Source organism: Falsiroseomonas sp. CW058 (assembly GCF_050563535.1).
GTDB lineage: Bacteria > Pseudomonadota > Alphaproteobacteria > Acetobacterales > Acetobacteraceae > Falsiroseomonas.
On sequence record NZ_JBNXUO010000035.1, the window covers coordinates 1 to 46313 of the forward strand.

Consider the following 46313-nt stretch of genomic DNA (forward strand, 5'->3'; position numbering starts at 1 on the left):
ATAGGGTGTAAAACCCTATCGTGGGTTCGAATCCCATCCCCTCCGCCAGTTCCCATACGAGGCGTGCTCTCTGCCCGACCGAGCCCCGCCCTGGGTGGCAGGTCTCCCGGGGTTTTTGGGGCAGACCTGTTGACCGGGGCAGACGCGGAGAACGCGTGAAATCGCTCTCCGGGGGCCAGTTCTCTCCGGACCTTCTGACTCGGCCGATTTAGTACACCCGAAAAAAGCTACGAAAAATCAATGCTTTCTGGTCGGGGGGTGGGACTTACGGTTCGAATGCCGCTTGGGCTCCGGTGGGCCTCCTCACAACCTTTCTCTCCCGACCAGGGCACCGCGCTAGCGGGGCAACACCACGCGCCCTCGAGACGCAAGCAGCCTCGCTGCAAGGGCTCACTGGGCCTCAAGCCAGGTGTCTGTCGCCACCTATGGTCCCCCCTCGAGTTTCCGAAGCGCAAGGCCTCCAGACCCTGGCGGGGGCCTTCGCGGCGGCAGAGAAACGGGGCCTCTAGCCGCCAGCTGCCAGCTTCGCGCCCTTCTTGAGGTTGCACCCCCTGCAGAGCAGCTCGACGTTGGCCGGCGAGCCAGAGCCGCCGAGAGCGACAGGGACGATGTGGTCGAAGTGCAAATCCTCATCGGCGCCACATCGGACGCAAGCGCCGCCGTCGCGTTCCCAGACGACCCTCCGGGTGTAGGACGAGATCCGCCCAAACGTCCCCCGTCCCCCAGCGGCGTCCCGAAGCGGTGCGGCGGGTGCGCGCCCGCCGAACCGCAGCTTGACCTGCGAGCGGCTGATGAACAGCCGCCGGCTCACACCTTCACCCCGGCCATAGTGGCGAGATCCTCGATCGCGCGCGAGAGGTTCCGTAGCAGGATGATCTTCTGCGGGTCTCCTGCCTTCAGGTCCTGGACGTCGCTCATCGGCGTGTTCTTCAACGCCTCGGTGGCCTTCTTGACCTGGAAGAACACGTCGCTCCCCAACGTGGGGTCCTTGCCCGCGAGCACCTGGGCGGCAGCATCGTAACCGGACTCGTCGAGCGCCTTCACTGCGTCGGGATCCTTCATGATCTGCTCCAGGGTGCGCACCTGGCGGGGATCGTGGATCTTGCCGCCGGCTACCCAGCCGAAGTAGCGGGCGCGGAAGCCATCGGCGTCGCTATCGTAGAGCTCCTTCAGCCCCTTCTTGCGGACCATCTCGTGGAACAGTGTGAAGCGAGAAACGTACTTCGGGTCACTGTGGACCTGCAGGAATGCGGTCATGGCATCGTAGGCCGCCAGCTGCTCGGCCACCTTGGACTTGCTCATCCGCAGGTGGTTGGTGAGCCAGTCGTACGGCTTGCCGTGCACGCGGTGCAGCTCATGTGTGGTCTTAGCCTGGGTGTAGGCATCCCAGGAGATCTTCTTCGCCACATGGACGTCGGCGATCATGATCGCGACGTCTTCCTCCGTAAGCTGCTGGTCGAAGATGTGCGCCGGGATGGTGTCGAAGCGGTTGTCGCCGGGATGCGACAGGCGGAGCTTCCTGCTGCTCGCGGTGCGGCAGTTGCCCTCGCGCACGGTGTAGCCGCCGTTCTTGTCGCGCTGGACGATGATATGCTCGCGCACCCCGCCGTTTGCGAGGATGGACTGGGAGAGTGCCTTCACCTGGTCCTTCTCCCAAAGCGCATCAACAATGTCGTCCTGGGAGGCGCTGCCGCTGAACCGATGCCCGAGCAGGTACTCGATGCGCGGGTTCTTAGGGTCGAGCCTCACAGCGTCGACCGGAATCCGGGCAATTTCGTAGGGGACCTGCTTGCCCTGCAGGATGACGTAGTCCTTAACCGCCATGGGGCGGGACCTCCTGTGCTGCTGACAGGATCGTTGGTACCACTTAGTACCATCATGATAAAGAGTACCGCTTACATTTTTCGGTACTGTGATCGCGCTCACGTCTCGGCCTCGTTAGGTGCCGCGCGGGTGGCCATGCCCGCGTCGGGTATACTCCTCGGCCCGGGAGGCTGACGGTGCTGTCGAGCCACATAATGCCTACGAACTTGTCGCTGGCTCACCACTCAGGACAGGCGCCGGCCGTCCGCGATCAGCTTGCAGGTGTGTGCCTTTTTCTCGGTGTTCAGCAGCTCGATTCGCGGCAGCCTGATCCCCGCCGCCCTCTAGCCGGCGCAGCTCAGCATATAGCGGCCTGAGACGTGGCAGGCGCCCAACGTGCGCCCACTCCGCGAGCGGCAGAAACCTTTTTAGCATTGACCTAGACCTCCTGCCGCAGCTGCTCGCGTTGCAGCTTAGTCCCGCTTCACAAAATCAGCTCATGATGTAGAATAAGCCGCGAGGGTCGGCTTCGGATCAGCAACCGTTACGCAAGCGGGGCGGCGCAGCTGGACATGAAGAGAAAGATGGCGCTGCGACTCGCTCAGCACACCGATAAGCTTGCAGGCAGCTTTGCCGCCAGACCGGCCGCTGATCTGGCGATCGGTGGTGTGCTGCTTGACCTTTGTAGGTCTTCGGCAGACCTGCCCCTGCGGGCGATCACAAGGACCACCAAGAGGGGGATCTAAGAAAGGCCATGCCAGACATAAATCAGCCTGACGAAATGCGAAAGAATGCTGAAGAGCTTGCCATCAAGTCAGTAGATATCGTCAAACGTCTCGCCCACGAGTCTGTGAACGCCGAGACCAAGCGCAGGGCACAAATCCGCAAGGCCGTAGACGACGTCGCCGGAGTGTTGATCAATGAAGCTCAAGCGAATTAAGCTCTCGCACTTCCGGCAGTTCTACGGCGAGCAGGAAGTCGAGATTGCTGATGATATCGACAAAAATGTCACACTCATTCACGCCCAGAATGGTGTCGGGAAAACGACCATACTGAACTCAGTTTTATGGACATTCTATGCAAAGACGACAGCGAAGTTCTTAGAGCCTGAGAAAATCATCAATCGCACGGCTCGTCAGCAAGGCGTCAAGAAGGCTTCCGTTTCTATCGAATTTACACACGACGGCCGAGATTATTTAGCTCAACGCTACTATACTGAGGGTGCCGGCCAAGATTTCAAAATTCACGTAATCGAGAGTGGGAACTACACGCGGCACTTGACTCCGGACGAGTTCGTCGAGTCGGTGATGCCCAAGGCCATGGCGCCGTATTTTTACTTTGACGGCGAGCACGCGGAGACCTTCAGCGCGGCTCACCACCACAAGCAGGTTGCCAAGGCCATTCGCAACATCCTGGGCTGCAACATCGCGGAGATCGCGATCGGAGACTTGGAGGCTTGCGCGAAGGGCCTGCGCCGCGAGATCTCGTCCATACCCGACGCAACCGATCTCAAGGACGCTGAAAGGGATCTGGAGCGCCTTGAGCTGCTGTCGCAGCAGCTAGAGACGAAAATCCAAGTCCTCGAGGACAGGCACACCACCATTCAGGAGACCGTCGACGAGATTGGGCGGCAGCTCCAAGGCCTGACCATCGTAGCGACCAAGCAGAAGTTACGCGAGGAAAAGGAGCGCTCGCTCAAGGGCGTCTGCGCAGACATCGCTGAGTGCCAGAAGGCCGTCATCGCCTGGGCGGGACGCCCAGAAACCATCCGCCTCGTGGCCAAGAAGCTGACGGACTCGTCACTGGACTTCATCGATGAGGAGACGCTGCGCGGGAAGATCCCCAGTCCATATAATGAGACCTTTGTGAAAGGCTTGCTCCAGGCCCATATCTGCGTTTGTGGGCGCCCACTGGAAGAGCACACGAAGGAATACCAAGCCATCTTCAAGCTGCTTGAGTCGGCGGGCAACTCGCAAATTCTAAATCGCGTGGTCAAGGCGAAAGCCAAGTGCCAGGAGTTAGCGAAGGATCGCGACGCTGCCATCCGTGTGCTGCGCAAACACGAGGAGCGGCTAGGTCAGCTCCGCCAGCGCGAGCAAGAGCTGGAGCAGGAAATCGTTGCTGTCGGCAAAGAGATTGCCGGCATTGACATCTCAGAAGTCCAGGACAAGGAAAACGCCCGCCGTAAGGCGCAGACCGAGCTTCGCTCCATCGACACGGAAATCGGTGCGGCCCGCCATCAAAAGCGCCAGGTGGACGCTGATCTGCAGCAGGCGAAGCGAAAATACCAGCAGCTCTCCGGCGAAAATAACCGGGCCAAGCCGCTTAAGCTGCGTCATACACTCGCTGAAGCGGCAACTCAGTACCTAAAGGCAGAACTCAAGGAGCACGAGAATTCGGCCCGCAAGCTGATCCAGTCTGACGTTCGGAAGATCATCAAGGCGACCGCTCGCAAGGACTACAACTTCAAGCTCTACGATGACTACCGAATGGAGCTGCTCTTCGAGGACGGGACCATGGTCCCCCGCAGCACCGGCGAAAGTCAGCTGCTGAGCCTAGCCTTCATTGCTGCGCTCGTCCGTTTTTCGAAGCTCCGCAGCAATGCCAAGGGCGGCAGGATCCTCATACCGGGCATCGTCGCGCCGCTGGTCCTCGATTCGCCGTTCGGGCAGTTGGACGATATATATCGTGCGGCCACGGCGGCGTTCGTCCCTCAGCTCGCCGAGCAAGTGGTCGTGCTCGTGTCTCGTTCACAGGGCGACGACTCAGTCCTTAACGCGCTACGCCCGCGCATTGGTGCCGAGTACGTCCTCACAGCCGAAACCACCGGTGAACGCGGTGACCGCAAGGAAGAATACATCCAGATAAACGGCAGGATTTATCCGCTTAGCCGCTACGAGTGCGAACGCGAGATGACGCGGATCCAGCAGGTGCAGCGATGAGGAACATCCGCCGCAGTAGGAAGCACGACGACCTTGTTTCCCGACTGGCCGAACGGCCGGTCTCAGAGCAGCTGAACCAGAAGATCTTCCCCACATACAAGGCGCTGATGTGCTTTGCCGCCTGCCTTGGCTTCGATCGCGGCGCCGAGGAGGACGTCACCGACCCCGTGGATTTTGTCGACTCACGTGTGATCGAACGCGATGCCGACTGCATGGACCTCATTTACCTGATAGGGCTCGCCAAGGCCCGAGACGGCGGGATCCTGAAGGACGGTCCAGAGACCGAGGCGCAGCTCGCCAACGTGTTCGAACGGTTCTCCGAGGGCGGTCTCGGCGTCCTGCAGCAGTGGATGCGCGAAACACCTTCCGACGCATATGGCCACGCTGCGATTATCAGTGCCTTGCATAAGCATGGGTACATCGCCGCGCCCTCCACCCAAGGCACCGGGGAGGAGCCCGACTTTTGAGCCTCTCCTCGCTACCGCTGAAGCCAGTATACCGCTCGGCCCGCGACGACCTGGTCAAGGACTTCTACATCCCCTGCATGAAGTCCACTGTCCGGTACGATCGGGCTGTCGGCTTCTTTTCAGCGTCAATGCTGTCCCTGGCTGCCCAGGGGCTGACGGCTTTGGTTGAGCGCCAAGGACAGATGCGTCTCATCGTTGGCGGTGCGCTGACAGAGGAAGAGGCCGAGGCTGTCTTGCGCGGTTATGCAGAAAGGGCGAAGGCGGCAGCCGAGGAAAGGCTGCAAGTCGAGATGAAGGCCATTCTCGAGAGCATATCCGACAGCCTACTCGAGTGCCGCCTGCACGCCCTCTCTAACCTCGTTGCGGCAGGTAGGCTCGACATAAAGGTGGCCCTGACACGGAAGGGCATGTACCACGAGAAGATCGGCGTCTTTTACGACGCCGAGGGCAACTCAGTGGTGTTCGCCGGTTCGGCGAACGAATCTCAACACGCCTTGTCCCCGGACTTCAACTTCGAGTCCATCTCAGTTTACCCGTCCTGGAACGCTCACGTCAGGTCCTATCACGACGAGTACGCGAGCGGCTTCGAGTCGCTCTGGGCGAACACCGAGGAGCGCGCCATCGTCCTCGACTTTCCAAGGGCCGCTCAGGAGGAGCTGATCAAGTTCGCCTCGGCCCGGGCGGGCATGGTCACGCCTGACCTGGAGCTGGCCGTTTGGGACGAGTTGCGGAGGAAGTACGTGGAGGAGGGCACGGCGACCGGCGATGGACCGCCGCGGCCCACCCTGCCGCGCACCTACAAAGGCGCTGAGTTCTCTGTGCGCAGCCACCAGCGTGAGGCGCTGCGGAAGTGGAAAGCAAACGACTTCCTCGGCATCCTCGAGCTTGCCACTGGCGCGGGCAAGACGGTCACCGCCATCTACGCCGCGACGCAGACGCTGCTGGCTCGCGGACGCCTAGCCCTCATCGTTGCGGTTCCCTACCAGAGCCTTGCCGAGCAATGGGTCGAGGAAATGGCCCTGTTTGGGTGGCGGGCGGTACCCTGCTTCGGCGGCTGGCAGTTGTGGCAGGAGAGGGCCAATGAGCTGGCCATGGCGTTCCGCGGCGGTGGCATTTCGTGCCTCGCCTTCGTCGTCGTGAACGCCACACTCGGCTCCGAGAAGTTTCAGGAGTTGCTGGCGCAGATCTCGCCCGAGGAGATGATGTGGGTCGGTGACGAGTGTCACCACCACGGCAGCGAGCGGCTAGCGCGCAGCGTGCCCGCGAAGGCCAAATACACGCTCGGCCTATCCGCCACGCCCTTCGACGAGTTCTCCGATGTGCGCAACGACCGTATCCACCAATGCTACGGGCAGGTGGTGAGCGCATACGGCCTGCGCGAGGCGTTACAGGACGGCGTGCTCACGCCCTACGACTACCACGTCCACACTGTCGAGCTAACCGACCGAGAGACCCTCGAGTATATCGAGCTCTCCAACAAGATCCGCAGCCTTATGCAGGCCGGCGCAGACGCTGAGGAAAACGCAGCGCTCACCGCCGTGCTGATGCAACGTGCGCGCCTACTGGGCGCGGCCGCCAACAAGCTCGTGCTGCTCGACGAGCTTCTGGATGGCAAGAAGGTCGACCCGATGACGCTGTTCTACTGTGGTGACGGCTCGGCCGAGGGCGACGATGACAGCGCAGCCGTCCGGCAAATCGATGCGGTCTCTATGCTTGTGCACCGGCACGGCTGGCGCACCAGCCACTTCACGGCCCGCGAGAGTCGTAAGGAGCGGCAGGCCATCCTCGACGACTTCCGCCTGAACAACATCGACGGCTTAGTGGCTATCCGTTGCTTGGATGAGGGCGTTGACGTCCCTGCCTGTCGGGCCGCCTACATCCTCGCCAGCTCGCGCAACCCCCGACAGTTCATTCAGCGGCGGGGCCGCATCCTGCGCCGGTCCCCCGGGAAGGACCACGCCACTATTCACGATTTCCTAGTGCGTGTCCCTCCAACCGGCGACACCAATCGTTCTGTCGAGCGCAGCCTTGTTAGAGCCGAGCTGAAGCGCGTCGCTGAATTCACGGGCTGCGCGAGAAACTTCTCAGAGGTCTTTTCGGCAGTTCGCCCTCTTCTCGACGAGTACGATCTGCTGCACGACCTAGTGGCAGGCTCGCTGCCGCAGCACGCGGATGCGAGCGATAATCCAAGCCAGGCTACGTAAGGGTCGACGACGCGACAAGACCGGCATCTCCGGTCAAAGTTCCTTCCGACTTGCTCGGCATCGCCTGCGCCAAGAAGGAGGCCAAGTCGCGCTGCGTCCTGTCGCCGGACAGTTGGGCGATTCCTCGATGGAGGTGGAGACGGAATTGGGTTGCGAGCGTCTCATCGTCTGTTCCGAGACCGTCGCGCAAGCACCGCTCCTTCAGCAACGCGAGATAGATGCGCTCATATCGCCCCCCAAAAACTGACCAAGTCAGCTCTACGTTGCTGTCGCCTGGGATCTTCGCCGGTGGGGGCGGATCTTGGTCGGCCAGCGACCGACAGAAGCCCCAGCGGCAGAGTGTGTTCCAGTGTTCGACGCCTGTGTACCGTTTCAACCGACTTAGCTGCTCTCTCGCCTGCTGAGAGAGCTTGATCCGCTCAATTGGCGACACCGGCCATCTCCTCATTCAGGTATCCGTCGTACACGACCGTTCGACCGATCGTTTCGTCGAACTGAAGGCGATAGCTTCGCCCGACCGCCGGGCGCAGCGCGTCCAAATACTTCCCGGTGATTTCCTCGTCGGTCGACAGCAGCACCACCTGATGGCTCGCCCGTGGAAAGTACTCAGTAACCAGGTGAGATCGATGCTCTGAGTCGAGACGTCCGAGCGGCGTGTCGATTACGGTCGGCAGGGGACGCCCAGACGCCTTGGCAAGTCCCCACAAGATTGCGACAGCGAGCAGCTGACGTTCGCCCGCAGACAGCCGCTCCGCGTTTGCCGGTAATCCGTCCCCGCCCCGAAGTGAGAGGTCGAACGTCACAGGATCTATCTTGATCTCAGTGACAAGCGACCTCTTACGGGCAAGCTGCTGAAAGCTCGCCAGGATCAGCTTCTCGATTCGAGCAACGTGGCGCTCCACGACACGACCCTTGAAGCGCGTGAGTGTCTCCCGCACGCGAGCGGAGTGCGTGAGCAGGCGCTGGACATCAGCGCGCTCAATACCTGCGAGCGCTTCCTCCTCCATGATCCGAGCTTCGCGCTCTCGCAGCTCGCTGAGTGTCCGATCGAGCTTCGCCACCCCGGCATCGCTGCGGCTGCGTTCCGCATCCAATGTGGCAATGGTGACGCGCAAGCGTTCGCGCGCCGCGGCAAGCTCGGCCACTGCGTCTTCATTCGGCGCGGCCGTGGCAGTGATCTTCGCTTCCTCCAGCGCCTCAGAGGCGATCCTCTCCGCTCCTAGAGCCCTGCTAAGTCGCTCCTCCGTCGTTGGAAGCTCCTCCTGAAGCAGGCCACCGAGCAAGAGGACGCCCTGCGGTCCGAGATCAAGATGTGTTTCAATCCGCGCTTCCGCCGACCGCTCGTCGAGCCAGCGGCTCATCGCCTTCCGCAGGTTCGAGACATCACGGGGCGGCAGCTTCTGGATCTCTGGCGTATTAAGCAACGCGCGCTGTGCCTCGGCAGCGAGTTCCAGCGCATCTCGGGTCCGCCGAGCGCGGTCCTCAGAAGCAGCACGCTCCGCTGCAGCGGCCAGTAGATCCTTCACGAGCAACAGCGGAGCCGCGCCGGCGGCGATGTCCAACAGCTCGCGTCGGGCTTGCTCTGCCTGCGCGCTCGCGACCGCGAGGGCTGCTTCAAGCTCGGCCCGCCGGTCAAAGAGCGCCCCACCCTCGCGCCTGTAACGCTCCTCAATGCCCCGCAACTCCGCCTGCCGGCGATCGATCAAATTCGCAGTGGCCGCTCTCTCAGCTATGAGCTTGGCGCGTTCTTCCCCCAACTGCGCGATCCGCGTGCGCAGGTCCTCGGCTCGGCGGCGGTCCACTGCCGGTCCAGCTTCCGCCCGCTTTCGACGCTCCAGCACCTGCAAGTCGGCCGCCAGGCGCTCTACAATGTCCAGCCCCAGGAGGTTCTGGACGGCAGTTGCGATGAGCGCCGGCGCACCAGCTAGATCGGCGTACGCCTCGATCTTCTCGCCATCAAATAGGAAGAGCGGAGCAATCCGCAGCGGGATGAAATCCTCGACGTGCTCCGCCCAATGCTCAGTGGCGAGACGATCAATGCGTCCATTCCGGACAACCTCGAAGCGCTCACGACGGGTCGCGCCGACCCTGCTCCAAGATCGGTGGAGGCGGAACGTCTGCTCCTCGCCCTCAACGGTGTGCCGGAACGCCACCTCAATTGCAGCCGTGTCGTCCGCGCTGCGGTGATGCACGCTACGACGGAGATACTCGTCGTAGGATAGCTCGCCCCGGCCAGCACACCGGGCTACCGGCCCATAGAGGCAGAGTTGCAGCGCGTCGAGGAAGGTCGTCTTTCCGGCCCCGTTGAGCGCGCCGACCAGAACGATCGGACGATCCGAGCTCGGTGGGGTCAGCGTGACGACTTGCCGCCCGCCGTAGACTCCGAAATTGTGGAGGACGAGTTCGTCGAAGGTCATGCTGCGTCCCCCGCCTCTGTCTGTGGTTCAGCGAGAGGAGAAAGCAGCGGAAGGTCGGCGTCGCGCTGCGTACTCCTGACCTTTTCGACGGCTTCACGCTTCGCGACGGCCTGCCGCCGAGCGTCATCCGCGTTCTCGTAGAACCCCTTTTGCAGAGCGCGCTCGAGTTCCTTGAAGAGCCCAGCGCGTCTGGCCATGCTGCGGTGGCGCCGCTCGATGTCTAGGAGCTCGCGCGTTGTCTCGAAGTGGAGGCGGTCCCCACCACAAACATCGCGCAGCAGCCTCACCTCCTCGCTCCCAATAACTAGGTTATCGTCCACCGGTGGTCCGGGATAGCGCTCTCCGGTGGCCGCCTCGTAAATCGAAGGCAAGCTGTCTTCGATTTCGTGCTTCTCCAACACCCAGATCCTGCGGATCTCCTGCAGCTCCGGCATCGTGATGAGCTCGAGCGAGCGCACCTGCTCCGGCCCGCGGACTCGGACCTGCTGCTGAGCCTCGAGTAGGCGCTGCAGCCAGCGTTCGCGGACGTCCTGCAGGTAGGGGCCCGGGATCAGAGCGAGCTCGCTGCGCTTCTTGTCCAAGGCATCGCGCTTCTCGTACAGCTGCAGGGACCCATTCATCCGCCGGAAGTCGCGGAGATGGCTGTCGTCCTTTATGTCAAGCTCGTTCCGCAGCTCTAGGAGGGGGAGCATCCACTCCTTCTCCTGGTCGTTGCTAATCATCGCCTGCATCGACTTGTCCTTCTCGACGAGCGTGCAGACCCAGCAGCCAAAGCGGCTGTCGCCGCAGCTCGGCGTGGATGCGTCGATGACGAGTGGACATTCACCGTCGGACGACGCGCCCTGGTACATCGTCAGGAGGTCCTTGTTGTCGAACCCCCAGGGGTTCGCCACCTGCATGAGAAACACCCAGACGTCGTCGTTGGACCAGTCCTCGATCGGCGTATAGACGTACGAGTTGGGAAGCTTGCCGTTGGGGCTGAGCCGCTCCCGGACCCGACGCCCCTCCAGGCGCTCCATGGAGCGGGCCCTCGCCTGGCTTTCGGCTTTGCGGGTGCCGAGCACGACAATGGCCTCGCCGTTCGCGCGCACCACGTCCGAGATGAAGCGGTTTGACGGGTCGATCTTCAGCCGTTCGGTGCACCATCTGAACTTTGGCCTGGGAGCGGGATAGCCCCGGCCGATTAGGTTCACCCAGAAGCTGTCCGTGGGCTCCGGAGTTAGCCGGTGCGCCTTGAGCGGAAGGCCGACTTTCGCCGCCTGCTCGCCCATCCGCTCGAGGGACCGCGCCACCCAGGCTGATACGATTGGATTCTCGACCAGCGTGTCCGTGCTGATCACGTGGACAGGCTTGCGAAGTTCATCGGTGGAGAGGCGGCTGAGCGCTAGCCAGACAAGCTGAAGGGTTGCAGTGGAGTCCTTGCCGCCACTGTACCCGATGACCCATGGGATCCCGTCGGCCTTGTAGAGGTCAATCACCTCCTCGATCAGACGTCCAATAGTCCGTTTGAAGCCGAGCGGGCGGAAGGCCGACGGCCTCTGCGCGGCTGCAATCTCAGGCAGCATGATCGCCTCTGGCATATGCGTCTTCCAACCTCTGTTCCTCCGGCGTCAGTGGGATGCGGAGATGCACCTTGATGGCATTACTGGTCAGTACAACGTTCTGAAGCGACTTCGAGACGCGCCCGCCGAGCGTGGCGCGCCCTTCCCAAGCCGGGTTCGTCCGCCGCCAGTCCATCTGCTTCAGCGCCGCGAACCGGCGCGACCAGTCGACTTCCGCATGCTCCCGGAGCAAGGCGTTGCCGACCCGCCCCAGGGCGTGCAGGACCACGCCGTGGGAGTGGATAAAGTCCTCTCGCACCTCGCCGGCCGTCAGCCGTCCGGTGCGAACGGAGTCCCACTCGGGCATCCGCGCTGCGATCGCCGACCAGAACTCGCACGCGCTGTCGATAGCGCGGTCCCGGTCCTCAGGCTCACACCCCGCGAAAAGCGCCGTGGTAGCCGTGTAGATCGCACTGAGCGTAAAGAGCCGCCGGGATCTGCGCGAGAGAGTCGATCTCTCCATTTCAACCAGGTCCCTGAACGCACGGAGCCGGGTCACCACGGATCTAGCCAGCGAGGCTTTGTCGTCCCGGTGATCGTACAAGACGCTGAGCGACCTGGCCGGGCGGATGGCGTATCGATTCAAGTCCGCAAACATCTGCTGGCTGCGCTCGAGCCCTCGGTCGTGGAACAGCACCACCGCTATGCTTTCATCGGCGAGCTCGGGGGCGGACCGCAGCGCCTCTTCGATTGCGGCCCTGCGGTGCTGTCCGTCGTTGATAATGAATCGGGCCGCCATCGGCACGTGGAGGCGACCGCAGAGCTTCTGATCGGAGTCTCTTGAAGCGATAAATCGCAAGTCCGCATCAACAGATGCAGTAATTGCCGAGAAAACGTAAGTTTCTCGATTTTCCAGTATGTACCGCGCCATCTCGGGAATTCTGGTACGATTCAATTGTCTCTGCGCGCGACTCTCCGGAATGCGATCGTCTTCCTCAAATTGGAAAAGCCGAGGCAGGAGCTTGAGGGGGCACATGGATACGTAGTACTCGCGCCCAGCCTGGATGCCTCGAATTGCCGGAAAGACATACTCGAAGGGCGACTCCACAAGCGACTCCCGTATCTATTGTGCGCGGAACGTGCTTGCGGGCCGCCAGTTTGTCAACTACGAAAACAAACCGGCAGGCTGTGGAGACAAACCGATGGCGCGAGTTCCATATCTCGATTGTGCCGCAACGACACAGGTTGACCCGCGAGTTGCCGAGCTGGTCATGCGCTTCATGGTCGAGGAGTTCGGCAACGCCGGAAGCCGCACTCACACCTATGGCGCAGCTGCGCAGCGTGAGGTGAACAGCGCCCGAGAGAGGATTGCTGCCACTCTCGCTGCATCACCCGAGGAGATCATCTTCACCAGCGGCGCGACCGAGAGCGACAACCTGGCCATACTTGGGCTGGCGGAAGCGGGGCTCGAGTCCGGACGCCGCCACATCGTCACAACCGCCATCGAACATAAGGCGGTTCTAGAGCCAGTCGAACACCTTAAGACGCGAGGGTTCGACGCCACGTTGGTCTGTCCAGATAGACTGGGGCATGTCGCCGCGGGGGAGGTGCTCGGCGCGGTGCGCCCGGACACGCTGCTCGTATCGGTGATGCACGCCAACAACGAGACCGGTGCCCTCCAGCCGGTCGACGCGATCGCGGAGGGGCTTGCGAACTTAGGTGATGGCGACGGTCCGTATTTCCACGTCGACGCGGCCCAGAGCTACGGCAAGGAGACCGGAGAGCTCCGGAACACGCGCATCGACCTCATCTCGATCAGCGGACACAAGGTGTTCGCTCCAAAGGGCGTGGGAGCACTCCTCGCGCGACGGCGGCGTGGCCGACGTCCGCCCCTGAGACCGCTGATGCACGGAGGCGGACAGGAGCGCGGCTTGCGTCCCGGGACCCTACCGGTACCCTTGATCGCTGGGCTTGGGCTTGCGGCCGAGCTAGCAGAGGCCGAGCGCGCCGAGCGCGCGCGGGCGTGCCGCCGGATCCGCGCGGCGGCGCTCGAGGCGTTCGCCCCCCTGGCTCCTGTCGTCCACGCGGACCCGTCCAGGGTCCTCCCGAACATTCTCAGCATCGCCTTCCCTGGCCTGGATGCGGAGGCGCTGATGGTCGCACTGAAGGATATGGCCGCCGTCTCCAACGGCTCGGCGTGCACCTCCGAGCGCTACTCGCTCAGCCATGTGCTCGAGGCGATGGGTCTCCCAAGCGAGATAGTCTCGGGCACGGTCCGGATGTCCTGGTCGCACGCGACGCCCGCGGTGCCTTGGGAGCGTATCGCGGACGCGATCGGGCTCATGGCATGAGTGCTCGGCCTGCCTGGCTGCGCGCCCGGACCTTTCTACCGCGGAGTTATCGCGCCCCGAGACTTAGCCCTACGCTGCGGAGGACGTCTTCGTGAGTGTCCGGGGCGAAGTTGGCGTCTAGCAGAACCTGCGCCGCCTGCTCGATCAGAGCAGGCACGTCGTTCAACAGGCTCAATATCTCACGATTGAAACCCGCCGCGGGGTTTTGCCGAGCGAGAGCTCCGGGGCGTGCGTTCCCCCCTCTGTCGAACAGCTTCTCACGCTCGGCTGCGTGAATCTCCCAGACGCCGTCCGTAACGAGGCGCGCGAATGGATCGGCAACTCGAGCTCGAGTGCCGGGTGATCCGTACTTCAGAAGTAGGCTCACCAGTTGCTCTTCCGCCTCAGCGTATCGGATTCGCTCAGATCGAGCATGCTTCAATCGACCGAGAGTGTAGAGAAGCAAAAGAGGCTTATGTGGAGTGCGCCTGCCCGCATGGCTGCGTTGTCGGAGCCTGCGTAGCTGCCGCAGAAACATGGCTGCTTGTGTCTCATGATCACGGTCCGACCTTTCCATCGCCTTTGCTCCCTCCCCGCATTAGCACTCAGTTATCTTCGGAGTCGGTATCGTCGGCGACCTCTGAGTCAGACTGACCGACACAGCTGGTCTCACTGATTGTAATTGTGCGGACGGAATTATTTTCATCGACGAAATCTGCAGGAAGGCTGATTATGCCATTATCAAAGCAGCACGGCAGCGACCATCGTCGAGCTGCGAAATCGAGCAACTCAAACTCTCGCTGTAAGACTTGCTGTGACAACCAGGAAGTTCCATCGGTGAATAGACGAACCCGCTTCTCGGAATTTGTCGCATTGATGGCATTGAAATAATGTGCCCCTGGGCCGTTTAGTTTTTCCATAATCGGCTTGCGCCCAAGTGCGTTGTTATCGGCGGTCAGTACTAGATTTCCGAGGCGATATTTGAATCGATCGGCGTTCGCCTCGTCTGGCCAGTGTGCCTGCCACCAACCGCCATCGCGGTGAGCCTGCGGCAATATGTGCTCCTGGCTATTAATCTTCTGCTCTGCTGAGGTGGCCCAAGGCAGCGGCGCGACGCCCGCCGGAGAATGTCCTACCTCGTACTCATATAAGAAATAGTAGCATTACTGCCAGCCTATAGAACGGGCGCGTGATCGTCGGGAGATCCATGTTGTCAAGCCGATCGAGCCAGTTTCCGGCCTCCCGAGTGCAGATGGCCGTTCCATAGTGCACGCGGCGCGCTCTCGACGCCACGAACCCGAACGAATTTGCATACGGCTCCCAGAAGCTGATAAATGTTCGAAAATCGGCCTCCTTCAGAGGGTTTGCAGATCGAAGGAGATCTCCGTAACGCGCGACGAACTCATCATGAACCTCGGCGTGACTCAGTGATGAGTTGTGGAATGAATTATACATTTCAGCGACATAAGATGCTTCATCTCCTCGAGCGTGCAAACCGAAAAATTTGAGGTGCGAAATGGCCTTCTAACAAGCGACTTCTGGTTGCAGGCTCAAGTTTCGAATTTTGTCAATAAGAATACGGAAATTCTTTATCTTGTCGAATTCTGTGAGAGCGAGGCCTCGGGAGTTGATCGCGTCGAATACCAAATACCGACTTATATTTTCGCTTGCGAGATCAACGAGTATGAATTTAGCCTGATTCTGGATTTTTGCCTTCCAGGTCAGAAGTTCGTTGCGCGACTTGTCGGCCACGAAATCCTGAGCCTGATTCTGGACCGCGTCCAATGCGCGCATCGGAGGGGTCCGCTCCGCCGGAGGGGCAGGCGCTCCGGTCAAAACAAAAGAGAGATACTGGTCGAGGCTCGGATTCCTATTCTGTATGCGTCGCCTGAGTTCGCCCTTTCGGAAGAAAATAAGTCTTTCAAGCTCTTGCGAGTCAATGGATGCTCCGCCGTCCAAGATCTCTAACCGTTTGCGGATTGAGTTCGCCAAGATTATCAACGATGTTAGCCGCAGCTGCCCGTCCTCGAGCGTGTATTCAATCGTTGCTTCGTGGTTATCGTCGTTAAAGTCTGGGGTAGGCGTTCTGGATACAATGAGCGGCCCATATAGTGGGAGTGGCCCTCTGTTGGGGTTAGATCATTGAGTAGATCTTTAAGTTCACGCGCCCCCCAACTGAATTCTCTCTGGTTCTCTGGTATGATGTAATAGCGGCTCTGGCAAACCGTACGAAACGACAGCATTTTCGCTCCCCCTGAGAACGCGACAGCTCACAATCAGATTAGTGAGCATGAGGGAGCGCGACTAGGTGTCGCGTGCTTCGAGCTGGCTTTCGCCCTGTAGCCAAGGCGACCACTCAACCGGCACACTGGTCGCGGCGGATCAGTGTTCTAGCCAGGTCGCACTTCTGAGCGCCGGGACGCGGCGTCCACTCGGGCCAGGGAGCATGGCTATCACGGCTCTCTTCTCCTCGGGCCCGATGCTAACGTGCAAAGGGCAGTCTCGCCCATAGAAGTAGATCCGATCAAATGGAAGGCGCTGCGCTATCCAGGCAGCGACGCGTCCGGAGCTGATGCCTTTGATCCAGAAGTCCACCGCTTGCCCCAGACGCGGGCAGATCGGGGCGCCGTTGGCATTCAGCTCGTGGCCAGCGTGCTGATCGCGCGCGGGGTCGATGCAGCCTGGGATAAGCCGGGTCAGCGCAGGTGACGCGAAGCCGTAAGTGATCTCGATAGGTCCGAACTCAGCGACCACCGGGTCTAAGATTTCCCGTACAAGACGTCGGATTGAATCCACCGTCGCCGCTTGCCGCGGTACGTTTGGCACGCGCGTTCGCGACCAGGTTTCTCCGGCCTCGACCAGGTCACGCAAGACAAAGTTGACTCCGCACGGCTCATCAAGATCGACGAGGATCACCTCTCACCCTCCCGCGCATCCACTGGCTGTGTACTACGGAGGGTGATGCCTGCCTCAACCAGCCGCTGCGCAAGGGCGCGCGCATTCGGCCCGAGCCCCGTCTGAACGAAAACGCCCCGCCGCCGCAACGCGGCGTCGAAGCGCTCCTGCCGGTCACGACCAAGGGCGTCGGGCAGCATCAAATGCGCCTTGCCGAGCAACACGCGGCGCTCCGCCGCAGTTTCGGCGGTTATGTCGTCGCATCGGCGACGACGGAGATCGATTACCAGGCGCCGAGTGAGCGTCGGGATGGGGCGTCCGTCAAAATCGTCGAACTGCAGATAGCTGACGCGCGCCTCTGAGCCGTGGACCTTCAGCAAGTCGACGCCTGCCGGCACCGGCTCGATGCGCTCGGCGCAGCCGAGAAGTATGCGGAGCGCGGCCGGCTGCTGCTGCAGAAGCGACGCATGGAACGTGTAGTCTCCGTCCTTCGCGGCTAGCACGCCGAGCCCCTCAGACGCTGCCTGCGCAGAGGCAGTGGCAATGTGGTCTGGCGAGCCGCTCTCGAAAAGCGCGCTTCTCGCGCGATCGGCCGCGGTCTTCCGCCCCCCCAAGAAGCTCATGATGTCACGTTGCACCGACGGCGGCAGGGTTACCGCGGACCGTCGGCGCTCAAAGAGATTTAGCGCGAGATAAACGAGCAAGTCATCCGCGCGCCGCGCGGCGACCTTCGCTAGCTCCGTCTCCTTGCCAGGGAACGGCAGCGCCGTGAAGGCGCGGCGTCCATTGCGGAATGCGTTGGTGATCTCGGCCGACCTCTCGAACTCCTCCTGCTCCGGCAGGCGTCCTAGCTCGAGTGTCGCGCACCAGAAGGCGTCGAGAAGCTCCTGGTGCCGTTCATAGGCGGAGAGGCGCGGCGTGCGCCTCTGCTCTCGCGGTTCGGGCGCCGGTTCGCTCGCGTCCACGGATCGTACCGTGCTTCGCTGGCGCCGCGCTAGGAAGAGCTGCTCGTCCTCATCCTCCCGGAAAACAAAAACCAATCCGGGGCCCACGGTTACCGGCTCCCGGCCTAACACACCAGACACATACTCGCGCAACTCCGATTGTTCGAAGTACCGCTGGAAGGTGCCCTGGCGGGTGAGAACGCCATCGGCGAAGCCGCGCCCGCGAGTGTCACGTCCATCACCCGGCTGCATGACCGCTACTGACAGGACCCGACGTGCCAGCGCGAACGCGCGGCGCAGCGCCTCGGTCCGCTCGTGAGGGTCCTCGATGACATTGAGGACGAAGCCGAGGTTCACGACGTCGGCAGGCTGCAGAGGGGAGTCCGGGGCAAAATGTGGGTCCCAGCCCGCCGCCTGAACCCCTGCCACAGTCAGCGTGCGTACGTCGTCGCCGCGCCCGCATCCGTAGTCCAGCACAGTCTCCGCGTCGCCGATGAACCCCCAACGGAGAAGCGCTTGCACAGGCGCGGACAGCCGGCTTCGGGAGATCGCTGTCCTGTGTCGTGCGACCTGCCCAATAGCGAGACGGCGGGCGGAGTCATGCGCCTCGGGGTCCGCGAGTACAGCACTGTGGGCATCAACGTAAATGCCGAGCGCTTCCAGCGCTCGTTGCCAGTAAAGTCGCCGACCAATCATGTTCGGCGGGTGGTCAAACGCACCGTAGTCCTCCAGCGCTGCCGTGAGGGCGGCGAAAGTGGCCCGCGCCGGGTGATCCACCGGCAGCATCAACTCCTTACGGTGGAGGATCAGCGGGTTGTCCTGATTCGGAAAGTCGCGTCTGGAAACCCTCCTATCGGCGAGGCCTACGAGCCAAGACGTATGCAGAGCCGGGAACGGATCATCGAAGAAGCTCGGATAGTTGAGCAGCGCCAGCTCGGGGCGGTCGCGCGAGATACGCACGATGTTATAGTCGTGCACTGATAACCCGGCTGCGCAGGCGGACGCCTCAATGAGGCGTCGGACAGAGGAGTCCTGGGCCTCAACGAGCGCAAGGTGCATGTAGGTTTCGTCACCCACCCGCTTGCCGCCATCAAGCTGACCAAGTGCTGCTCGGTACAGCGTCAGCAGCCCATGGGCCGGTTCGCCCTCCGCCCTATCTTGCATCGCGCTCCCTCCGTCCGCTTCCCAGCTTACGGCCGGGGCGGCGATCGTTCGCATGGTCTAGAGGATACTACAGCTAGGCGCCCGCAGGGCGAGGCATCGCGGCAGGGCGGAGCTCTCGTGGGCGACCTGGTAACAGCGGGCGCCCGGAGCTCGCGGCCAACGAAGTTGTGTTTGCTCGCGCCCTACCAGCGGCGCTCTACGTGACCCCCTAGCTGCAGAAGACGGCACGCTGCTCTGCCCAGCAGATTGGGAAGGGTGCGAGTAGCGGCTGCAGGCTCATCTCGCCTGGCTGCCGCCCATCCAGGATCGCCTCGATGATGTCCGGCGCGAGCAGCGTCAGCCGCAGCACGCGCGAGACGTAGGACGAGTTGATCTTCTCCGCCGCTGCCAGTTCGTCGATGGTGGCGAAGCGTCCGGACTCCAGCATTCGCCGCCAGCGAAAGGCCCGCACCACCGCCTTGATCAGCGTAATGTCCTGCCGGCGCTCCAGCGCCAGCACGCCTGGCGTCACCATCGCCTTCCGCCCGCCCCGCGGCTTCACCCGAAGCGGGATGACCACGGTCAGGGTCTGCGCCGACTTGCTCATGCTGCCGCCCTCCCAGCCTCAGGCTCCTGGGCAGCCAGATCCCGCACCAGGCTGCCGAGGCCGTCCAGCCGTAGCCGTACCGCGGCGCCCTCGGCCCGAACGTCGACTCGGTCCACCAGCAGCCGGACGATGCGCGCCCGCTCGGCGGGGAAGAGCTCGTCCCAGAGTGGCTCGATCCGCTCCAGCGCCAGCAGCACCTCCTGCTCGGTCATGCCGGACGCTGTCGCTCGTGCCGCCCGCCAGGTGCCGACCACCACCTCCGGCTGCCGCAGCAGCTCGCGAATCTGAGCAACCACCGCCGCCTCGATCTCCCCAGCCGGGAGGCGTGTGATCGGCGGCCGCTCCGTCGCGCCGCCCTTCAGCACTGCCTGGCTGACATAGTAGCGGTACATCTGCCCGCCCCTGCCGCGGCTGTGGCTCGGCGACATGGCGCGGCCGTCGCTGTCGAAGATCAGCCCGCGCAGCAGCGGCGCAGTGGTGTTCCGCGTCCGGTTGATGCGGACCCGCGGGCTGACCTGCAGGATGGCGTGCACCGCGTCCCACTGCGACTGGCTGACGATGGCGGCGTGCTCGCCGGGATAGGCGGTGCCCTTGTGCACCGCCTCGCCGAGATAAACGCGGTTCCTGAGGATGCGGTAGACGTCGCTCTTCGTGAGCGGGCGGCCCCGCTTCGTCGTGGCGCCCTCCGCGCGCAGCACCTGCACCAGCTTGGTGCAAGACTCCGTCTCGACGAAGCCCTGGTAGATCCGTCGCACCAGCGTGGCCTCGGCATCGTTCACCACCAGCTTCCGGTCGCGCACGTCGTAGCCGAGCGGCACGTAGCCTCCCATCCACATGCCGCGCTTGCGCGAGGCCGCAACCTTGTCGCGGATGCGCTCGCCAATGACCTCTCTTTCGAATTGAGCAAAGCTGAGCAGGATGTTTAGCGTCAGCCGCCCCATGCTGGTGGTGGTGTTGAAGCTCTGAGTCACGGACACGAACGTCACGTTGTTCGCGTCGAACACCTCCACCAGCTTGGTGAAGTCGACCAGCGAGCGGGAAAGGCGGTCGATCTTGTAGACCACCACCACATCCACCAGTCCGTTCTGGATGTCGGCGACGAGGCGCTTCAACGCGGGGCGTTCCAGGGTGCCACCCGAGATGCCGCCGTCGTCGTAGCGGTCACGCACCAGCACCCAACCCTCCGCGCGCTGGCTGGCGATGAAGGCCTCGCAGGCCTCGCGCTGGGCGTCGAGGGAGTTGAACTCCATGTCGAGGCCTTCCTCGCTCGACTTACGGGTGTAGACCGCGCAGCGCAGCTTCCGCACGGTCGCCGGCATCGCACCAGCCGGCTTCGCGTCGCGCTTCATACCGCACTCCGGCTCGGACGCAGCCCGAAGAACATGCGCCCAGCGTGGCGCGCGTCATGGGCGATGACCGTGCGGCGCTGTTGTTCACCTGCCCGCCCTATGGGAACCAGCGGGACTACACGACCGGCGGCGTCACGGATTGGGACGCGCTGATGCAGGGCGTGTTCCAGCATCTCGACGCAGCCATGCGACCGGACGGCCAGGTGCTGGTGAACCTCGGCCTGATCCATCGCGACAATGAATGGCAGCCCTATTGGGCCGGCTGGCTCGACTGGATGCGCGCCCGCAGCTGGCGGCGCTTTGGGCTCTACACCTGGGACCAGGGACCCGGCCTGCCCGGCGACTGGAACGGGCGGCTGTCGCCCGCCTTCGAGTTGCTCTTCCACTTCAATCGCGAGGCTCGCCGCCCGAACAAGATCATCCCCTGCCGCTGGGCGGGGCACGTCAATTCCGAGAAGGGCGGGCTGCGAGCGAAGGACGGCACCGTCGGCGAGTGGCAGCATGCCGGCCAGGGTGTGCAGGAGACCAGGATCCCGGACAACGTGCTGCGCATCACGCGGCACAAGGCCCGCGGCATCGAGACGGAGCACCCGGCGGTGTTCCCCGTCGCGCTGCCTGACTTTCTGATGCGCGCCTATGCCGACGAGGGCGACGTGGTGTTCGAACCCTTCGCTGGCGCCGGCACGACCGTCATCGCCGGCCAGCGCACGGACCGCCGGGTACGCGCGATCGAGCTGGCACCGGCCTATGTCGACCTGGCGGTGGCGCGCTGGCGGATGCTTCACCCCGACCTGCCGGTGACGCTGGCCTATGGCGGGCGCGATTACGACGCCGTCGCCGCGGCGCGGGTGGAGGTCACCTCGGATGCAGCCTGACCTCGTCGTCTCCGCGCTGCCCTGGGCGCGGACCGGCCTCACGCCCGGGCAGACCCGCTGGTACTGGCTCCGGGCCGTCTCCGCCGAGGGCAACGTGTCCGCCCTGGCGGGACCGGTCTTGGCCACCGCCCTGTAGGAGGCGCCATGGCCGCCCGCATCGACGACCTCCTCGTCCTCGGCCAGCACATCTCGAAGACGGATCTGGCCAAGTACCTGCGCGACCGCGAGGCGGTGATGCCCTCCGACTTCGGCGGTCTCGGGGACGGTGCCGCCAACGATCGCGCCGCCATCCAGGCCTGCTTTGACCGGGCCGCAGCGGGCGGCAAGTTCGCCTTCATCCCAGCGGGTACCTGGAACGTCTCCGGAGGGGTGACGCTGGGCGGCGCCGCCCGCGGCCTGATCATGCAGGGGGTGATCCGCTACACCGGTGCCACCAACGCCCACACGACCGTGCTCACCCTCGGCGATGGGGGTACGACCCGCAACGGGGAGCGGCTCTATCTCGGGCTGCAGGTCGCCCGGCAGATCCAGTCCGACTGGAGCAGCGAGGCGGATATCGGCATCGTCGCGCGCAACCTCGACTCCTCGCTGCTCGAAGTCCGCCTGGTGTCGGGCTTCACCATCGGGCTCCGCACCCTCGGTGACGGGCGCGGCTTCGAGGACAGCACGCTCATGCTCGGGCGCATCCTGAACAACCGCTACGGGCTCGACGTGCGCGCCGCCACGGCCACCGCCTGGAACACCTCGATCCGCTACTACGGCGGTCACTTCGCGCTCGCCTCCAGCATCCACCCTGGCACGGACCGCTATGGGGTGCGCTTTTCGCGCGGTGCCCCGGACGCCTACAACAACCACAACCGTCATGTGTTCGACGCGCCGAACTTCGAACTGCGGCAGCAGGGCTCGATCCTGGCCATCCCCTTCCTGAACGAGACCAATGGGACCGCCATCATCGGCCGCGGTCTTCGGATAGAGGGCTGCTCGCCCGTCGTCGCCCACCACACCGGGGCCGCGACCGACTGCGAGTTCGAGGTGGCCTGGTGCAACACCTACAATGTGGGCATCAGCTACGGGCCGACGGCGAACCGGGCCGGCAACGCCGTCATCAACCGTCACCGCGCGCCGGCCTCACGGCTCACCCGGCTACTGGCCAACCTCCCGAACCTCCGGGCGGCTGCGTTCCGGGATAGCGCGACCTACATCGGGGTCGAGGGGGCCGTCGTGGTCGCGACCTCGACCACCTCGGCCACCATCATGTCCGCCCTGTCGTGGAATGCCCTGGACGGCATCGCGGCGACCGCGCGGGGGCTGCTGCTGAACGCCAACCGTGGTATCGCCTTCGTGGTTCAGACCAGCCACGCCAAGGAGTTCACGCTGGCGCACTGGCTCGTCGACGGCGCGGACGGCGGCAGGCTGTTCGTCCGAGTGTTCGATGCCGCGGGGAACGTACGGGAGAACCAGCCGCAGGACGTGCTCGCGTCGGGCACGACGATGCTCTGGAACGCGCCGGCCAAGGGCTGGAACGCCGGCGCCACCATGGAGGATAGCGGGCTGAACCGGCGGCAGACGATCCGGCTCGGGCCCGATGTGGCCTTCGCGCAGATCGGCGTCATCGGCTTCGACGGCCAGATCGAGCTCGAGGCGCTGCGGCTCTATGGCCTGCCCGAGGACGCGCCGGCGATCCTCTACGGCTGCCCCGCCGTACCGGCTGGAACACGCCACATCGCCGTCGAGCAGACGTGGGACCTTGCCAGCCTGGGACCGGGCGCGGTCGGGCTGTTCGACGTGACGGTGCCGGGCGCCCGGCAGGGGGACCTCGTCTCGGCATCGCTGCTGTCGTCGACGCGCTTCATCGACATCACCGCGGCGGTCTGGTCCAACAATGTCGTCCGGGTCGCCGCACGCAACATCTCGGGGGCGACCTTCGACCTCGCGCCGGCCCTGCTCTCCATCCAGATCACCAAGCGGCGGATCCCGTGAGCCAGGTAGCTTCTGCTGACCTCTGATTACGATGCTCTGTCAGCGCGATGCGGCTCTACGGCCTGCCAGAGGACGTGCAGGCGGTCCTCTACGGCCGCCTGCCGGGACGCGGACGCTGGTGCTGGAGACGAGTTGCAACCTGCCGGGCCTCGGCCCCGGCGCGACGGCCAACGTCGACGTCATGGTACCGGGTGCGCGGCGGGGCGACTTCGCAGACGCGTCGCTCGACACCAGCAGCATCGCCTTCGTGGTGGACTGCCACGTCTGGTCGAATGACAAGGTGCGCGTGACAGCGCGTCGACGGTTGACCTCGCGGCCGCACCGCTATCAGGCCAAGTTATAAAGCGACAAAACGCATAAGTTGATGCCAACCCCGCCTCGCCTGACTATGGGCTGGCACTCCACTCCGGCTGTGTCAACTTATCCGCCGCGCGACGCGGTGTATGCCGGTGCGGGCAAGTTCCTCGATCAACGCATCACGGACTTCCCGAAAACGATCCGACGATACTGCGCTCTCGGTGGCTGCAGGCTCGCTTCTCTCTCCAGCAGACTGGACCGAAGAGGGCGGTGACGGTGACCCTCGGCCAGCTACTGGGAGCAGCAACGACGTCTGAGACCAGAGCCGCGTGCGCTTTGCCACCTTTAACCTCCCACCTGAGCCAAACGCTGCGAGCCTCTCTGCTCGCTCGTTCTCACCTTGTCGAGGATCAGCTTCTCGCGTGTGCTGAAGCCATCGAGAGGTGCTGGGAAAACAGGTATCGCAGTCGTTTGGTTGCATACGACTGCCCGACCATCCGCTTTCCGCTCGTGTCCATGTTTAAAAAGACGAATCATGTTCTTGGGCGCGACCCCCTCATATTGTAGAAAAACCAGCTTCTTTCCCAAATCCGCCTCAGACACGGATACAGAATCGCCATGTAAATCCGTCGCCAAACTCTTTGCGTACGGCTCAATATAAACAACTCGGATAATCCCGCTTGCCACGGCATGGCGTGCGCAGCTGTGACATGGAAACGTGGTCGAATAAAGGATGGATCCTACTAAGCCGGATTTCCCAGCTCTTGCGACCGAAAGAATGGCTTCCATTTCAGCGTGAACCGCTCTTGAATACTCAATGAGGTTCTTGACGTCAGTCTTCTTAAGAGCTTTCGTAATATTTTCTTCGTCGGCCGCGGCGGTCAGGAGGCCGGATTTCCGAAGTTCTTGATGAATTGCGCGATACAAAGATTGTTTTCTCTGGTCATTGTGACAAACGACGTCGCGCCACTTGAAGCAGCGGTGGTCATGCTCGTCATCTTCAGTACAATATAGCCCGCCCTTCGCTTTAGGAACGTCATTCGCACCAATACCAATCAGCTCTCCAGCTTCGCTGTAAATTGCAGCGCCAACCTGACGTGACATACAGGCAGAATTAGATGCTTGGGCAGTGGCTTTATCCATCGCCGTTTCGTCACGAGTTGGGGTATTCATTCCAACATTAAAGAGTATTTTCAGGAATCTTCCGAGGGTTTTTCGTAGCCCTACATCATTTTCGCTGTCATTTCTAACAAAAAAATCGGCCTGATGCGCAGTGTCTCTTACTTTTTGCCCGTGAGGCAGGCCATCCGACTCATCATCTTCGATAGTCTTGCTCAGCTCCGCAGCTGCGTGGCCCAACCCCTTTAAGCGCGAGACCCGAACAGACTCTGGTGCAAAAACCCCAATAAGCCAGAATGTATCGCCATAAACGTCGCGAAGAAGATCGACTTCGCTCGGGTGCTTAAGTGAGTCAATGATGTGCACCCGCCGCCTACCGACTGGAATTGGATCTGACCCCACCCCCACGTCGACGTATCCAGCATTGATCTTCCGATCGACTGCTATTTTCTCAACGCACTTTTCTGCCAAATATGATCTCGAAAGAGAATTTCTGAGTATATTTCCAACCTTTTGTAATCCCCTGATGCGCTCGTGTAGGGTGACGTCCTTGGGCGGCACAGAAATGCCAACCGAGGGAGCGGCTTCACGAATTATCTCGCTAACGCGGATTGAGTGAACGGTATACCCATACTCGGTCCCCATAATTTCGGCCATAAGTCCGGCCGATTTCGAAACGCCCGAACCTACTGCGCCGACGAGTCCGATTACCAACTCTTCGGTGCGCCGATCACTCAGCTGGACAAGCGGGCGTTCGCTTTGCGCGCCCTCTAAAGCGGCCGGTAGGGCGGAAGCGGACATGCGGCAGCAGAACCCCCGAATCGGTTGCGCGCCAGAATGACACGGTTGCGCGGAGCGGATTGAGCGCTCAGGTGTCGGCCTGCGAAGCAAGTGCGTCACTTGCCTGACGAGCGGGAGCAATTCCGCTCCCCCCCTGCCGCGCCGAGGTAGAACGATCGATTAGCTTCCAGGGATAATGTCGCGGGAGCGGCTTGAAGGAATGTGTTGACAGCGGCTGACGCTCGTCCCGTCCTTGAGGGCTGTTCCCCGCCCCCCCTCAGGCCCCCAATGACGGAATCTCTAGCTCAACACGCCGGCGTGCGTTTCCTTGCTTCTACGACCGAGGACCTTGTCGCGGCATTGAAGGCTTGTCAGGCCAGGGTTGCCGAGATCGTCGAGGAGCGTAGGCCGCCTCACGCAACAGGTCGGCTCTCTGAGTTCGTCGATGGCATTTGGTCGCCAACTACCATCAGGGCTGTCCGCCGCCTAAAAGTTGTCGGCCTCCAGTTGAATACCCTCTGGGCCTCCCTGCCGCAGGGCTGGGTGTGCCCCTGCTGCCGGCGCTCGAAAGACGCAACGATCTTCACTGCACCAATCGAAAAACACGTGCCCCAGAAGGGGCGGGTCGCCATCGCGCATGCGGTGGAGCACCACGACCATTTCGTGTCCTACGTGAACCATGCCTTCCATGCTGCCCTGGGACCGAACTGGGCACGGGACTTCCCCGCCGCCGCTGAGGTGCAGCGGCGACTAACCTTCGGCGTCACATCCTTTGACCCGACTATTGTCTGCGAGGCCTGCAACTTCGCAGAGGGCCCAGCCAAGATGGTGCTTTGGCGGCGCGTGAAGCTCGATAGGGAGTTCCGCGATTACTTCAGCTTCGCATTGGACGAGATCAGAACCTTCATTCGCGCGGTGCCCAACGCGCACCACCAGATTAGCGAGGCAGCGGTGATGGAAGTCTTCGAGCGTCGCCGGAAGCTTGAAGTTATGGCGTTTCGCAAGGGGGAGGTCGACACGCAGGTCCGCCTGGTGAAGGAGGGGATCCATTGGCAAAGCGCTGAGCCTCCGGCGCCTGACGCCAACGCAGTCAACGAGAGCTATCAAATGACGCTGCTCGAATTCGGCCTCGAGCATGGGCCAAATTTCTCCTTGGACCAACTATCCGCGACGAGCCAGGGTCAGACTGTCGACCCTGACGCTTGGATCGAGAAGCGAGCGAAGCGGACAGGCTTTGTGATGGACAAAGAGGCAGAGGAATTCCTCGCTAACGACTACATGTCCAAGGAGCTTGGTCGGAACTGGTCCTGCCCCTGCTGTTCGCGCAGCATCCGCGCAGCAATCCGTCGCAACAACAAGCGCACGCTGACCCTGCAGCCACGCGTAGTTCGGCCGGGTGGCGCCGAGCCGCAGACAGTCTGCATCGACTGCTGCACCTCAATGCAGCGCATCGCCAGATCCGCTGAAGCGGCCCGGGACGACGTCACTTTCGAGGACGTGCGAGAGGTATTCGCCTTCGCAAGCAACGAGCCACACCGAACACGGTCTGCAGCCCTCGCGCGCATGGTGATTGAGCGCGTCGGCCGGCGTGCGGCCGCCGCTCGCGCTACGATGGAAGCCGAATTCAGCCAGATTGCAGCGCAACGCCTGGCGACCGATCGCCCCGTTCGCGCTGGAACCTCTTCTGCCCGGATCCGGCGCCCCACGGGAGCTGGGGGGCTCTACTAGTGGGGTTAGAGGCAGCCGACATGGCCCAGATACACGTCCCGCGTGCCATCGTCTTACAGAGATGCGCCAGATGCGCCGCCCTCGTTCAACCAACAAGGAATGCGCCGGCGACTCTGTTCACCCCGTCATCAAGCATATCTCTGCCCCGCTTAGTAACAGCCCTGCGGATCATCGGGCTCGCCCAGGGGGTCATGTAGTTCGTCGGGTTCCGGAAAAGCTTGTTCGCATCGAGCGCAGCACTGATCTGGCCGGGGTCGAGGCGCTGGCGGAGCGTTTCCAACCTATCCGTAGCCCAGCCAACTAGGCGGGCGTGTGATCCCGCCAGCTCGGACGTCGGCCCTGTCCGCGCGAGCCAGGCCTCCAGTGCATCTACCTCCCTTTGCAGCTCCATGAGCTGTTCGAGAAAGGCTTCGCGCTTCTTCTCGCGCTCCGCTCGCTCGCGCGCCAAGGCATGGCGCCTTGCCCGTTCCTGGTAGCGCCGCTCACGTTCCTCTCGCTCCTCCCGCTGGAGCCGACGCGCAGCCAGGATCGCCTCGAGGCCGGTGGCCACATCTTCGACCATTCGGTCGAGGCGCTGGGTTCGGCCGTCTGCCCATGTCCGTCGGACACCATCACCCCAGCCCTGGATCTGCACGACCAGCTCGCCGGTCCGGATGGTATCGACCGCCGGGTAGGCCTGCGCGTAGAGATCCGAAGGCGCTGGCGCATCCCACGTCCGACGCGTCGCGTAGTATCGCTCCAATCGCTTCTTGCGCCGCTCCTCCGCGGCCAACTCCTCGGGGGTCGGAACGTGCTTCTCACGCCGGATACGCTCAGACATCGCGATCGTCGCCGAGTCTTTGCCGCGTTCAACGCGCATCCCGTCACCAGCCATGGTCGGCGGAAGGCCGCGCTCCATGAGAGAGCGGACCAGCGCGTTGAGAATGTAGATCGCACGCTCGACGGCGTCCCTGCCAACGACCACGCCGGCCATGCCCTCGCCGGTCGCCTCGATCGCTCCATCTGCGTTCGGCTTACCCTTCCGCAGCGCTTGCGCGGTGCGACGAAGGAGCGGGTGGACATCCGCGACCGGCCACAGCGGCGCGGGTACGACGTCCGGCTCTGGGGGTTTCTCAGGTGGCGCGGGCGGTGGACGCTGGCGCTCCGCCTGGCGCGCCTTCGCGTGCTGGATGACTTCTCGCACCTCATCGGGGAGACGCCATGCTCCTGCGTGGATCACCAGTGTCTGCTGTCTCGGATCTTCCACCTCGATGAAGGGCTCCTGCTTCACCTTCTTCCCGTGCTGGAGCTTCGCCCAGTAGCCGCGCGGCGGGGTAGGGATGGCGTACCGCTCACAGATCTTGGCCAAGCCCGTGCCGGTCACACCGAACTGGGTCGCGACGTGCATCATCGGCCTCGCCCATACGAGGTCGTAGAGTTCGCGCCGCGTCAGAGGCGCGTCCCCATTCATCGCTTTCGGCGGGTCATCGAGCACGGCCGGCCTCGTCGGGCAGGTCATCCGGATCGTAGGCTGCCTGGAAGCTAAAGCGGCGAATCATCGCGTGACCGCGGAAGAGCGGCTCGCCATCCAGCGTCACATAGCGCAGATGCCCTGCCGCCAGAGCGGTCAGGAGGGAAGCCAACACGTCGTGCGGCATCGACAGCAGACCCTGGAACGCACCCGCGCGGACATGAGCGCTGCCAACCGCTTTCGGCTCTGCAGATGCAGGGAGGTCCGCCGCGGCTGCAAGGTCCAAATCCAACCGGGGTAAAAAGGTGAGACCAGCCATCTCGGCCTTCGGTCGAAGGAGCCGGCCGTGGACCTCAAGATGGCGATAGTCGGAGTATGGCTCAGGGAAATGCTTGCAGCTCGGATTCACGCCGAAGCTGAAGCCCCAATCCCAGCGTTCGATATGGACGACATAGAACTCAGTCGTTGGTCGGACCTGCGGCTTCGATCTTGCAGGACGCCGCTTCGCCTGCGGCCGATCAGTTGCGCGGTCCGGCATTGGTCGGTTGCCCTACGCCTGCGCCTCGTCGAAAGGGTTCAACGTCCGCACTCCGAGCCCACCGACATCGGCCGTGTTGCGGGTAACGAGAACGAGGTCGTGTACCTGCGCTGTCGCGGCCAGCAAGGCGTCGATGACCGGGACGGATCGCGCGACCGACATCCGCCCCCACGCTTCGGCCACTGCCAGATCCACACCGATGATGCGCGCCCCGAAGGCCTTGGAAACCTCGCGGAGCCAGCGTTCCAGAGTGGCTGCCTTCGCCGGATCCCGATGTCGGATTCCCTCGATCCCTCGGCGGACCTCACCCAGCGTCAAGACGCTGAGGAACAGGTCCCGATCCTCGACCGATACCCACCAAGCGGCGACGCCAGGATGGCAGCGCGGGCCCTTCCGGACCTCGGAGATGATGTTGGTGTCGACGAGCCAAGTCACAGGTCGACTGCACGCCCGGTATCGCGGGACCGCGTGAGGTCGACGTCGTCGAGCGGCGCCGAGGCGAGCAGGTCCTTGAGGCTACGCGCCGGCTCAGGTCCAAAGCGACGCCGGAGCAGCGCGCGGGCCTCGCTGGCCTGGTCGGGGTCGGTCAGCGCCGCGGCCACCGCCCGGACGAGGGGTGCGTCCTCGCCCCGTACCTGCACCTCAACGCGCTGCAGGCCGCGGCTGCGCAGGCGACGCCGGTGCTCGGCGACGGCAGAAGGGGGCTTGGGCGTGGGCTTCGAGGGCATGGAGCATTCTTGCCAGTTTCCGGAAATCTATCCGGAAATACCGGCGATGCTCAAGGGAACAGGGGAGCAGCCGCGGCGCCATCGGAGTCGACGCCTCTCTCCAAGGCAACAGGTCGGCGCGGGTTCGAATCCGGTTGCACTCCCTCCGCCACCTTCTCCCCCTCGTGCCGACACCCGCCGCCGGCAGCGGCCCGGGCGTGCTGCCTGTCGGGTCCTCGCCCCTGACCAGGCCGGCTCTGCGCCCATGTGGGGCGCCGGCCTATTCCGCCCTGATGTTCCCGGCCTGCACCACCTGGCGCCAGCGGGCGATCTCGGCTGCCTGGAAGGCGGCGAAGTCCTCCGGGCTGCTGGCGACCACGTCGAAGCCGAGCTCCGTCAGGCGCGGGGCGACGGCAGGGCTGCGGAGCGCGGCCACCGCGGCCTCGTGCACCGCGGCGAGCAGCGCGGGCGCCATTCCGGCCGGGCCGCCGAGGCCCTGCCAGGAATACACGACGAAGTCGCGCAGCCCCGCCTCGACCGCCGTCGGCACGTCCGGCAGCACCGGGGACCGCGCCTCGGAGGTGATAAGGATTGGGCGCAGCCGCCCGTCGCGGATCAGCGGGATCACGGCGCCGAGATTCTGGAAGGAGATCTGCGTGTTGCCCGCGACGATGCTCGTCATCGCCGGGCCGCCGCCGGAATAGGGAATGTGGGCCATGTCGGTGCCGGTGGCGAGCTTGAACATCTCTCCCGTCAGGTGGTCGGAGGAGCCGACGCCGGAGGAAGGGTAGCTCGCCGTCCCCGCGTTGCGCCGCATCCACTCCACCAGGCCCGCGAGGTCGCCCGCCGGCACGATCTGCGGGTTCACCACCAGCACGTTCGGCGTGCGCACGGTCTGGGTGATGCGGGTCAGCTCCCGCACCGGGTCGTAGCCGAGGTTCGGGCGGAGCGCGACGTTGATCGCCCAGGTGCTGATCGGCGCGTGCATCAGCGTGTGGCCATCGGGCGCAGAGCGGATGACCTGCCTCGCGCCGATCTCGCCGGTGGCGCCGGGGCGGTTCTCCACCGTGAAGGGCCGCCCGAGCGTCGCCTGCATCTGCTGCGCCATGGCACGCGCGATGATGTCGGAGGAACTGCCGGGCGCGAAGGGCACGACGACCGCCACCGGCCGCGCGGGCCAGGGCGCCTGCGCGCGCGCGGTGGCGGGCAGGGCGAGCGCGGCGCCGGCGCCGAGCAGGGTCCTTCTTCTCATCGGACGTCTCCTTTCCCCTGGATGGCTCAGCGGCCGTGCCGCTTCCGCCAGGCCGCGAACTCCTCGAGGCTGGCCGGGTCCGTCGCGGGATAGAGCCCGACCAGGCTGCGGCCTTCCGCCACCTTCTCCGCGGCGAAATCCTCGTAGGCGGTCATCTCCGCCGCCTCGGCCGCGATCTCGTCGGCCAGGTGGGCGGGGATGACGATGACGCCGTCGGCGTCGCCGAGGATGACGTCGCCGGGGAAGACCGGCGCGTCGCCGCAGGCGATCGGCACGTCGATGTCGATCGCGTGGTTCAGCGTCAGGTTGGTCGGCGCCGAGGGCCGCTGGTGGTAGGCGGGGATGCCGAGGGCCGCGATCTCGGCGCTGTCGCGGAAGCCGCCATCGGTCACCACGCCGGCGACGCCGCGCGCCTTCAGCCGCCCGACCAGGATCGCGCCGGCCGAGGCCGCGCGAGCGTCCTTGCGGCTGTCGAAGACCAGCACCTTGCCGGGCGGGCAATGCTCGATCGCCTTGCGCTGCGGATGCCCGGGGTCGCGGAAGACATCGAGCGTGTTGAGATCCTCGCGCGCCGGGATGTAGCGCACGGTCACGGCCTCGCCGACCATGCTCGAGGTGGCGTTGTGCAGCGGCTGCGCACCCTGGATCATCTGGCCCCGCAGGCCGCGCTTGAACAGGCAGGTGGCCACGGTGGCGGTGCTGATCCTGGTCAGCGCCGCGCGCGTCGCGTCGGAAAGCGGCATCGGAAACCTCAGTAGATGACGGGTTCGGGGACCGGCGCGCCGAATTCGGTGCGCAGGAAGTCGAAGTCGCAGCCCTGGTCGGCCTGCTGGATGTGCTTCGTGAAGGCGAAGCCGTAGCCGCGTTCGAAGCGCGGCGGCGGCGGGGTCCATGCGGCGCGGCGGCGCGCCAGCTCCTCCTCCGGGACGCGCATGGAGATGCTGCGCGCGGGCACGTCCACCTCCACGACGTCGCCGGTGCGCAGCAGCGCGAGCGGACCGCCGATGTAGCTTTCCGGCGCCACATGCAGCACGCAGGCGCCGTAGCTGGTGCCGGACATGCGGGCATCCGAAAGGCGGAGCATGTCGCGGTGGCCCTGCTTCAGCAGCGCCTTCGGCATCGGCAGCATGCCCCATTCGGGCATGCCGGGCCCGCCCTGCGGGCCGGCGTTGCGCAGCACCATCACGGTGTCGGGCGTGAAGGGGAAGCCCTCGTCGTCCACCGCCTTCTTCATCGACGGGTAGTCGTCGAAGACCACCGCGGGGCCGGCATGCTTCAGGAACTTCTGGTCCATCGCGGCCGGCTTGATGACGCAGCCGTCGGGCGCGAGGTTGCCCTTCAGCACGGCAAGCGATCCCTCGCCGTAGATCGGGTCCGAGAGGCCGCGGATGACGTCGTCGTTGAAGACCCGTGCGCCCTCGATGTTCTCGCCGAGCGTGCGGCCGGTGACCGTCAGGCAGTCGAGGTGCAGGTGCTCCCTCATCTGCGCCATCAGGGCGCGGATGCCGCCGGCGTAGAAGAAGTCCTCCATCAGGTAGGTGCTGCCGGAAGGGCGCACATTGGCGATCACCGGCACCCGCCGGCTGTAGCGTTCGAAGTCGTCGAGGCCGATGTCGTGCCCCGCGCGGCGCGCCATGGCGATCAGGTGGATGATGGCGTTGGTGGAACAGCCCATCGCCATCGCCACCGCGATCGCGTTCTCGAACGCCTGGTGGGTCTGGATGCGCGACGGCCGCAGGTCCTCCCACACCATCTCGACGATGCGGCGCCCGCTTTCCGAGCAGAGCCGGACATGCCCGGCATCGGGCGCGGGAATGGAGGAGCCGCCGGGCAGCACCATGCCGACCGATTCCGCGATCGCGGTCATGGTGCTGGCGGTGCCCATGGTCATGCAGGTGCCGTGGCTGCGGGCGATGCCGCCTTCCACGCCCAGCCAGTCCTTCTCGGTGATCTTCCCGGCGCGCAGCTCGTCCCAGTATTTCCAGGAATCGCTGCCCGAGCCGAGCACCTTCCCCTGCCAGTTGCCCCGCAGCATCGGGCCGGCGGGGACGTAGATGCAGGGGATGTCCATGCTGGTCGCGCCCAGCATCAGGCCGGGCGTCGTCTTGTCGCAGCCGCCCATCAGCACGGCGCCGTCGACGGGGTGGCTCCGCAGCAGCTCCTCCGTCTCCATCGCCAGCATGTTGCGGTACAGCATGGTGGTCGGCTTGACGAAGCTCTCCGACAGCGACAGCGCGGGCAGCTCCACCGGGAAGCCGCCGGCCATCAGGATGCCGCGCTTCACGTCCTCAACCCGCGTCTTGAAGTGGACATGGCAGGGCTGCAGGTCGGACCAGGTGTTGACGATGGCGATGACCGGGCGGCCCTGCCACTCCTCCGGCGCGTAGCCCATCTGCATGGCGCGGGATCGGTGGCCGAAGCTGCGGAGGTCGGCGGGCCCGAACCAGCGGCGGCTGCGCAGATCCTCGGGCGCCTTCCGGCGGGGTGTGTCGGACATGGGGGCTCTCATGCGGGAAGGAGGAGCGGCCGGCCTTCCGGCGCGGCCACGGTCGGCCGGGCGCGCGGTGATCCGCGGCCGGCGTCGCCGGGCCGGCGCCGGCCGCGCCGGCGGGCCCGGGGCAGGCTGGGCGAAGGCGCGGCGGGGCGCAACCCCGGCCTTCGTCAGTCGAGGCGGATCCCGGCGCGGCGGGCAACCTCGCCCCAGCGCTGCGTCTCGGCCGCGACGAAGCCGCGGAATTCCTCGGGCCGGCTGCCGACCGGGGTGATGCCGAGTTCCCGGAAGCGCGTCGCGACCGCGGGGGTGGCAAGCGCCGCCGCGGCTTCCCGCTGCAGCCGCTCCACGATCTCGGCCGGGACGCGCGCGGGCGCGAACAGGCCGTGCCAGGAGAGGCTCTCGAAGCCCGGCACCGTTTCCGCCACCGTCGGGACCTCCGGCGCCGCGGGCGAACGCGCGAGCGAGGTCACGCCGAGGATGCGGAGCTTGCCGTCGCGCGCGAAGGGCAGGACGGAGGACAGGTTGTCGAAGGCCACCGGCAACTCGCCGCTCAGCAGGGCGGTGATGATCTGCGCGCTGCCGCGGTAGGGAACGTGCTCCAGCTCGGTCCCCGTCATCTGGCCGAACAGCGTGCCGGCGAGATGGACCGAGGTGCCGACGCCCGAGGTCGCGAAGGGGATGTCGCGCGCGGGGCGGGACCGCAGCAGCGCGATGAATTCGGCGACCGTGGCCGCGGGCACGTTGTTCGCCACCGCCAGCGCGTTCGGCTGCGCGGCAAGCTGCGTGATCGGCAGGAAGTCCCGGCCGACATCGTAGGGCAGCCGCGGATAGATCGCCGGGTTGATGGCGTGGCTGCTGATGGTGCCGAGGCAGATCGTGTAGCCGTCGGGCGTCGCGCGGGCGCAGGCCTCGCTGCCGAGGTTCCCGCCCGCTCCCGGGCGGTTCTCGACCACGAAGGGCTGGCCGAGCACCTTGCTCATCTCGCCCGTCACCAGCCGCGCGACGGTGTCGGAGGTGCCGGCGGCGAAGGGCACGATCACGCGGACCGGCTGCGTGGGCCAGGCCCGGGGCTGCGCGAAGGCGGGCAGCGCCGCGGCCGAGAGCAGTGCGGCGAGGGCGAGGCGGCGGACGATGTGGCGCAAGGGCTTTCCTCCATCCGGCGGCAGCAGGCCGCCTTGTGCTTCTCGATCGAGCAACTGATATATCAGATAGTGGGCGTCAACATAAATTTCCGTCCACATGATCCACCCTCGCAGGAGCACGGGGCCATGCCGCCGCAAGCCACCTCCGCCTCCACGCCGGAGCGTGCCGGGGACAGGCCCGACCTCGATGCAGTCCCGCCGGTCGAACGCCGCCGGTCGGTGGCCGAACTCGCCTATGAGCGGCTGCGGGATGCGCTCGTCTCCCTGGCGATCGCGCCCGGCACGGTGCTGGCGCGCGGGGCGCTCGCCGCCCGGCTGGGGGTGAGCCAGACCCCGGTTCGGGAAGCCATCCTTCGCCTGCAGGCGGAGGGGCTGGTGGAGGTGGTGCCCCATTCGGCCACGCGCGCGTCGCTGATCGACCTGGCACAGGCATGGGAAGCGCAGTTCCTGCGGCTTTCGATCGAGGTCGAGATCGTCCGGCGGCTCGCCCGGGCGCCGTCCGCCGCGCTGGCGGCGGAACTGCGCGCCGGGCTCGCCCGGATGCGCGCGCTGCTCGCCGCCGGCGACCAGGCCGGCTTCGCGGTCGAGGACGAGGCGTTCCACGGCGCGCTCTACGCCGCCGCCTGCGTGCCGGGGCTGCGCGAGCTGGTGCGGGTGCGGAGCGGCCATCTCGACAGGCTGCGCCGCCTGCACCTGCCCGCGCCCGGCAAAGCCGAATCCGTGATGCGCGACCACGAGGCGCTTGCCGGCGCGATCCTGGCCGGCGATGCGGCAGGGGCGGAGGCGCTGCTGCGCGCCCATCTGTCCGGCACCTTCGCCGAGGCCGAGCGGCTGCGGGCGGCGTCGCCGCAGATGTTCGCGCCGGCGGCAGGGCCGCGCTGAGGCTTCTGCCCCGATCCGTGCGCCGACTCTGAAATGTCGCCTGGCGGCGTGACAAATCGTATACAGAATGCTACCTCACGATCCTGCGAGGTCAATGGGCGAGGTCCGCGTGCTGCTGCCACGAGACGAGGAACGGGGCGGCGACGATGGGCCCGGCCCGCGGGGGGCCGCCGACGTGGCCCCGGGCAGCCGCCTCCTGGCCGCCCTGCCGGAGGGCATGCGCGCCGCTCTCGGCATCGAGGAGGTCTCGCTCGTGCGGGACCAGGTCCTGTTCGAGCCCGGCGCCGTGCCGTCCCATGTCCATTTCCCGCATCCGGGCACCCTCGTCTCCCTCGTCATCCCAGAAGACGGCGAAGGGGGCGGAATCGACACCGTCGCGGTCGGCTCGGATGGCGCGGTCGGGGCCGCGGCGGACGGGACGGAGGCGCGTCTGGAAGCCCTGGCACGCGCCGTCGTGCGCATCCCGGGCCGCGCGGCGCGGGTCGCCGCCGGGCGCCTCGCCGCCGTTGCCGAGGCATCGCCGCCGCTCCGCCGCCTGCTCGCCCGCAATGCGGAGGCGCTGCTGTCGAGCGCGCTCGTCGCCCTGGCCTGCAACGAGCGGCACGAGGTGCTGCCGCGGCTCGCGGCCCGGATCACCGTCCTGCTCGACCGTCTCGGCCCGGTGGAGCCCGGCAGGCCGCCGGCGCTGTCGCTGACGCAGGACATGCTCGCCCGCATGCTCGGCGTGCGCCGGACGACGACGGCCGAGGCGCTGGCCACCCTCGCCGCCGCGGGCCTGGTCCGCCCGCGGCGCGGCGCGGTCGAGGTGCTGGACCGCGAAGGGCTCGAAGGCGCGTCCTGCGGCTGCCAGGCGATCCTGCGCCGGCGCCTCACGCGCCTGCTGGATGGCGGCACGGGCGAGGGGGGCGCGCCATGACCGCATCCCCGGTGCCCCCGCTGCCGCGGCTGCGCCTGTCCGTCGTGCTGCTGCTCCTCGTGCTCGCGGTGCTGCTGCCCGCGCTCGGGGTGGGTGGCCTTGCGGTATGGCAGGCGGTCGGGACGGAGCAGGCGGCGGCGGAAGCGCGGCTGCGCGACACGGCAGGGGCCCTGGCGCTCGCCGTGGACCGCGAGATCGCGGCGCAGGTCGCGGCGCTCACGGGCCTCGCCACCTCGCCCGCCTTCGGGCCCGATCCGGCCCGGCCGGACCTGCCCGCGCTCGATTCCCATGCGCGGCGCGTGGCGGCGGCGCTCGGCACGCACCTGTCCGTGCTCCGGCGCGACGGGACGCGAGTCCAGTCCACCGCGCTGCCGCCCGGCGCGCCCCTGCCGCCCTCCACCGTCCCGGAGGCGATCGAGCGCGCCTTCGCCACCGGCCGCCCGGTCGTGACGGACCTCGTGACCGGCGCCATCGCCCGCGTGCCGGTCTTCTCCGTCACCCTGCCGGTGCGCGACGCCGAAGGGGGGGTGGCGATGGCGGTCATGGCCGCCTTCCGGACGGAGCGGCTGCGCGACCTGCTGGCCGCGCAGGGCCTGCCCGCGGGCGCCTTCGCCTCGATCGCCGATGCGCGCGCGATGGTGGTCGCGCGGTCCGACGCGCTGCACGACGCCGCCGTCGGCCGCCCCCTGCCGGCCGGGATCGCCGCAGCCATCGCGGAGGGCAGGGGCGGCCTGTTCCGCGGCCCCGACGGCGACGGCGCGCCACGGGTCCACGCCTTCCGCCGGCTGGACACCGCGCCGGGATGGACCCTCGTCGTCGCGCAGCCGGCCCTTGCTCTCGATGCCCGCTGGCAGGGGCCGCTGTCCGCCCTGGTGGCGGGTGGCGGGCTCACGCTGCTGCTCGGCGGCGCGCTTGCCCTGCTGGCCGGCGGCAGCATCCTGCGCCCGATGGGGCGGCTCGGCGCGCATGCCGCCGCGGTCGCGACCGGCAGGGCCGATGCCCATGTCCGCGCGATCCCGCCCGCCGCCATCCGCGAGGTCGAGGCGCTGCGCCGCGGCTTCGTCGAGGCGGAAGCCGCCATCGCCGCGCGCGGGGCCGCGCTGGCCGAAAGCGAGGCGCGCTTCCGCGCCATGGCCGACAGCGCGCCGGCCATGGTCTGGGCCACCGACGCGGCCGGCCGCTGCACCTATGTCAGCCGGCCCTGGCGCGACTTCACCGGGCAGTCGGAGGAGGAGGGCCTCGGCCTCGGCTGGCTCGACGCCGTGCATCCGGAGGACCGGGATAAGGTGCGCGAGGCCTTCCTTGCCGCGACCGCCCGCGCCGAGCCCTATCGGGTCGAGCTCCGGCTACGCCGCGCCGCCGACGGCGGCTGGGCCACGGTCATCGACGCCGCGATGCCGCGGCTCGGGCCCGGGGGCGAGTTCCTCGGCTTCATCGGCTCCGCGGTGGACATCAGCGACCGCGTCGCCGCCGAGGCGGCGCTGTGCGCGAGCGAGGCGCGGCTGCGCCTGGCGACGGGGGGCACCGGCATCGGCACCTGGGAGCTGGACCTGCGGACGGGGCAGGGCTTCAACTCGCCCGAGGCCGCGGCGCTGTTCGGCATCGACATCCTGGCGGTCACGGCGGAGAGCTGGGTCGAGGCGATCCACCCCGCCGACCGGGCGGGCGCCGCCGCGGGCTGGCGCCGCGCGGTGGAGGAGGGCGCGCCGTACGAGGCGATCTTCCGCGCCGCCCTGCCGGCGCCGGATGGCGGCGAGAGGTGGCTGGCCTCCCGCGCATGGATCGAGCGCGACGGCGCGGGGCGGCCGCTGCGCGCGCTCGGCGTGCTGATCGACGTCACCACCCAGAAGAGGGCCGAGGAGCGCCTGCGGCTGAGCGAGGAGAGGTTCCGCGCTGCCGTGCGCGCCGTCTCCGGCATCCTCTGGACCAACACGGCCGAGGGGCGGATGGCGGGCGAGCAGCCGGGCTGGGCGGCGCTGACCGGCCAGTCCTTCGCGGAATACCAGGGCTATGGCTGGGCGCGGGCGGTCCATCCGGAGGATGCGCAGCCGACGGTGGAGGCGTGGAACCGCGCCGTCGCCGAACGACGGCCCTTCGTGTTCGAGCACCGCGTCCGCACCCGCGACGGGGCCTGGCGCCGCTTCGCCATCCATGCCGTCCCGGTGCTGCGCGGGGATGGCGAGGTGGCCGAATGGGTCGGCGTCCACACCGACGTCACCCGCCAGCGCGAGGCGGAGGCAGTGCTGGCGCGATCGCGCGAGGAGCTGGAGCGGCTGGTCGCCGAGCGGACGGCGGCGCTGGCCGGGATCGAGGCGCGGCTGGCGCAGGCCGCCAAGATGGAGGCGCTGGGGCGGCTGGCCGGCGGCATCGCGCATGACTTCAACAACGTGCTGCAGGCCGTGGCGGGCGGCATCTCCCTGGCGGGCAGCCGGCTCGGCCGCGACCCGGCGGCGGCCGCGCGCTATCTCGACCTCGCCGCGGAAGCGGCGGGCCGCGGCGTGGCGGTGACGGGCCGGCTGCTCGCCTTCGCGCGGCGGGGCGAGCTGGTGGCGGCGCCGGTCGCGCCGGCGCCGCTGCTGGCGGGCCTCGCGACGATGCTCCGCCACGGGCTCGGCCCTTCTGTCGTGCTGCGGGTCGAGGCGCGGCCGGACCTGCCGGCGGTCCTGGCCGATGCGGGGCAGCTCGAGGCGGTGCTGGTCAACCTGGCGAACAACGCGCGCGACGCGCTGCCGGATGGCGTGGGCACCATCGAGCTGGCCGCCGAGGAGCCCGCGGAGGAGCGGGAAGTGGAGCCTCCGCCCGGCCTGGCGCCGGGCGCGTATGTCTGCATCTCCGTCACCGACGACGGCAGCGGCATGACGCCCGAGGTGCTGGCCCGCGTCACCGAGCCCTTCTTCACCACCAAGCCGAACGGCAAGGGCACGGGCCTCGGCCTCGCCATGGCGCGCGGCTTCGCCGAGCAGTCGGGCGGCGCGCTGACGGTGGAGAGCACCGCCGGCCGCAGCCGGGGCCGCGCCGCGCACCGTGCCGTTGCCGGACGGCGCCCGCGCGGCGGTGCTGGTGGTGGACGACGAGCCGGCGGTGCGCGCGGTGCTCGCGGGCGGGCTCGCGCTCCACGGCCACCAGGTGACGGAAGCGGGCGGCGCGGGTGAGGCGCTGGCGCTGCTGGAAGCGGGCGAGCGGCCGGAGGTGCTGGTCACCGACCTCGCCATGCCGGGGGAGATGGACGGGCTCGCCCTGATCCGCGCGGTGCGGGACCGGCTGCCCGGACTGCCGGCGATCCTCATCACCGGCCATGCGGGCGACGCGGCGCAGGGGGCCCTTGCGGCGGTGGCGGGCGAGGGGCCCTTCGCGGTGCTGCGCAAGCCCGTGGGCATCGACATGGTGGCCGGCCAGCTGGCCAGCCTGCTGGGGCGGACGGGGGCGGCGGAAACACAGATCCCATCCAGGTGACGGACATCTAACAAATGTGAGTGCGGTACTCGGAATGCCCGTTACGTTCCGTATCGGCTCGCGGCCTCAGGGGCCACCTCCTCCGCCGAGCAGGAAGGTCCATGTTCGTTCGTCCTCGTCACTGGCTGTCCCGGTGGTGCTGTCGCCCTCACCGGCCGAGCCGCGCGCCCGGCTCTCCTCGTCTCGGATTCCGTGCATCCCTTCACAGACGGGCACGGCCGCTGATATCTGCCGCGCGGCGTGGAGCCTGCGCAGCGGCGGGGATGTCATGCCGGGAGAAGTCGAAGTCGTACCGGGTCCCTGGTGCGAGGCGTGCCCGATGAGGCGCGCCGTCGGGTTCCAGGACTTCAGCGATGCCGAGTTCGGCTTCATGTCGGAGCTGAAGGCGGAACACCGCCGCGTTCCGGCCGGCGCCGACCTGTTCCAGCAGGACGACGCGCCCACCCATGTCTTCACAGCCTTCAGCGGCTGGGCCTACCGCTACCGGCTGTTCGGCGATGGCCGCCGGCAGATCCTCGGCGTGGTGCTGCCGGGGGAACTGGTGGGCGTCCCCGGCGCCGCCTTCGGCCGGCACGCCTATGCCGTCCGGGCCGCGACGGAGGCGGAGTTCTGCGCCCTCTCGCTCGCCCGCCTGCCGGCCCTGCTGCGCGAGCAGGAGGGGCTGTCGATGCGGCTTCTCTGGCTGAGCAGCCACGAGCAGCGGATGGTGGAGCGCCTGGCCATCTCGCTCGGCCGCTGCACGGCGGAGGAGACGCTGGCCGCCTTCTCGGTGGACCTTCGGGAGAGGCTGCTGCGGCGCGGCATGACGGAGGAAGGCGGCCTGTCCTTCGCCTTCCCCCTTGGCCAGGCGGAGGTCGCCGACCACCTCGGCATGACGATCGTCCACCTGAACCGCGTGCTGCGCAAGCTTGAGCAGCAGAAGATCCTCGTCGTGCGGCGGGGCCGCATGGAGATCCTCGACCTCGACCGGCTGCGGAAGCTGAGCTGCCTGCATGAGCCGGCCGACATGGTGCCGCAGCCGCTTCTGTGACTACGATCTCATCCATCCCGCAGGATTCGGGTTGGATCGTAACCGAAACTGACAAATGTGAGTGCGCCCGGTCCGACGGCCTGTAGGGTGCCGCGCAGGCAGCGGCAGGTGATCCGCCCTGTTGCCGTCCTCGAATTTCGTCTGGACCGGGGGGAGTGGTCGGTGGTGCAGGTTCCGCGTCGTCGGCCCCATGCCGGACAACGACGCCCCGGGCGTTAGGAACGGATGCCTTTGCTGCGCCATTCCCCGCCTGTCCCGCCATGCTGATCGGCAAGGCATCCCCGTCGGGGCACGGCGGACCGCCGCCCGGACCCGCACCGAACCTTCCGCCTGTACCGGATGGCCGCGCGGCTGGGCGCCCGGTGGCGCGCCGCCGCTTCCGCGCCATGCTGGCCGCCACCTTCGCGGCGTTCGCACTGGCCACCGGCGGGGCGGCGGCGCTGCTGACGGAACGCAGCGTGACCGCCTCGGTGCGGACCGAGGCCGGCGCCGACCTGGCCGAGGCCGCGCGCGTGGTGGCCGACCTGCTCGACCGCGGTATGTTCGAGCGTTGGCGCGACATCCGGGTGCTGGCGGAGCAGGAGGCCCTGCGCGAGGGGGAGGTGCCGGCGGAGACGCGGCGCGCCCTGCTCGGCCGGATGCAGGCTGCGCTGCCGGACTACGCCATCATCCTGTTCGCCGGGCCGGACGGCGTGATCCAGGCCACCAGCTCGGGCCTCATCGAGGGTGCGGCGGTGTCCGGGCGGGACTGGTTCGTCGCCGGCAGCCGGGCGCCCCATGTCGGCGACCTGCACGAGGCGGCGCTGCTGGCCGGGGCGCTGGCCCGGCCGGGCGCCGAGCCGCCGCGCTTCGTGGACCTGTCCGCGCCGGTGCGCGGGGCGGATGGCAGGCTCCTCGGCGTGGTCGCGGCGCACCTGTCCTGGGAATGGGCGGAGGAGATCGAGCGGAGCGTGCTGGTGCCGCTGCGGCTGCGGATGCCGGGTGCGGAAGGCTTCATCCTGTCGGCGGACGGGACGGTGCTGCTGGGACCGGCTGGCTGGCGCGGCCGGAGCCTGGCGCAGGAGGCCGGATTCGCCGCGGCGCGGGCGGGGCAGGGCTGGCACGGCCCGGGCACGCCGGACCCGACCGGCGGGGAGGCGGCGCGGCAGGCCATCACCGGCTGGGCGCCGACGCGCGGCCACCGCGACTATCCCGGCCTGGGCTGGACCGTCGCCGTGCGGCAGGACGCGGCCGTCGCTCATGCCCGCGCGGCCGGGCTGCGCGACCGCATCCTGGCGCTCGGCGCCGCGGTGGCGGCGGTCGCCGCGCTGCTCGGCTGGCTGATCGCCGCGCGCCTTGCGCGTCCGATCGAGGCGCTGGCGGCGCGCGCCACGACGACCCTCCGCGCGGCGAGCGAGGTCGTGGCCGCGGCGCGGCCCGGGGCAATGCCCGCGGCGCGGCCCGGCTCGGGGCTGGCTCCGGTGACGAGCGAGGAGGCGGTGCTGTCCGACGCGCTGTCGCGGCTGACCGCCGACGTCGCCGGCATGGAGGAACGCCTGGCGGCGCGCGAGGCCGAGTTCCGCGCGATGCTCGCCGCCTGCCCGGTGGGTGTCGTGCGGGCCGACACCGGCGGGCGGGTCCATGAGGCGAACGACGCCTTCCTCGCCCTGCTCGGCCTGACGCGGGAGGAACTGGCGGCAGGGCGCATCCGCTGGGACGAGCTGACGCCGCCCGGATGGCTGCCGCGCGACGAGGCGGCGATCGCCGAGGCGGTCGCCCTCGGCCGTTGCGAACCCTACGAGAAGGAGTTCCGCCGCACGGACGGCAGCCGCGTGCAGGCGCTGGTCGCCTTCTCGCTGTTCGACCGCGCCACCGGGCACGCGGCCGGCTACGTCCTCGACCTGACCGAGCGGGCGCGCGCGGAGGAGGCGCTGAACCAGGGGCTCGACCGGCTGCGCATGGCGCAGGCCGCCTCCGGAATCGGCATCCACGACTACGACATCGAGCGGAACGTCATCCACTGGGATGCGCGGCTGCGCGAGATCTGGGGCGTGCCGGAGGACGTGCCCGTCACCTACGAGGTCTTCGCCGCGGGCCTGCACCCCGACGACCTGCCGGAGGTGGAAGCGGCGGTGGCAGGCGCGCTCGACCCCGCCGGCACCGGCAGCTACGAGGCCGAGTTCCGCGTGGTGAACCGCCGCAACGGCGAGGTCCGCCGCGTCGCCGCCACGGGCCGGGTGACCTTCCGCGCCGGCCGTCCGGTCCGCCTCGTCGGCACGGCGCGCGACGTCACGGCGCAGCGGCGGGACCAGGTGGCGCTGGCCGAGGGCGCGGCGCGGCTACGCCTCGCGCTGACCGCGGGCGGCATGGGGGCGTGGGACTGGGACCCGGCGACCGGGCTCGTCCGCTGGGACGGCGCGATGGAAAGCCTGACGGGGCTGCCCGCTCCGACAGGGCCCGGCGGGGTGGAGCTTTTCCTGCGACGGGTCCACCCCGATGACCGGGCGGCCCTGGATGCGGCCGTCGGCGCCGCCTTCGCGAAGGGGGACGGCGGCGTCTACGAGGCCGAGTTCCGCTTCCGGCGCGGCGACGGCGCCTGGCGCTGGTTCGGCGCCCGCGGGCAGGTGGTGGCCGCGGCGGCAGGCGCGCCGGCCCGGCTGATCGGCATCAACTGGGACATCACCGCCCAGAAGGAGGCGGCCGAGTCCCTGGCGCGCGGGCGGGAGGAGCTGGAGCGCGCGGTGGAGGAGCGCACCCGCGCGCTGACCGAGGCCGCCGCCGAGCTGCGCGCCGAGATGCGGCGGCGGGAGGAGGCGCAGGCCGCCCTGCTGCAGGCGCAGAAGCTGGAGGCGCTGGGCCAGCTCACCGGCAGCGTCGCGCATGACTTCAACAACGTCCTCGCCGCGATCAGCGGCAGCTACCGCCTGATCGGGCGCCGCACGGACGACCCGAAGCTGCTGGACTTCGTCGCCCATGGCGAACGCGCGGCCGCGCGCGCGGCGGGGCTGGTGCGCCAGCTCCTCGCCTTCGCGCGGCGGGAGGAGCTGCGGCCGGAAGTGCTGGACCCCGGCGCGCTGCTGGAAGGCGCGCGCGACATGCTGCGCCACAGCCTCGGCGCGAAGGTCGCGCTGGCGGTGGAGCCGGAACCCGGTCTCTGGCCGGTGCTGGCCGACCCGCACCAGCTGGAGGTCGCGGTGCTGAACCTCGCGGTGAATGCGCGGGACGCCATGCCGGCCGGGGGGCGGCTTTCGATCACCGCGCGCAACCTGCGGGCGGGGGAAAGGCCGACCCGGCTGCGGCCGGGCGACTACGTCTCCATCACCGTGCGCGACGAGGGCGAGGGCATGTCGGCCGAGGTGCTCGCCCAGGCGACGGAGCCCTTCTTCACGACGAAGCCGAAGGGCAGGGGCACCGGGCTCGGGCTGGCGATGGTGAAGGGCTTCGCCGAGGGGTCGGGCGGCTGCCTGCGGATCGAGAGCCGCCCGCAGGCCGGCACGGTGATCGAGATCGTGCTGCCGCGCGCGGCGCTGACCGACCTGCGCGCGGCCGGGCCGGCGGCGCCGGAAGACGCGCTCGCGCCCTCGCTGCATGGCGGCGCGCAGATCCTGCTGGCCGAGGATGACGACCAGGTGCGGCCGCTGACCGCGGCCTTCCTGCGCGACCTGGGCTACGAGGTGACGGTGGCGCCGACGGCCGAGGCGGCGATGGCGCTGGCCTACGACATGCCGGCGCTCGACCTGCTGGTGACCGACATCGAGATGCCGGGCGCGGATGGCGCCGCGCTGGCGGCGCGGCTGCGGGTGGGATGGCCGGCCCTGCCGGTCCTTTTCGTCACCGGCCGCCCGCCCGGCCCGGCCCTGGCCGGGGAAGCCGTGCTGCGCAAGCCGGTGACCGGCCCCGACCTTGCCAGGGCGGTGCTGGAAGGCCTGGGGCGGCATCCGTCGCGACACCCGCCCTCGCCGGCGGCGCGGCTGGTGGCGCGGCTGCGCGAGCCGGCGCTGCGCGAGGCCTACCTTGCCTGGCACGCGGCCCGGATGCCGGGGGAGGCGCTGCCGCGCCGCATCAGATTCGACCCGGCCACCCTGGGGCTGGCGGCGAACGCCGTGCTGGCGGCGGTCGAAGGGGCCCCGGATGCGCCCGCCTTCCGCCTGCTTTCGGTCGGCACCGCGCTGGAGGCGCGCTTCGGTGCCGCCCTGCCGGGCGGAACCTTCGGGCATGGAGACGAGGAGGAGGAGATGCTCGGCACCCAGGCCAGCGCCTATCGCCGCTGCGTCCGCACGGCGGCGCCGGTCTACCAGTCGGCGCGCTTCGACCTCGGCGAAGGCAGCGCCACCCGGTTCGAGCGGCTGCTGCTGCCGCTGGCCGAGGATGGAGAGGCGGTGACGCATGTGGCGGGGCTGGTCCTGTTCGAGGAGCCACCGGCCGGGCAAGCGGATGCGGAGGCGGGGGACGGTCCGCGCCCCCGCGCGGCGGAGTCGCGGCGATGACCGACCCGGCGGGGATCGACATCGAGGCCGCCGGGATCGCCGCGACGATCGAGTCGCTGGCGGCCGAGGAGGTGGACCGGCTGCCCTTCGGGGTCATCCGCCTCGACCCCGCCGGCGTGGTGACGCAGTACAGCCGGCTGGAGAGGCACCTTTCGGGATACCGCAGGGAGGCGGTCGGCCGGGACTTCTTCGCCGAGATCGCGCCCTGCATGGACAACGCGGCCTTCCGTGGCCGGATCGAACGCGCCCGCACGGCAGGGCGGCTCGACATCGTCTTCGACTATGTCAGCGACATGCCGAACGGCGCGCGCGACGTGGAACTGCGCGTGCGGGTGGTGTCCGCCCTGGATGGCGGGTGCTGGATCCTGATGCAGCGCGACGCCTGACGCGCGGGCGGGATGGCCGGCGCCAGCCATGCCGCGGGCCGGCGCCGTGGAGCCCGGACCGCGGATGCCCGGAAAATGACCTTCAGCTACTCTGGATAACGCCGTTTTGACGGCGGTTCGGCTGCATCCTGTTCCTGGAGCAGGATTGTCACTTCCAAAACATATTATTCCTCCGT

General features: G+C 67.0%; 37 protein-coding genes. 16 read left to right on the plus strand and 21 right to left on the minus strand.

Annotated features, from left to right (window positions below):
• Nucleotides 1–505: 505 nt before the first annotated feature.
• Both ACK8OX_RS21285 and ACK8OX_RS21290 read right to left on the minus strand, forming a co-directional pair.
• Nucleotides 506–811, minus strand: a complete 306-nt coding sequence (locus ACK8OX_RS21285; RefSeq protein WP_430666260.1) for an HNH endonuclease — start codon at nt 809–811, stop codon at nt 506–508.
• Complete coding sequence (locus ACK8OX_RS21290; RefSeq protein ID WP_430666261.1) at nt 808–1824, minus strand: hypothetical protein; 1017 nt, start codon at nt 1822–1824, stop codon at nt 808–810. The genes ACK8OX_RS21285 and ACK8OX_RS21290 overlap by 4 nt, the downstream gene beginning before the upstream one ends.
• Nucleotides 1825–2723: 899 nt before the next feature.
• Here ACK8OX_RS21290 and ACK8OX_RS21295 point away from each other — a divergent pair.
• Genes ACK8OX_RS21295 through ACK8OX_RS21305 form a run of 3 tightly spaced genes read left to right on the plus strand, consistent with a single transcriptional unit; the run spans nt 2724 to nt 7416 of the window.
• A complete protein-coding gene (locus tag ACK8OX_RS21295; RefSeq protein WP_430666262.1) occupies nt 2724–4745 on the plus strand; it encodes an AAA family ATPase in 2022 nt (673 codons plus the stop codon).
• Complete coding sequence (locus tag ACK8OX_RS21300) at nt 4742–5212, plus strand: hypothetical protein (protein ID WP_430666263.1); 471 nt, start codon at nt 4742–4744, stop codon at nt 5210–5212. Before ACK8OX_RS21295 ends, ACK8OX_RS21300 begins: the two co-directional genes overlap by 4 nt.
• On the plus strand, nt 5209–7416 hold the full coding sequence (locus ACK8OX_RS21305) for a DEAD/DEAH box helicase family protein (protein ID WP_430666264.1): 2208 nt from the start codon (nt 5209–5211) through the stop codon (nt 7414–7416). The genes ACK8OX_RS21300 and ACK8OX_RS21305 overlap by 4 nt, the downstream gene beginning before the upstream one ends.
• Here ACK8OX_RS21305 and dndE read toward each other — a convergent pair.
• The 4 genes from dndE to dndB are packed head-to-tail and all read right to left on the minus strand — an operon-like array spanning nt 7409 to nt 12482.
• The gene (dndE, locus tag ACK8OX_RS21310) at nt 7409–7864 is read right to left on the minus strand and encodes a DNA sulfur modification protein DndE (RefSeq protein WP_430666265.1); all 456 of its coding nucleotides are present in this window, start codon (nt 7862–7864) and stop codon (nt 7409–7411) included. The genes ACK8OX_RS21305 and dndE overlap by 8 nt on opposite strands.
• Nucleotides 7836–9833, minus strand: a complete 1998-nt coding sequence (gene dndD / locus ACK8OX_RS21315) for a DNA sulfur modification protein DndD (RefSeq protein WP_430666266.1) — start codon at nt 9831–9833, stop codon at nt 7836–7838. Before dndD ends, dndE begins: the two co-directional genes overlap by 29 nt.
• Entirely contained in the window at nt 9830–11413 is a 1584-nt protein-coding gene (gene dndC / locus ACK8OX_RS21320; RefSeq protein WP_430666267.1) for a DNA phosphorothioation system sulfurtransferase DndC, read from the minus strand. Before dndC ends, dndD begins: the two co-directional genes overlap by 4 nt.
• Nucleotides 11388–12482 (minus strand): DNA sulfur modification protein DndB, encoded by a 1095-nt coding sequence (dndB, locus tag ACK8OX_RS21325; protein ID WP_430666268.1) that lies wholly within the window; start codon nt 12480–12482, stop codon nt 11388–11390. Before dndB ends, dndC begins: the two co-directional genes overlap by 26 nt.
• A gap of 94 nt (nt 12483–12576) precedes the next feature.
• Here dndB and ACK8OX_RS21330 point away from each other — a divergent pair, with 94 nt between their 5' ends.
• A complete protein-coding gene (locus tag ACK8OX_RS21330) occupies nt 12577–13725 on the plus strand; it encodes an aminotransferase class V-fold PLP-dependent enzyme (RefSeq protein WP_430666269.1) in 1149 nt (382 codons plus the stop codon).
• 584 nt (nt 13726–14309) lie between these two features.
• Here the strand turns inward: ACK8OX_RS21330 and ACK8OX_RS21335 are convergent.
• The 6 genes from ACK8OX_RS21335 to ACK8OX_RS21360 all read right to left on the minus strand — a co-directional run bounded on the left by ACK8OX_RS21335 (nt 14310) and on the right by ACK8OX_RS21360 (nt 20642).
• Entirely contained in the window at nt 14310–14810 is a 501-nt protein-coding gene (locus ACK8OX_RS21335; protein ID WP_430666295.1) for a GmrSD restriction endonuclease domain-containing protein, read from the minus strand.
• 418 nt (nt 14811–15228) lie between these two features.
• The gene (locus tag ACK8OX_RS21340) at nt 15229–15801 is read right to left on the minus strand and encodes a GmrSD restriction endonuclease domain-containing protein (protein ID WP_430666296.1); all 573 of its coding nucleotides are present in this window, start codon (nt 15799–15801) and stop codon (nt 15229–15231) included.
• A gap of 285 nt (nt 15802–16086) precedes the next feature.
• A complete protein-coding gene (locus tag ACK8OX_RS21345) occupies nt 16087–16620 on the minus strand; it encodes a hypothetical protein (RefSeq protein WP_430666270.1) in 534 nt (177 codons plus the stop codon).
• Nucleotides 16617–18761: a DNA phosphorothioation-associated putative methyltransferase gene (locus ACK8OX_RS21350; protein WP_430666271.1), complete on the minus strand. Its 2145-nt coding sequence runs from the start codon at nt 18759–18761 to the stop codon at nt 16617–16619. Before ACK8OX_RS21350 ends, ACK8OX_RS21345 begins: the two co-directional genes overlap by 4 nt.
• Nucleotides 18762–18915: 154 nt before the next feature.
• Nucleotides 18916–19293, minus strand: a complete 378-nt coding sequence (locus ACK8OX_RS21355) for a hypothetical protein (protein WP_430666272.1) — start codon at nt 19291–19293, stop codon at nt 18916–18918.
• The gene (locus tag ACK8OX_RS21360) at nt 19290–20642 is read right to left on the minus strand and encodes a recombinase family protein (protein ID WP_430666273.1); all 1353 of its coding nucleotides are present in this window, start codon (nt 20640–20642) and stop codon (nt 19290–19292) included. The genes ACK8OX_RS21355 and ACK8OX_RS21360 overlap by 4 nt, the downstream gene beginning before the upstream one ends.
• A gap of 56 nt (nt 20643–20698) precedes the next feature.
• Between ACK8OX_RS21360 and ACK8OX_RS21365 the strand changes: the two genes are divergently transcribed.
• The 4 genes from ACK8OX_RS21365 (at nt 20699) to ACK8OX_RS21380 (ending at nt 23840) form a co-directional block, all read left to right on the plus strand.
• Entirely contained in the window at nt 20699–21517 is an 819-nt protein-coding gene (locus ACK8OX_RS21365) for a DNA-methyltransferase (protein WP_430666274.1), read from the plus strand.
• Nucleotides 21507–21653, plus strand: a complete 147-nt coding sequence (locus tag ACK8OX_RS21370) for a hypothetical protein (RefSeq protein ID WP_430666275.1) — start codon at nt 21507–21509, stop codon at nt 21651–21653. Before ACK8OX_RS21365 ends, ACK8OX_RS21370 begins: the two co-directional genes overlap by 11 nt.
• A gap of 8 nt (nt 21654–21661) precedes the next feature.
• Entirely contained in the window at nt 21662–23497 is a 1836-nt protein-coding gene (locus ACK8OX_RS21375; RefSeq protein WP_430666276.1) for a hypothetical protein, read from the plus strand.
• 118 nt (nt 23498–23615) lie between these two features.
• Entirely contained in the window at nt 23616–23840 is a 225-nt protein-coding gene (locus ACK8OX_RS21380) for a hypothetical protein (protein ID WP_430666277.1), read from the plus strand.
• A gap of 299 nt (nt 23841–24139) precedes the next feature.
• On the opposite strand, the gene ACK8OX_RS21385 is transcribed toward ACK8OX_RS21380, so the two are convergent.
• On the minus strand, nt 24140–25714 hold the full coding sequence (locus tag ACK8OX_RS21385) for an anti-phage dCTP deaminase (protein ID WP_430666278.1): 1575 nt from the start codon (nt 25712–25714) through the stop codon (nt 24140–24142).
• Nucleotides 25715–25981: 267 nt separating this feature from the next.
• On the opposite strand from ACK8OX_RS21385, the gene ACK8OX_RS21390 reads away from it, so the two are divergent.
• Nucleotides 25982–27421: a hypothetical protein gene (locus tag ACK8OX_RS21390; RefSeq protein ID WP_430666279.1), complete on the plus strand. Its 1440-nt coding sequence runs from the start codon at nt 25982–25984 to the stop codon at nt 27419–27421.
• Between the two features lie 85 nt (nt 27422–27506).
• On the opposite strand, the gene ACK8OX_RS21395 is transcribed toward ACK8OX_RS21390, so the two are convergent.
• The 8 genes from ACK8OX_RS21395 to ACK8OX_RS21430 form a co-directional block, all read right to left on the minus strand.
• The gene (locus tag ACK8OX_RS21395; RefSeq protein ID WP_430666280.1) at nt 27507–28895 is read right to left on the minus strand and encodes a hypothetical protein; all 1389 of its coding nucleotides are present in this window, start codon (nt 28893–28895) and stop codon (nt 27507–27509) included.
• Nucleotides 28885–29409: a hypothetical protein gene (locus ACK8OX_RS21400; RefSeq protein ID WP_430666281.1), complete on the minus strand. Its 525-nt coding sequence runs from the start codon at nt 29407–29409 to the stop codon at nt 28885–28887. Before ACK8OX_RS21400 ends, ACK8OX_RS21395 begins: the two co-directional genes overlap by 11 nt.
• 12 nt (nt 29410–29421) lie before the next feature.
• Nucleotides 29422–29844 carry a type II toxin-antitoxin system VapC family toxin gene (locus ACK8OX_RS21405; RefSeq protein ID WP_430666282.1) on the minus strand — a complete coding sequence of 141 codons (423 nt, stop codon included), beginning with the start codon at nt 29842–29844 and terminating at the stop codon, nt 29422–29424.
• Nucleotides 29841–30137 (minus strand): hypothetical protein, encoded by a 297-nt coding sequence (locus ACK8OX_RS21410; protein WP_430666283.1) that lies wholly within the window; start codon nt 30135–30137, stop codon nt 29841–29843. Before ACK8OX_RS21410 ends, ACK8OX_RS21405 begins: the two co-directional genes overlap by 4 nt.
• Before the next feature lie 259 nt (nt 30138–30396).
• Nucleotides 30397–31368: a Bug family tripartite tricarboxylate transporter substrate binding protein gene (locus tag ACK8OX_RS21415; protein ID WP_430666284.1), complete on the minus strand. Its 972-nt coding sequence runs from the start codon at nt 31366–31368 to the stop codon at nt 30397–30399.
• A 26-nt stretch (nt 31369–31394) separates the two neighbouring features.
• Nucleotides 31395–32111, minus strand: a complete 717-nt coding sequence (locus ACK8OX_RS21420; protein WP_430666285.1) for a ribonuclease activity regulator RraA — start codon at nt 32109–32111, stop codon at nt 31395–31397.
• Between the two features lie 8 nt (nt 32112–32119).
• Nucleotides 32120–33865: an L-arabinonate dehydratase gene (gene araD / locus ACK8OX_RS21425; protein WP_430666286.1), complete on the minus strand. Its 1746-nt coding sequence runs from the start codon at nt 33863–33865 to the stop codon at nt 32120–32122.
• A gap of 164 nt (nt 33866–34029) precedes the next feature.
• Nucleotides 34030–35004: a Bug family tripartite tricarboxylate transporter substrate binding protein gene (locus ACK8OX_RS21430; RefSeq protein WP_430666287.1), complete on the minus strand. Its 975-nt coding sequence runs from the start codon at nt 35002–35004 to the stop codon at nt 34030–34032.
• Between the two features lie 126 nt (nt 35005–35130).
• On the opposite strand from ACK8OX_RS21430, the gene ACK8OX_RS21435 reads away from it, so the two are divergent.
• The 7 genes from ACK8OX_RS21435 to ACK8OX_RS21465 all read left to right on the plus strand — a co-directional run bounded on the left by ACK8OX_RS21435 (nt 35131) and on the right by ACK8OX_RS21465 (nt 46137).
• The gene (locus ACK8OX_RS21435) at nt 35131–35886 is read left to right on the plus strand and encodes a GntR family transcriptional regulator (protein WP_430666288.1); all 756 of its coding nucleotides are present in this window, start codon (nt 35131–35133) and stop codon (nt 35884–35886) included.
• A gap of 94 nt (nt 35887–35980) precedes the next feature.
• A complete protein-coding gene (locus ACK8OX_RS21440) occupies nt 35981–36802 on the plus strand; it encodes a Crp/Fnr family transcriptional regulator (RefSeq protein WP_430666289.1) in 822 nt (273 codons plus the stop codon).
• Nucleotides 36799–39954 carry a PAS domain S-box protein gene (locus ACK8OX_RS21445; RefSeq protein WP_430666290.1) on the plus strand — a complete coding sequence of 1052 codons (3156 nt, stop codon included), beginning with the start codon at nt 36799–36801 and terminating at the stop codon, nt 39952–39954. The genes ACK8OX_RS21440 and ACK8OX_RS21445 overlap by 4 nt, the downstream gene beginning before the upstream one ends.
• Entirely contained in the window at nt 39866–40255 is a 390-nt protein-coding gene (locus tag ACK8OX_RS21450) for a response regulator (protein ID WP_430666291.1), read from the plus strand. The genes ACK8OX_RS21445 and ACK8OX_RS21450 overlap by 89 nt, the downstream gene beginning before the upstream one ends.
• Before the next feature lie 319 nt (nt 40256–40574).
• Complete coding sequence (locus tag ACK8OX_RS21455) at nt 40575–41285, plus strand: Crp/Fnr family transcriptional regulator (RefSeq protein ID WP_430666292.1); 711 nt, start codon at nt 40575–40577, stop codon at nt 41283–41285.
• Between the two features lie 362 nt (nt 41286–41647).
• Complete coding sequence (locus ACK8OX_RS21460; protein ID WP_430666293.1) at nt 41648–45751, plus strand: PAS domain-containing protein; 4104 nt, start codon at nt 41648–41650, stop codon at nt 45749–45751.
• On the plus strand, nt 45748–46137 hold the full coding sequence (locus ACK8OX_RS21465) for a hypothetical protein (protein WP_430666294.1): 390 nt from the start codon (nt 45748–45750) through the stop codon (nt 46135–46137). The genes ACK8OX_RS21460 and ACK8OX_RS21465 overlap by 4 nt, the downstream gene beginning before the upstream one ends.
• Nucleotides 46138–46313: the final 176 nt, after the last annotated feature.

What these genes read in the sequence shown, in the direction of transcription:
- ACK8OX_RS21410 (WP_430666283.1), bottom strand. Translation starts at nt 30,137, where the DNA reads ATGCCCTCGAAGCCCACGCCCAAGCCCCCTTCTGCCGTCGCCGAGCAC.
- ACK8OX_RS21465 (WP_430666294.1), top strand. Translation starts at nt 45,748, where the DNA reads ATGACCGACCCGGCGGGGATCGACATCGAGGCCGCCGGGATCGCCGCG.
- ACK8OX_RS21350 (WP_430666271.1), bottom strand. Translation starts at nt 18,761, where the DNA reads ATGCGAACGATCGCCGCCCCGGCCGTAAGCTGGGAAGCGGACGGAGGG.
- ACK8OX_RS21415 (WP_430666284.1), bottom strand. Translation starts at nt 31,368, where the DNA reads ATGAGAAGAAGGACCCTGCTCGGCGCCGGCGCCGCGCTCGCCCTGCCC.
- ACK8OX_RS21370 (WP_430666275.1), top strand. Translation starts at nt 21,507, where the DNA reads ATGCAGCCTGACCTCGTCGTCTCCGCGCTGCCCTGGGCGCGGACCGGC.
- ACK8OX_RS21385 (WP_430666278.1), bottom strand. Translation starts at nt 25,714, where the DNA reads ATGTCCGCTTCCGCCCTACCGGCCGCTTTAGAGGGCGCGCAAAGCGAA.
- ACK8OX_RS21290 (WP_430666261.1), bottom strand. Translation starts at nt 1,824, where the DNA reads ATGGCGGTTAAGGACTACGTCATCCTGCAGGGCAAGCAGGTCCCCTAC.
- ACK8OX_RS21440 (WP_430666289.1), top strand. Translation starts at nt 35,981, where the DNA reads ATGGGCGAGGTCCGCGTGCTGCTGCCACGAGACGAGGAACGGGGCGGC.
- ACK8OX_RS21365 (WP_430666274.1), top strand. Translation starts at nt 20,699, where the DNA reads ATGGGCGATGACCGTGCGGCGCTGTTGTTCACCTGCCCGCCCTATGGG.
- dndC (WP_430666267.1), bottom strand. Translation starts at nt 11,413, where the DNA reads ATGCCAGAGGCGATCATGCTGCCTGAGATTGCAGCCGCGCAGAGGCCG.
- ACK8OX_RS21400 (WP_430666281.1), bottom strand. Translation starts at nt 29,409, where the DNA reads ATGCCGGACCGCGCAACTGATCGGCCGCAGGCGAAGCGGCGTCCTGCA.
- ACK8OX_RS21445 (WP_430666290.1), top strand. Translation starts at nt 36,799, where the DNA reads ATGACCGCATCCCCGGTGCCCCCGCTGCCGCGGCTGCGCCTGTCCGTC.
- ACK8OX_RS21420 (WP_430666285.1), bottom strand. Translation starts at nt 32,111, where the DNA reads ATGCCGCTTTCCGACGCGACGCGCGCGGCGCTGACCAGGATCAGCACC.
- ACK8OX_RS21375 (WP_430666276.1), top strand. Translation starts at nt 21,662, where the DNA reads ATGGCCGCCCGCATCGACGACCTCCTCGTCCTCGGCCAGCACATCTCG.
- ACK8OX_RS21295 (WP_430666262.1), top strand. Translation starts at nt 2,724, where the DNA reads ATGAAGCTCAAGCGAATTAAGCTCTCGCACTTCCGGCAGTTCTACGGC.
- dndE (WP_430666265.1), bottom strand. Translation starts at nt 7,864, where the DNA reads ATGAGGAGATGGCCGGTGTCGCCAATTGAGCGGATCAAGCTCTCTCAG.
- ACK8OX_RS21390 (WP_430666279.1), top strand. Translation starts at nt 25,982, where the DNA reads ATGACGGAATCTCTAGCTCAACACGCCGGCGTGCGTTTCCTTGCTTCT.
- ACK8OX_RS21300 (WP_430666263.1), top strand. Translation starts at nt 4,742, where the DNA reads ATGAGGAACATCCGCCGCAGTAGGAAGCACGACGACCTTGTTTCCCGA.
- ACK8OX_RS21455 (WP_430666292.1), top strand. Translation starts at nt 40,575, where the DNA reads ATGAGGCGCGCCGTCGGGTTCCAGGACTTCAGCGATGCCGAGTTCGGC.
- ACK8OX_RS21355 (WP_430666272.1), bottom strand. Translation starts at nt 19,293, where the DNA reads ATGAGCAAGTCGGCGCAGACCCTGACCGTGGTCATCCCGCTTCGGGTG.
- ACK8OX_RS21435 (WP_430666288.1), top strand. Translation starts at nt 35,131, where the DNA reads ATGCCGCCGCAAGCCACCTCCGCCTCCACGCCGGAGCGTGCCGGGGAC.
- araD (WP_430666286.1), bottom strand. Translation starts at nt 33,865, where the DNA reads ATGTCCGACACACCCCGCCGGAAGGCGCCCGAGGATCTGCGCAGCCGC.
- ACK8OX_RS21330 (WP_430666269.1), top strand. Translation starts at nt 12,577, where the DNA reads ATGGCGCGAGTTCCATATCTCGATTGTGCCGCAACGACACAGGTTGAC.
- dndD (WP_430666266.1), bottom strand. Translation starts at nt 9,833, where the DNA reads ATGACCTTCGACGAACTCGTCCTCCACAATTTCGGAGTCTACGGCGGG.
- ACK8OX_RS21360 (WP_430666273.1), bottom strand. Translation starts at nt 20,642, where the DNA reads ATGAAGCGCGACGCGAAGCCGGCTGGTGCGATGCCGGCGACCGTGCGG.